This window comes from Actinomycetospora chibensis, assembly GCF_028737215.1.
GTDB classification, from domain to species: Bacteria; Actinomycetota; Actinomycetes; order Mycobacteriales; family Pseudonocardiaceae; genus Actinomycetospora; species Actinomycetospora chibensis.
The window spans coordinates 1-42,449 of sequence record NZ_JAQZAM010000033.1; the positions used below are offsets into that span (position 1 = coordinate 1).

31 protein-coding genes and 4 pseudogenes are annotated in these 42,449 nt (G+C 71.5%); 18 read left to right on the forward strand and 17 right to left on the reverse strand.

Annotation, left to right across the window (positions count from 1 at the left end; genetic code table 11):
• Nucleotides 1-1,019, reverse strand: a pseudogene (locus PH189_RS28885) (IS3 family transposase); the annotation flags it as partial.
• A gap of 109 nt (nucleotides 1,020-1,128) precedes the next feature.
• Nucleotides 1,129-1,383, reverse strand: a complete 255-nt coding sequence (locus PH189_RS28890; RefSeq protein WP_274192321.1) for an IS110 family transposase — start codon at nucleotides 1,381-1,383, stop codon at nucleotides 1,129-1,131.
• 580 nt (nucleotides 1,384-1,963) lie between these two features.
• On the opposite strand from PH189_RS28890, the gene PH189_RS28895 reads away from it, so the two are divergent.
• From PH189_RS28895 to PH189_RS28930, 8 genes are all read left to right on the forward strand, one after another.
• Nucleotides 1,964-2,431, forward strand: coding sequence for a LysM peptidoglycan-binding domain-containing protein (locus PH189_RS28895; protein WP_274192322.1), 468 nt, complete (start codon nucleotides 1,964-1,966; stop codon nucleotides 2,429-2,431).
• 390 nt (nucleotides 2,432-2,821) lie between these two features.
• The gene (locus PH189_RS28900; RefSeq protein ID WP_274192323.1) at nucleotides 2,822-3,289 is read left to right on the forward strand and encodes a hypothetical protein; all 468 of its coding nucleotides are present in this window, start codon (nucleotides 2,822-2,824) and stop codon (nucleotides 3,287-3,289) included.
• A gap of 26 nt (nucleotides 3,290-3,315) precedes the next feature.
• The gene (locus PH189_RS28905) at nucleotides 3,316-6,237 is read left to right on the forward strand and encodes a tetratricopeptide repeat protein (protein WP_274192324.1); all 2,922 of its coding nucleotides are present in this window, start codon (nucleotides 3,316-3,318) and stop codon (nucleotides 6,235-6,237) included.
• Between the two features lie 8 nt (nucleotides 6,238-6,245).
• On the forward strand, nucleotides 6,246-11,678 hold the full coding sequence (locus PH189_RS28910) for a CHAT domain-containing protein (protein WP_274192325.1): 5,433 nt from the start codon (nucleotides 6,246-6,248) through the stop codon (nucleotides 11,676-11,678).
• The gene (locus tag PH189_RS28915) at nucleotides 11,675-12,115 is read left to right on the forward strand and encodes a hypothetical protein (protein ID WP_274192326.1); all 441 of its coding nucleotides are present in this window, start codon (nucleotides 11,675-11,677) and stop codon (nucleotides 12,113-12,115) included. The genes PH189_RS28910 and PH189_RS28915 overlap by 4 nt, the downstream gene beginning before the upstream one ends.
• A 16-nt stretch (nucleotides 12,116-12,131) precedes the next feature.
• A complete protein-coding gene (grpE, locus tag PH189_RS28920; RefSeq protein WP_274192327.1) occupies nucleotides 12,132-12,665 on the forward strand; it encodes a nucleotide exchange factor GrpE in 534 nt (177 codons plus the stop codon).
• Nucleotides 12,662-14,791, forward strand: coding sequence for an Hsp70 family protein (locus PH189_RS28925; protein ID WP_274192328.1), 2,130 nt, complete (start codon nucleotides 12,662-12,664; stop codon nucleotides 14,789-14,791). The genes grpE and PH189_RS28925 overlap by 4 nt, the downstream gene beginning before the upstream one ends.
• Nucleotides 14,792-14,797: 6 nt before the next feature.
• Nucleotides 14,798-16,486, forward strand: coding sequence for an Hsp70 family protein (locus tag PH189_RS28930; protein WP_274192329.1), 1,689 nt, complete (start codon nucleotides 14,798-14,800; stop codon nucleotides 16,484-16,486).
• A 142-nt stretch (nucleotides 16,487-16,628) separates the two neighbouring features.
• Here PH189_RS28930 and PH189_RS28935 read toward each other — a convergent pair whose 3' ends face one another.
• Both PH189_RS28935 and PH189_RS28940 read right to left on the reverse strand, forming a co-directional pair.
• Nucleotides 16,629-17,228 (reverse strand): transposase, encoded by a 600-nt coding sequence (locus PH189_RS28935; RefSeq protein ID WP_274192330.1) that lies wholly within the window; start codon nucleotides 17,226-17,228, stop codon nucleotides 16,629-16,631.
• A 42-nt stretch (nucleotides 17,229-17,270) separates the two neighbouring features.
• A pseudogene (locus tag PH189_RS28940) lies at nucleotides 17,271-18,181 on the reverse strand (IS256 family transposase); the annotation flags it as partial.
• Nucleotides 18,182-18,249: 68 nt separating this feature from the next.
• Here PH189_RS28940 and PH189_RS28945 point away from each other — a divergent pair.
• Nucleotides 18,250-18,426: pseudogene (locus tag PH189_RS28945) on the forward strand (integrase core domain-containing protein); the annotation flags it as partial.
• Here the strand turns inward: PH189_RS28945 and PH189_RS30575 are convergent.
• Nucleotides 18,420-19,040: a DUF2703 domain-containing protein gene (locus PH189_RS30575; protein WP_378014951.1), complete on the reverse strand. Its 621-nt coding sequence runs from the start codon at nucleotides 19,038-19,040 to the stop codon at nucleotides 18,420-18,422. The pseudogene PH189_RS28945 and the gene PH189_RS30575 overlap by 7 nt on opposite strands.
• On the opposite strand from PH189_RS30575, the pseudogene PH189_RS30580 reads away from it, so the two are divergent.
• Nucleotides 18,967-19,422 (forward strand): annotated as a pseudogene (locus PH189_RS30580) (sigma-70 family RNA polymerase sigma factor); the annotation flags it as partial. The gene PH189_RS30575 and the pseudogene PH189_RS30580 sit on opposite strands and share 74 nt — an antisense overlap.
• Nucleotides 19,423-19,698: 276 nt before the next feature.
• Here PH189_RS30580 and PH189_RS28960 read toward each other — a convergent pair.
• Entirely contained in the window at nucleotides 19,699-19,989 is a 291-nt protein-coding gene (locus PH189_RS28960) for a class I SAM-dependent methyltransferase (RefSeq protein WP_337994205.1), read from the reverse strand.
• Nucleotides 19,990-20,461: 472 nt separating this feature from the next.
• Between PH189_RS28960 and PH189_RS28965 the strand changes: the two genes are divergently transcribed.
• Together PH189_RS28965 and hutH are read left to right on the forward strand one after the other, a co-directional pair.
• Nucleotides 20,462-20,875, forward strand: a complete 414-nt coding sequence (locus PH189_RS28965; protein WP_274192334.1) for a PPOX class F420-dependent oxidoreductase — start codon at nucleotides 20,462-20,464, stop codon at nucleotides 20,873-20,875.
• A gap of 625 nt (nucleotides 20,876-21,500) precedes the next feature.
• Nucleotides 21,501-23,078, forward strand: coding sequence for a histidine ammonia-lyase (gene hutH / locus PH189_RS28970; RefSeq protein WP_274192335.1), 1,578 nt, complete (start codon nucleotides 21,501-21,503; stop codon nucleotides 23,076-23,078).
• Between the two features lie 588 nt (nucleotides 23,079-23,666).
• Here the strand turns inward: hutH and PH189_RS28975 are convergent.
• Genes PH189_RS28975 through PH189_RS28985 form a run of 3 tightly spaced genes read right to left on the reverse strand, consistent with a single transcriptional unit; the run spans nucleotide 23,667 to nucleotide 27,358 of the window.
• Nucleotides 23,667-24,905 (reverse strand): CaiB/BaiF CoA transferase family protein, encoded by a 1,239-nt coding sequence (locus PH189_RS28975; RefSeq protein WP_274192336.1) that lies wholly within the window; start codon nucleotides 24,903-24,905, stop codon nucleotides 23,667-23,669.
• Between the two features lie 16 nt (nucleotides 24,906-24,921).
• The gene (locus tag PH189_RS28980) at nucleotides 24,922-25,728 is read right to left on the reverse strand and encodes an enoyl-CoA hydratase/isomerase family protein (RefSeq protein ID WP_274192337.1); all 807 of its coding nucleotides are present in this window, start codon (nucleotides 25,726-25,728) and stop codon (nucleotides 24,922-24,924) included.
• Between the two features lie 13 nt (nucleotides 25,729-25,741).
• Nucleotides 25,742-27,358 (reverse strand): AMP-binding protein, encoded by a 1,617-nt coding sequence (locus tag PH189_RS28985; protein ID WP_274192338.1) that lies wholly within the window; start codon nucleotides 27,356-27,358, stop codon nucleotides 25,742-25,744.
• Between the two features lie 142 nt (nucleotides 27,359-27,500).
• On the opposite strand from PH189_RS28985, the gene PH189_RS28990 reads away from it, so the two are divergent.
• From PH189_RS28990 to PH189_RS29000, 3 genes are read left to right on the forward strand one after another with little or no spacing between them, the layout of a single operon-like run.
• Nucleotides 27,501-28,703 carry a CaiB/BaiF CoA transferase family protein gene (locus tag PH189_RS28990; RefSeq protein WP_274192339.1) on the forward strand — a complete coding sequence of 401 codons (1,203 nt, stop codon included), beginning with the start codon at nucleotides 27,501-27,503 and terminating at the stop codon, nucleotides 28,701-28,703.
• Nucleotides 28,700-29,938 (forward strand): cytochrome P450, encoded by a 1,239-nt coding sequence (locus PH189_RS28995; RefSeq protein WP_274192340.1) that lies wholly within the window; start codon nucleotides 28,700-28,702, stop codon nucleotides 29,936-29,938. The genes PH189_RS28990 and PH189_RS28995 overlap by 4 nt, the downstream gene beginning before the upstream one ends.
• Entirely contained in the window at nucleotides 29,935-30,132 is a 198-nt protein-coding gene (locus tag PH189_RS29000; protein ID WP_274192341.1) for a ferredoxin, read from the forward strand. The genes PH189_RS28995 and PH189_RS29000 overlap by 4 nt, the downstream gene beginning before the upstream one ends.
• Before the next feature lie 17 nt (nucleotides 30,133-30,149).
• Here the strand turns inward: PH189_RS29000 and PH189_RS29005 are convergent, their stop codons facing one another.
• The 7 genes from PH189_RS29005 to PH189_RS29035 all read right to left on the reverse strand — a co-directional run bounded on the left by PH189_RS29005 (nucleotide 30,150) and on the right by PH189_RS29035 (nucleotide 37,594).
• Complete coding sequence (locus tag PH189_RS29005) at nucleotides 30,150-32,006, reverse strand: GAF domain-containing sensor histidine kinase (RefSeq protein WP_274192342.1); 1,857 nt, start codon at nucleotides 32,004-32,006, stop codon at nucleotides 30,150-30,152.
• Entirely contained in the window at nucleotides 32,003-32,677 is a 675-nt protein-coding gene (locus tag PH189_RS29010) for a response regulator transcription factor (RefSeq protein WP_274192343.1), read from the reverse strand. The genes PH189_RS29005 and PH189_RS29010 overlap by 4 nt, the downstream gene beginning before the upstream one ends.
• A gap of 77 nt (nucleotides 32,678-32,754) precedes the next feature.
• Nucleotides 32,755-34,212, reverse strand: a complete 1,458-nt coding sequence (locus tag PH189_RS29015; protein ID WP_274192344.1) for an aldehyde dehydrogenase — start codon at nucleotides 34,210-34,212, stop codon at nucleotides 32,755-32,757.
• A gap of 26 nt (nucleotides 34,213-34,238) precedes the next feature.
• On the reverse strand, nucleotides 34,239-34,619 hold the full coding sequence (locus tag PH189_RS29020; RefSeq protein WP_274192345.1) for a metal-sulfur cluster assembly factor: 381 nt from the start codon (nucleotides 34,617-34,619) through the stop codon (nucleotides 34,239-34,241).
• Complete coding sequence (locus PH189_RS29025) at nucleotides 34,616-35,728, reverse strand: amidohydrolase family protein (RefSeq protein ID WP_274192346.1); 1,113 nt, start codon at nucleotides 35,726-35,728, stop codon at nucleotides 34,616-34,618. The genes PH189_RS29020 and PH189_RS29025 overlap by 4 nt, the downstream gene beginning before the upstream one ends.
• A 154-nt stretch (nucleotides 35,729-35,882) precedes the next feature.
• The gene (locus PH189_RS29030; RefSeq protein ID WP_274192347.1) at nucleotides 35,883-37,307 is read right to left on the reverse strand and encodes a hypothetical protein; all 1,425 of its coding nucleotides are present in this window, start codon (nucleotides 37,305-37,307) and stop codon (nucleotides 35,883-35,885) included.
• Nucleotides 37,304-37,594 carry a hypothetical protein gene (locus PH189_RS29035; protein WP_274192348.1) on the reverse strand — a complete coding sequence of 97 codons (291 nt, stop codon included), beginning with the start codon at nucleotides 37,592-37,594 and terminating at the stop codon, nucleotides 37,304-37,306. Before PH189_RS29035 ends, PH189_RS29030 begins: the two co-directional genes overlap by 4 nt.
• Before the next feature lie 569 nt (nucleotides 37,595-38,163).
• Between PH189_RS29035 and PH189_RS29040 the strand changes: the two genes are divergently transcribed.
• Nucleotides 38,164-38,667 (forward strand): hypothetical protein, encoded by a 504-nt coding sequence (locus PH189_RS29040; RefSeq protein WP_274192349.1) that lies wholly within the window; start codon nucleotides 38,164-38,166, stop codon nucleotides 38,665-38,667.
• Here the strand turns inward: PH189_RS29040 and PH189_RS29045 are convergent.
• Nucleotides 38,664-39,326: a nitroreductase/quinone reductase family protein gene (locus PH189_RS29045; RefSeq protein WP_274192350.1), complete on the reverse strand. Its 663-nt coding sequence runs from the start codon at nucleotides 39,324-39,326 to the stop codon at nucleotides 38,664-38,666. The two genes, PH189_RS29040 and PH189_RS29045, sit on opposite strands and share 4 nt — an antisense overlap.
• Before the next feature lie 593 nt (nucleotides 39,327-39,919).
• Here PH189_RS29045 and PH189_RS29050 point away from each other — a divergent pair.
• Complete coding sequence (locus PH189_RS29050; protein ID WP_274192351.1) at nucleotides 39,920-40,159, forward strand: hypothetical protein; 240 nt, start codon at nucleotides 39,920-39,922, stop codon at nucleotides 40,157-40,159.
• A 396-nt stretch (nucleotides 40,160-40,555) separates the two neighbouring features.
• Nucleotides 40,556-41,506: a slipin family protein gene (locus PH189_RS29055; RefSeq protein ID WP_274192352.1), complete on the forward strand. Its 951-nt coding sequence runs from the start codon at nucleotides 40,556-40,558 to the stop codon at nucleotides 41,504-41,506.
• The last annotated feature ends 943 nt before the right edge of the window (nucleotides 41,507-42,449 follow it).

Below are 42,449 nucleotides of genomic sequence, written 5' to 3' on the forward strand. Positions count from 1 at the left end.
CCGACCCATCAACACCTCCATGATCGAGGTGTTGCGACGACCAGTTGAATCCGCCTTGCGAGCCGGCGTCGCTGTGGAAGATCAGCTGGTCGTGGCGGTCGCGTCCTTGCTGCCCGCGGGTCCATACGGCTTGCTCGAGCGCGTCGAGGACCAGGCTGGTGCGCATCGTGGTGGCCGCGCGCCAGCCGAGGATGCGCCGCGAGTAGGCGTCGATGACGAAGGCGACGTAGACCATCCCTGACCAGGTCGCGACGTAGGTGAAGTCGGCAACCCACAACCGATCCGGGGCCGGCGGGTTGAACTCGCGTCCGACCAGGTCGCGGGCCGCACTCCGTCGCCGGGGATGGTGGTGCGGAATCGGCGGCCGCGGCGCACGCCGGCCAGCCCGTGGGCGCGCATCAGGCGTTCCACGGTGCAGCGAGCCACCGGGATGCCCTCGCGGTTGAGCGCCAGCCAGACCTTGCGGGCGCCGTAGACGCCGTAGTTGTCCACGTGCACCCGCTCGATCTCGACCGCCAGCTCCTCGTCGCGCAGCGCCGTCGGCGGCGGCTGGGCGAGAGCGCGGCGGGCGTCGTAGTACGTGGACGGGGCGATCGGTGCGCCCAGCTCGACGAGCTGCGCGCAGATCGACTCGACGCCCCATCGCCGCCCGCAACTGGTGCGCGCGGCGTGCTCGTCGATGAACCTCACGAGCGTCGCGGTGGCCGGTCGATCTCGGCCGCGAAGAAAGCCGACGCCGCCTTGAGGATGTCGTTGGCCCGGCGCAGCTCGGCGTTCTCCCGGCGCAGGCGCTTGAGCTCGTCGGACTCTTCGCTCGTTGTTCCGGGCCGGACCCCGCCATCGACCTCGGCCTGGCGGACCCACTTGCGCACCGTCTCCCCGGTGCCGATCCCGAGCTTCTCGGCGACAGCGTTCATCGCCGCCCACGGCGACTCGTAATCACCCTGGACCTCGGCGACCATGCGCACCGCGCGCTGCCGCAACTCCGGCGGATAGGGCGGCTGGGACCGACGTGTCATGACCAGATCTCCTCAGACGATCAGATCTCCGGACACGCCGGGGCGGTTCACAGCGCGTCGATGGGGTCGGACTTGCCCCGCGTGCGCGCTGAGGACCGGGCGCCGACCATCAGCTTCGGCGGCACCCGCACCACCCGCTCCCCGGCGCGAGCAGCGCCCGCTCAAGGCGGGTGGAGACATGCCGGCAGTCCTCGACCGCCCAGGTCCGCTCGCCCGCGGCGTGCTGAGCTGCCCAACCGACCAGCGCGCGGTGACCGGTGTCGGTGGCCGCCACCGCGCGCTGGGCCAACTCGCGACCCAGCTCGTCGACCACCACCGCGGTGTGGGTGTCCTTGTGGACATCGACCCCGACCGTGAGCACCATCGAGAGGTCTCCTCTCTTCAGCCATGAGGGACACAGCTGGGCCGGCCGGCGGACACAACCTCAGTGGGGGCGCAGCCACGCTCCTATCCAGTCACGCCGGCCGGTCCCAGCCGCTGATGATCGGCACAACCCGTGATCGCCAGCCCGAGGGGCGGCACCGACGCTACGAGCCAGATCACCAGCAGCCAGGTTCCCAACCACCGCAACAGCGGCGAGCTGACCCTGACACTGGGCCAAAACTAACCCATGTCGAACCGAGAGTATTCATTGGACTCCTCAGAGCGACAAGAGCGGGTCAATACCTGATCCAGGATTGTGCACAACCTACACCAGGACGATTTCTGCTCTCTTCGGGTGATGCCGCTTCTCCTTGACGTCAATTTGGCTCAGACTCATGGCATCCACATCACGCATTAAGATCAGTTCGGGGGGATCGCGGCAGAGCAACTACGCGGTAGGCACACTCGCACAGGGCGCCTTGACCGAAGGAGTCCTTAGATCGACGCGTGCAGCTACTCGTACATCATACCCAGAAGCCGATCGTCGCGCCCTCAACAACGATGAAGGAGGTCGAGAAGTAATGGCCGAGAAGTACGTTGTCGTCCGAGGAGACACCTTCAACAAGATCGCCCGGGAGTTCGATATCACTACCGATACGCTACGTAGAGCGAACTGGCAGGTAGAAGATATTAACGACATCAAGGTAGGGCAGATACTCAACATCCCGACAACATCAGACGGAGGAGAAGAAGTGCCGAGCCTATCTGTCGTAGTCACGGAAGATGCCGACGTGGCGCGCGCATCGAACAACGAAATCGACGCGGAGGGCAAGGAGGCAGGAATCGTTGATGTCGACTTCAAGGAGGATATTCGTGAGTGGCTGTGGCAAGTGAACGTGGGAGCCGCGGATGCCTCTGACGTAGCTGGATTTGGTACCACTGAACTGGGCGGAATGACCGCTCGTACTGTGATCCGCGTCCGCACCTTTGGCCCGGATGGCAAGGCGAAGGCGCTTCCGTTCCACCTCCAGGTGTCCGAGTTCGCGTAGTCCGAAGGGGTAGCGCCTAGTCGACACCGCGCCAAGCAGGAGGCACATCGGCCGCCGCCCGTCCGGTCTTCGGCCGTTGGCGACCGACCGTTAAGGAGAGGTGTCGCCGACCTCATTCCGCTAACATGCCGAGCGCGGCGATCCAATCAGCTAGCTACCGTCGTGACGCTCGAGAAGTCCCAGCTCAATGTGCTCGCAACGGCCCACCGGGGGCCCAGGATCAGCAATCAGCGGCGGTCCAAAGCGGCTAAATTCAGGGAGCCTGTACCGGGTCGCGGGGCGCAGGCGAGAGGGTTGACGTGACTGCAGGGGCAGCCGAGACTCTGCTTTCCCTTATCCACCACCATGCGAACGCCGGGCCGTACGAGTACGGTCGGAGGAGGTGCCCTAATGTCGGGCCGGCAGGCAAGTGCGGAGCTGCTGTTCGCCGACGAGATCGACGGGGAGGTCGAAAAGCAGGTCTTCGACCTGTTCGACGGTCTCGGGCTGGCCACCACAAGCCGAAGGCGATTGGTCCACCGCGGTCCCCAGGACCTCGAGTGGCTCGTGCTCGCCGCCCTTCCGTTGCAGGCGTTCCTGAGCGCACTCGGGTCCGAGGCCGTGAAGGAACTCTACGCGGGCGTGAAGCGCGTCATCGCGCAGCGCAAGGAGCGCGCATCCGACGAGCCCGACCGTTGCGTTCCGCTTGTCCTGCAGGACGAGCGGAACGGATTGCGGGTCGTTCTCGAAGCCGACCTGCCCGCGGCGGCCTACACGCAGCTGACGACGCTCGACCTCGGCGCCTTCCGACAGGGGCCGCTGCACTACGACCGGCACCTCGGCGCCTGGCGCTCCGAGTTGGACGAAGCTGGGGGCTGATCGGGGCGGTGTGGCGACGAGGACGGTTGCGTCGGGCGCAGCAGGCCGTCGCCGGTGGTGAGCAGGCGTGGAGAAACGGCGACCTCCACGAGGCCGAGCGGCAGTTCACGCTCGCCGTGGAGGCGGTTGCCGAGAAGGTCCCGACCGACGCGGAGGCCGCAGACCTGGCCGTGCAGGCGCACATCGGACGGGGCCGCGCCCGGCTGGCGGGCGGCGACCTGCGCGGCGCGAAGACGGAGTTCGCGGCGGTGCGCCAGCTGCGACCCGGCTGGGCGACGGGCTTTTACCTCACCGGGTGCCTCGCGGCACACGCGGGCGACCTGCGCGACGCGGAGTGGTTCTTCGGCGCGGCCATCGCCCGAGATCCGGAGCACGGGGCGGCCTACCGGCAACGGGCTTTCGTTCGCGCCACCCAGGGCCGTCCCGGTGTAGCGGTCGACGATATCGCCGCGGCGGGCAGGCTGGAGCCGTTGGACGGCCGCGACCGTATGGTCGCCGCGGGTCTGCTCCTCCAGATGAGGGAATGGGAGGCCGCCGAAGCCTGGGCAACGAGCGTGGCACCGCCTCAGCCGCTGGCCGCCGCGCTGGTGGGCATCGCCCGGCACGAGCAGGGCAATCTGGACGGCGCCTTCGCCGCGTTGGAGGAGGCGTTGGCGAGCGGGTGCCGCGCTCCCGGGGCGTTACTGCACCACGGAATGGTCGGCTACCGGCTCGGCCGGTACTCCGCCGCCGTGACGTCTTGGAGGCTGCTGTGCGACCGGCATCCTGGCCAGCGCCGGTACGCTGCTCTGCTGGCCACGGCCTACCGCGCGCGGGCCTGCGATCAGCTCGCCCGGGGGGAGCTAGACGGCGCGGCGGCGGATCTGGCCGCGGCCACGCCGCGAGACCCGGTTCTTCCGCGGCTCCGTGAGCAGGCGGCCGCCCGCGCCGTCGCCGCGGGCGATCTCGACGGGGCCGTCGCGCGGCTCGACCACTTCGGCGACCTCCGAGCTGCGCACGTGCGTGCGATTGCCGAGTTCACCGGCGGAGCGCGCGCCCGCGCCGCCGCCCGCTGGCGGAACATCCTGAGCGAGTCGCCCGGCGACCAGAGGGCGCGCTTCGGCGTCGCCATCTGTGCCCTGCTCAACGGCGGGTCGGTCGACGCCGAGCTGCACGACCTAGCCGTAGGGGACGCCCACCCAACGCGCCGCCTCGCCCTACGGGCGATGGCGCTGCTCGCCGTGCGGCGGGCGGACTGGCCGGCGGCCGCCGATTTGCTCGCGGGCAGCGGCGGCGACGGGCTCGCGGACCTCCTCGCCGAGTGTCGCTACAGGGCCGGGACGCCCACGACGGCCTGGCAAGTCGCGGACGCTCTGCGGGGTGGCCGGATCGACGCGGCTGACGACGCCGTCGCCGCGGCTTTGCACGCGGGGAGCGCCCGACTTCGCCGCGAGCTGGCGCTGCGCCTGCGGCTTGGGGCGCTGCGGTCCGCGCAGGACCGTCGGTGGCAGCAGGCCGCAGACCTCCTCGCTACCGCCCGCATCGCGGATGATTCGTCGGACGTGCCGGTGCTCCTTGCCTCGTTGATCGGGGGGCTGGGCGGCAAGCGGTCCGAGGCGATCTGCCAGATCCAGGCCGCAAGTAGGCAGGCCCCCGCCGACATGCGCCTCTGCCACGTTCTGGCACTGATGACGTTGCACGCGCTCGGCACCGACCGGAGGGCGGATACCGATGTGCGCAGGATGTGCGTCGGCGCATGGGCGTCGATCCTCAATACGCCATCGCACTGGAACGGCGTCCGACGACGGGCTCAGCGTCGGTACGGCTGCGGGCTGGGTGGCGCGCACATCGCCGCCGCGCAGGCGAAGTTGCGCGATCTCGTCGAAGAGCGGCTCGTGGCCGCCGGGGATGCGACCACGGGCACGCTTCTGCGTCGTGAGCACACCGCTGCCCAGCTGCTCGGCGATCTCGGCGGCCTGCCCCTCGATGGCGCCGCCGACGTCCGCCTGACCTGCGGACCCGTGCGCATTGCCGAGCTAGGCCTGCACCGCAAGCTCAGCAGCTTCCTCAGCGAGCAAGTCGACAACGCCGAGAACGACGCGGAGGCCGTTGTAGCGGCGATCCGCGGCTTCTCCCAGGTCGGGTTCGTCGACGTCCACCTGGCCGCTGGGCGCCCGGAGGAGGCGGTGCGGGCGGCGCTCGACCTCCGGTGCCCGCATTGCGCCGACGGGTCGCCCGGCGACGAGCCCGCCCAGTGCGCTCCCGACTGCCCGGACTTCGATGCCTACAACCCGGCCTTCGCCGCTATGGACGGCAAATACGAGGAACTGCTGTACTGCGGCGGCGAGCGGGCCGTCGACGGGCTGCTTGAGCTAGCGAAAACTCGCATTACCGCCGCTGAGCCGGATCTAGCGGTGGCGACTCGGTCCTGGCGCCAGGCCGTCGAGCTCGGGGACCGGTTCGACATTCCGAAGGTCGTGGGCCGGGTGACCGCGACGGTGCTCGGCAGGGTTGCCGCGCTCTCGCGGGGCTCGCGCTGGGCGGAGGCCGTCGATCTGCTGAATGTGGCGTTCGAGCTCGTACCGGAGACGGCCGTCGAGGAGCGGGAACAGGTGCAGGTCCGCTTGTCGTCGCTGCTGACCACCCGGGGGATCGACGTCTACAACGCCGACCAGAGCCAGATCGAGCTGGCGTCCGCCGATCTCCACCGGGCGATCGAGCTGTCGCCCCACCAGATCCGACCCCGACAGAACCTCGGCCGGATCCTGCGCAACAGTGCGCTCGACCGACGGCGCAAGGGTGATGTTGCCGGCGCCCTCGAGGACTTAGAGCAGTCGATCGAGCAATTCGAGCAGGCCCTCGTCGTCCGCCCGGGCCACCGGCCGCTGGTCGACGAACTCGACCTCGCGCACCACAGTCTCGATTCGCTGCTGGGCGCGCTGGCTGAAGAGTTCCGGAAGCGAGCATGAGGGCCGGCATGGAGTTCGACGAGCTGCGGGTGCGCCTGCGGCGGATCGGCACCGCCCGCTACCTGGCCCTGGTCAACGGATCGGCACAGGCCGCGACTGTGTTGCCGATTGGCGAGGAGCCCGCACAGCTGCGGGCCGAGTTCGGGCAGCTGCTCAACATCGAGGTTGGCGCCGAGCCCGCGGGGCCGACCGACGTCGGTGAGCGGCTGCGCTCGCTCGGCAGGGCAATCTTTGACCTTTTGTTCGACGAGGCGCTGCGCGGCTGCCTGAATAAGGCGCTGAACGCCGCTCAGGCGCGCAGTCAGGGTCTTCGTCTGCGGTTCGACCTCCCGCCGGAGCTCGCCGACCTACCGTTGGAAGCCTTGCGCTCGTCACCCGACCGCGCCGAGCAGACCCTCGCCCTGAACGCATCCCTGTCGGTCGCCCGCAGCGTGGCGGGCGAAACCTCCGGCCAACGACTGCCGACGGCCGACGAGCCACCGGACTTCATCCACCTGCTGGTCGCCGTGGCCTCGCCCGCCGAACGGTCGCTGACCCCGCTGGACGCGAGCCGTGAGATGGAGGCGCTGCACGCCGCGCTGCCCGATCTCGCTGTGCGAATTGACGTCATGGAGCACACCACTCGGCGGGCGCTGGCGTCGTGGCTGTCCAGCCACTCCGACCGCCCGACGGCGGTGCTGTTGATCGCCCACGGACGCTACGACGAGGAGCGGGCCGAGGGCCTTGTATTGCTCGAGGCCGAGGACGGCACCACCGACGAGGTCAGCGGGCACCTCCTGAGCGGCATCCTCATCCGCGCGCAACGGCTGCGTCTCGTCGTGCTCAACCTGTGTTTCGGGGCGCGCAGCTCGGCGGCCGAGCCGTTCTCCGGACTGGCGCAGTCATTGATAGGGCGCGGCCTCCCGGCGGTCGTGGGCATGAACGGCCTCGTCACCGACCGCGCGGCCGCAACCTTCGGACCGCGACTCCTCGAGGGCTTGTGTATCAACCGGACCATCGACGAGGCGATGACAGCCGCCCGCCAGCACATCGTCGACATGCCGCGCCACACGCGCGTGGAGTGGGTGACGCCGACGCTTTTCCTGCACGGCGCGTGCGGGCACGGCTGGCTGTTCAAGGCGCGCCAGGTGCACGACACCGACGACGAGGTCCATGACTTCCTGCGACAGGGCGCGCACGCTGTCGCGCAGCTCGAGAAGCCGGGCAACGTCAAGCGGGCGGTCGCGCTCGCGGCGGCCCGTTACAAGCTCGCCTGCTACGACTGGGCGGGGGTCCAGCGCTTGGTCAGCGGATTGGGAGCGCATCCGGAAGCGGCTTTCCTGCTCACCCAGGCCAACCTCGAGCTGGCGTGGTCGGGTGTCGAGCGACTCTGCGCAGTCCTCGCCGCCGAGGACGGCACCGACAAGGCGACCGCGGCCCTCGACGCCGTGCGCGCCCGCCTGCCGGGCCAGCTCGCGCAACGGCTCGACGAGGAGATCCGTGGGGCACACCGGTGCGAGGAGTTCGTCACCCGCGCCGCGCAGGCCGTGGAGAGCGCGGACTGGGCCGCCGCCGTCGCCGCCTACGCACAGGTGCTCGACGAGCGGCCCGCGGGCTTCCGGGACGTGTCCGAACGGCTCGCGGCATCGCGCGCGGAGCTGACGTTAGCCCAGCAGTACACCGCCGCGCAGGAGCATGCGACGGCCGGAGAATGGACCGCCATGCTGGCCGCGCTCAACGAACTCCTGAACCGACGGCCCGAGGGCTATCGCGACTCCGCCGAATGGGCGGCCTACGCACGCGGTCGGTGCGAGGAGGCCGCAGATAACTGGGTGGCCGCCGAGGCAGCCTACCGCGAATGCCACGCGCTCGACGACGCGCCCGCCCGCGCGGCCTATGCGCGCGGCCGGGTGGCGGCCGCCGCCGACGACTGGGCCGCTGCAGACACCGCGTTCGTCACGGCTTGCGAGCACGGCACGGCGCCGGACGAGTGGATCGGCTACGCGCGTGCCCGTGCGGCGGAGGACGGCGGTCTATGGGATGCGGCCGAGTCCGGCTATGTCGCGCTCGACGACTTCCGTGACAGCCGTGAGCGTGCGGTGTTCGTCGGCGGCCGCGCCGCGGCCGATGCCGGCGACATGGCACGCGCACTCGTCGCGTACCGCGCGCTGCTCGCGATGGGCTGGCATATCGCCACGCTCGTCGAGGAGACCGGCGCGGCCCTTCGGGCGCAGGTGCAGGCCGCCGAGGCAGCCCGTGACTGGCCGCGGGTCGTCGCTCTTCTCGACGCGCTGGCCGACGACGCCGTCGCCGATCGGCGGCACTACGCGGCGGCCCGGGTCGCCGAGGCCGCAGAGGACTGGCCCGTGGCCGCCGAGCGCTACGCCGCATGCGGGTACGCCGACGGCAACCACCGCGCGCGGTACGCCGCGGGCCGGATGGCTGAAGACGACGGCCGCTGGGACGACGCCCACCAGGAGTACGCCGCACTGCCCGCGTCGCTGCTCGACGTCCGAGCGCGGAGGTGGTGGACCGCGGGCCGGGACGCCGACGCGCGCGGCGACTGGTCCGGGGTTGTCCGCGGCTTCGATGAGCTGCCGGACACGTTCGCGGGCGGCGAGGTGAAGCGGCACCGCTCGTTCGCCAGGGCCCGGCTGGCCGCGGAGAGCGGCGACTGGCGCTCGGTCCTGTCGCAGCTCGGCGACGCGCTCGACGGCGCGCGCGACGGCCAGGTCGGCCTGCTCCGCACGTGGGCCCGCGGGCACCTCGCGGAGGAGGCGGAGGACTGGGCGGGCGCCGTCGAGATTTACCGCGGTGAGCCCGGGGCGCCCGAAATGGCCGAAGCGCTGGCCTACGCCGAGGCCCGGCTGCACGAGTCGCGGGCGGACTGGGCGGCTGCGCTGAGGGCGTACAGAAAGCTCCCAGACGGGCACCGCGACGGCGCCACCCGCGCTGGGTATTGCGCCGCCCGGATACTCGAACTCGACCTCGAGTCGGCCGACGGCGGGGACGGCGAGGACGAGTGGGCTCGGGTGGTCGACGCTTACGCCGAGCTGCCACCGGAGTTCGCCGATGTCGCGGCGCGGTCGGCCTACGCCCGACTGCGGTCGGCGCTGCACCGGCGGGACTGGGTGGGCGCGGCGGACCTTCCGGCGGACGTAGCCGGCTACCGCGACACCCGCGTGCTCGCCGCGTACGCCAACGGCCGGGTCGCCGAGCAGGCCGAGGAGTGGGCTGAGGCGCTGGCGGCGTACACCGAGAGCGGTGACCACGCCGACGGGCCCGCGCGCCGCGCCTACATTGAGGGCCGCTGCAACGAGCAGGACGGACGCTGGTCGGCCGCCGTGTCGGCCTACCGGCGGGCGGGCGTGGTTGCTGACGCCGCCGCCCGCCGCCACCGGCTTGCCGCACTGCTCGCGGAGCTGCCCTGGGCGGACGAGCTGGCGGGCACCGAGCTCGCCCCCGACCCCATCGCCGTGGCCGACCCGACCTTCCCGTACCGCGCGCTGCGGTCGGTGGGCGTCACGCCCGCCTCGTCCACCGAAACCGTCAAGAACGCGACCTATGCCCTCATGGAGCAGGGCGGCATCAGCGGCCCGGAGCGCGTTGCGTGGGACCAGCTGCGCACGCCCGCCCGGCGGCTCGTCGTCGACGCGCAGCTCTACACGTTCCACGACGGGGCGGGGCTCGCCCGCGATCTGAATGCGTTGGAACCCGCCGACGGCAGCGTGCTACTGGCCCGGCTCTGCGAACGCCTGCCGGAGGACGCACCGCTGCTTACCCTCCTCGCCGGGCACCGGGCCGAGGCGGTGGCGGCGTGGCAGAGCAGGCTCGCCGCGGCGCCATGTGACGTAGCGGTGGCGCACCGCTTGGCCATCACCTCGGCCTGGCGGGCGCAAGATCAGGAGGCCAGCGGCGCCTGGGAGCAGGCCGAGCGGACCTGGCGCACGGCGCTGACCTGCTGGGCCGTGGTCCTAACCGACGACGAGCACTGGGTCGGCTGGCGGCAGAACCGCGCGGCCCGATACGGGCAGGCGATCACCCCGGCGGACACCACGCGCATGCGCGCCGCGCTCGGTGCGCACCTCATGGCGGTTCTCACCAGGCACGGCGAACGGCACGCCGCGGCGGGGCGGCCGGAGCAGGAACGCCGGTACGAGGCGCTCGTGGCGTTCTTCGAAGCGGAGCTAGAAGCGGCGCAAGTGCTGAAGGAGGCCGGTGGCCTGCCGCTGGGCGATGACGAGGCCAATCGGCTGGCCTGTGGGGCCGCCTACCTGCGCTTCGTCGATCTAGTCGGTGCGCTTGGTCGGTTTGTAGCCGCGGCCGATCCGCTCCCGGGTGACAAGCCGCTGGCGGGCGACCGCCAGGTCGACGAGGCCGTCATGCGTAGGCTGCGCCAGCTGTTCTCCGAGCTCTGCACCGCCAGCCTGTTAGCCGAGCAGCACCGGTACCAAGCGGCGCTGGACGCGCTGCCGTCCTTCCACCGCAATCGGCTCGTCGAGCTGCCGCCGGACTGCGCGGGTCCCGCTTCGTCTGCGCACGAGTCGGACGGCGGGTGCCCGGCGTGTGGGGCGTTCCTCGACCGCAACCCGGCCTACACCTATCTGCCGGGCCGGTGGGCGCGGTTACAGCACGACGCGGTCGACCTCGCCGTGCGGGCTCACTTGTTCATCGCCCGTGGTTTGCTGACCGAGCGTCGCCGCTTCCCCGAGGCGATGACCAGGCTGGCCGGGGCGATCCGGCTGTCCGCGAACGCGGCCATCACCGTGCGCACGCGGACCGCCGCTCTGGGCATGGTGCTGGGCCGGGTGAGCGCGCTCGAACAGGGCCGCCTGGCGATCGACCGACTCGACGAGGCCGTGGCGCTCGTCGAGCTCGCCCAGCCGGTGGTGGGCGCGCCCGGCCGCGAACAGCTGACCGCCAAGCTGGCGAGCCTGCTGGTCTCCCGAGGTGTGTGGTACGGCTCCTCGTGCCGCAATGTGGGGATCGAGCCCGACATGGGCAGGGCCATCGTCGACCTGCGCCGCGCGCTGGAGCTGCGGCCAGGTTCGGCGCGGGCTCGTGACAACCTCGCCAGGGCGTTGATGTACGACCCGACCCCGCGCCGTCCCGCCGAACGGTTGCCTCACCTCGTCGAGGCGCTCGCGATCGTGAACGAGGGCCTGCGCCAGGCCGAGGCGAGCACGCTGCTGCGGGAATGCCTGCTCAACGTGCTGGACGAGATCGAGTCGCTGGTGCTCGCCGAGCTGTCCGTCGCCGAGTTGGCCACCCTGGTCAGCGCGGACAACACAACCGACGACGATCCGGATCCGGATCCGGATCCGGATCCGGCCGCGGCCCGGGCGCGAGGCGTGCACGACCTGGTCAAGGCGGTCCGGGGCGTCCGCGCCGAGCCACTGGACGCGACGCGGCGGGCCGCGCTGCTGCGGAGGCTCCGGACCCGAGTGCGGGAGATCTCATGATCGTGGACCCGGAGACCGCCTGGGACGGCGAGTTCCCTTACGACGCGCTCGGCCCGATCGGGATCACCCCCAGCTCATCCCAAGGTGAGGTGAACGACGCCTCGTTCGTTCTGATGACCCGGCGCTTGCTCAACGCCAAAACGCAGAAGGCGTGGGACGAGTTGCGCGACGTCAACCGGCGGCTGGTCATCGACTGCCTCCTCTACGACCTCGATCTCGATATGGAGGTCCGCCGGGCCCGGGAGGCCGTCGAGCGTGCGCTCGCAGAGCCGGGCGAGCCGCCCGAGGTCGCCGCGGGTCTGATCGTCACCTCGGAGCTGCTGGAGGGGCTGCTCGACGTCGGGCCACACGTCCGTCTTGCGCCGCCTCGGCCGCCGGTGCTGCCGGACGTCCCGCCCGTGACCCTGATCCTCGACCTGATTGAGTTCGACCGGTGAACCCAGGAGTGTGCCCATGAGTCACCGCAACCGTTCCCGACGGCGCCCGCGGGCCACCGCGGCTGCCATGCCCGCAGACTCAACGCCAGAGAGCTTCCTCGGCGCGTTGGCGGCCACCCGGGTGCACACCGCGAAGCTGGTTCGCGGAATGGACGCCCACCGCGCGCACTCCGAGGAGGTGCTCCGCGAGATCAACCGGCACGAGCTCGACACCAAGCGAATGCTGGACGGTCTCGCCAGGGTTCTCGACGCCTGCCACCGGCTGCTCGACGACAAGACCGAGACCGATGTCGAGCGCTACCGGGCCAGCGTCCGCCGTGTCTCGGGATTGCTCGACGACCTACTGTCCAACCACAGCCGCATGGAGCTGATCGGCAGGACGGGCGAGATCGCTGACCCGGAAACCCACGAGGTCATCGAGGTGCGCGATGACGGCGCCACCGCCCGGGACACCGTGCTCAAGGTGGTTGATCGAGGAATCCGTTTCCGCGGTGAGCTCCTCCGACCGGCGTCCGTGATCGTCTCGTCAGGAAAGGACCCGAGCGCATGACGTCGATCGGCATTGACCTCGGCACAACGAACTCCCTCGTCGCTCTCTACGATCCGGCGGCGACCAGCGCGATCGTGATCCCCGTCAGCGGCGCGCGCGCGACGCCGTCGGTCGTCGCCGTGCGTCAGAAGGAGGACAAGGACGAGCTGCTCGTCGGCAGACCCGCACTCAACTGGGCCAAGGCTGATCCGCAGAACACTATTGTGTCCGTCAAGCGACTGATGGGCCGGGACCTCGCCGACGACGTCGTCGCGCAGACCATCGACCGGCGCGCATACGAGATCGTGCACGGATCCGACGACGACCCGCGCGCCCACGTGGTGATGGCGGGCACCCGCTTTACCCCCGCCGCGATCTCGGGCATGATCCTTCAGCGCCTCCGGCACGGCGCCGAGGACCGGCTCAAGCAGGACATCACCCACGCCGTGATCACGGTGCCCGCCTACTTCTCGACCGCACAACGCACCGCCACTCGGGAGGCGGGCGAGCAGGCGGGGCTGACCGTCAAGCGGATCATCGACGAGCCCACGGCGGCCGCCATCGCCTTTGGCGTCGAATTGCGCGAAGGCGACCGCCGCCGGGTGCTGGTCTTCGACCTCGGCGGCGGCACCTTCGACATCTCTGTGCTCAACGCAACGCGCGACGCGGAGGGCCACAACCACTTCCAGGTGCTGGACTTTGTCGGCGACAACTGGCTCGGCGGCGACGACTTCGACGACCTGATCGTCGAGAAGATCAACGCATACGTTCGGGATCGGACCGGGCTCGACCCGTCCGGCAGCGCGGAGTACCGCTTCCACGCCAAGCGCGCAGCCGAGGAGGCCAAGCGGGAGCTGAGCGAGGCCGACTCAGCGGACATCGTCATCCCGGCGGCGTTCCGCGCGTCCGGGAGCACCTACGACGTCGAGATGACGCTCGAGCGCGGGGAGTTCGACGAGATGATCGCCCCGCTGGTGGACAAAACGCTTTCGCTGGTGCGCTCGGCCCTCGAACGCCAGGGTCTTAGCCCCGACGACATTTCCGACGTGCTGCTTGTCGGCGGGTCCACGCTAATCCCCAAGGTCTACAGCGCGGTAGAGAACTACTTCGGCAAGGCCAAGGTGCGGAAGCACGTCGACCCAATGGAGTGCGTCGCGATCGGGGCCGGGATCCTCGCGGGCACGCTCAGCGGGTTCGAGTGCGCGGCCTGCGGCACGGTCAACGACGACTCCCGCGACACCTGCGTGAACGCCCAGTGCGGCGCCGACCTGTCGACCGCGCGATCGATCGGCGACACGCACGTCTACGACGTGACCGGCATGGCGCTCGGCGTCCGCGCGGTGCGCGGCAGCCAGTCCGACGCGTTCGTGCCGATCATCCCCCGGGGTACGCCCTACCCGACCAGCGAGCCGATCCGACACACGTTCGAAGCCACGGATGGACGGGTGATCCGAGTGCCGGTGTTCGAGGGCGACGATCCCATGGCCAGCCGCAACCACGAGCAGGGCGTGATCGAGTACGAGCTGCCCGAGAAGATCGACATCCACACACGCGTGACCGTCAGCTTCCACTTCGACATGAACCGGGTGCTCCACGTGACGATTGGCGTGCCCGGCACGTCGTTGGAGTACCGCAAGGAGCTGCGCTTCGACGTGGCCCGCAGCGGCAAGCCCGCGCCTGCCGTCAAGGAAGAGGAGGAGGTCACCCACCGTGAGGACCTGATCTACGCCGAGGAGACGACCCGCCGGTTCCTGCGAACCTACGAGCAGTTCCTCGACGCCACCCAGACAATGAAGATCAATGCCGATCTGGAGCGCGCACAGAACGCGCTGGTGTTCTCCGACCCGGCCGAGTGCCGTCGGATGATCAGTGTGCTGGAGTCGGACATCTTCGCCACAGGCCTGGCCTCGCAGCTCTACCTGGCCGAGCGGGCGGCCGAGCGGGCGAGCCCCGCCGACGCCGAGCAGATCAACCAAGCGATCGCTCGCCTGCAGAAGGAGTACCTTGGAGGCAGGCGCGACGCCGCCGTCGACGAAGCCCAGGTGCTCAAGGTGATGACCGCGAAGATCTGGCAGCAGCACCAGGTCGGCGCGATCGAGGACGCCGAGGACTTCAACGGCCTCCTGAGGATCGTGGAAGGGTCGTAGGCGAGCGTGGCTCCAATCCATGTCGGTATCGATCTCGGCAGCACCGGCCTCCGTGCGGCCTACGGGGAACCGGACGGCCCGGGCAGCTTCGTCGAGCTCGGGGCGGACGAGTGGCCGTGGCTCCAATGCCTGCCCGCGGTGGCGGACGGCCCAGTGCCGGTTCGGTTCGCCAGCCTCAAGGGCCGCCTCGGAACCGACGGCGATGCCGGTGCGGTGCTGCTCGCTGACGCCTTCGGGGCACTGCGCGAACGGATCGCACGGGATACGTCAGCCCGCATCGCCCGTACCGCGATCGCCGTACCCGCGCGGTTCACGTCCCGGCAGCGGTCGGCCCTGCTGGAGCTGACGAACGGCGTCGACCTCGGCCCGGTGGACCTCGTCACCGACTCGGTGGCCGCCGCCATCGGGCACCTCGGCGCCGAGGGCCTCGGCACCTGCCTGGTCTACGGGATGGGATACGAGGGGTTCGAGCTCGGCCTCGTACGCGGTGTGCGCGGCCGCTACCGGGTCCTCGGCTACGAGGCGGGCAACACAGCTGGGGGCAGCACCCTCGATGAGGCCCTGATCGTCGCCTGGCTGCAGGTGATGGACCACTACGGCTCGCTGTCCGACGAGACCGGTAGCGGCGACGAGTTCTGGCTCCAGCTGCGGCGTATCGCCGAAAAGGTGAAGGAACAGCTCGTCAGGACGTCCGCGCCGGTCGTCTTCCCGATGTTCGCCCTGGCGGGCAACCGGCAACTGCGGCTTACCGTCCAGCTCGAGCCGCAGTCGTTCGAGCCACTGACGAAGTGCGTCGTGGCCCGCACGCTCGACCGCGCCGACGCGCTGTTCAAGCAGGTGGAGCTGGCTCGGCAGGACGTCGAGACGGTGCTGCTACTCGGCGGCAGCACCCGAATACCGCAGCTGCGGCGGTTGGTATCGGGGCTGGGCCAGGCGATTGTGCCCACCGCGCGTGAGCACCTCGCCCGCGGCGCGCTGGCCCACGCCCGCAGGCTCTCGGGACGACTGCCCGTCGCCGAGGAGGAGCAGGCGGGCCCGGAGACCAACGTGCGGGTCGAGCAGGCCCTCGAACCACCCCTACTTGGCGCGACGGTGCTGACGGCGCCCGATCTGGGGCAGCCTGACGATCCGCGGCGCCCGGCGTCCGAGCTAGCCCGGGCCCGCGAGCTGCTCGACGCCGGTCGGGCCGACGAGGCCGAGGCGGTGGTGCGGCGCGTCCAGGCGGCGGCCGCGGAAATCCTCGACGAAATCGGCGCGAGTCGGGCCCGGCCGGCGATCGGCGCGCGGCCGGAGCCGTCGCCCGGCTCGGAGCTGCTTACCATGGCGCGCAAGCGGCTGGCCCATGGGCAGGCGGAAGAAGCCATCCAACTCGCGCACCTGGCGTGGCAGCGGGAGCCCGACGGGCTCGACATTTTCCATGCGATGATCGACGTTCACTGCTCGGCCGCGACGGCCAACCCGACCGTCGCGACCTTCGGCCGCGACGACCGGTGGCTGCGGTGCGCACTCGCGCACGACCCGAGCAACGCCCGGGTGCGTGGCCTGCTCGCCGACCGTAACCACCTGCACGCCAAGGAACTGCACCGAACGGGCAAGTTGAGCGAAGCCCTGCACGCGGTGGAGCAGGCGTTGGCCTGGAACCCCGAACATCACGACGCAGAAGGCCTCCGGCAGCGTCTCGGCCGGCAACGCTGAGGCCGCTCCCCAGCCACCGATGAGTTTCCGACCCCTTCGGTCGATACCTGGTTCGCCCCGGGTTCGGCGGAGTCGGGTAGCTGGGATTCTGGTCGCGTGACCCGGAGGAGGGGTGCGTGGGCAGGCGTGGTTATCCGGCTCTTCACCATGAAGCGTGGAGGCGGCCTCTCAGCGCGGTGGTGGCAGGAGTCTGCCAGTCGACGCCGCAGTGGAGCAGTAGTCGCAGTCGGTAGTTGGTGAAGTTGCGGAAGCCGTGCCCGACCCGCTTCACCTTCTTGATCAGTAGGTTGACCGCCTCGGTGGGTCCGTTGGACACGCCGGCGACGGTGAAGCGGGCGAGGAGTTCGTCGTGCCAGGAGTCCAGGGTGCGGGCCAGCCGGTGCAGCTCGGGCACCTCGGAGTCGGCGCAGAACGCCAGCCAGCGGTAGAACACCGCCGCGGCGCGGGCGGGGTCGGTGTGGCGGTAGAGCAGCCGCAGCTCCTGAGCGGCGATCCACGCGGCGGCGACTTCGCCGTCGGGGTCGCCGAGGTCCAGGCCGCGCAGCAGCCGGGTCCAGGACAGGTCCGAGTGGTGGTCGTGGCCGCGGCGCAAGACCCGGCGAATGCCGTAGAGCGGGTCGCCGGCCCGGCCGCGGTGCCCGAGGGTCTCCTGCTGGACCCGGCGGCGGACCTGGTCGACCGCGTCGAACCCGAGCCGGACGACGTGGAAGGCGTCCAGCACGCGGACCGCGGAGCCTGTCACGATTCCCGTGTAAGCGACGGGTCGTTGATCCTCTGGAATGTATCAGAGTTTGAGTCGTCCAGGGAAGTGGATGACCAGACTATTGAGCGCGGTCTTCCACCCGTGGGTTCCGGCGCCTGATTCACCATCGCGGTTGCTGGAGATGTTCCGCAGTCCCAGGTAGAGCAATTCCATCGCGGCCTCGTCGGATGGGAAATGCCGCGGGCTTTGGTGATTTTGCGGAGCTGGAAGTTGATGGACTCGATGGCGTTGGTGGTGTAGTCGACCCGGCGAAGTTCGGGTGGGTAGTCCAGGAACGGCACGAACTCGGGCCAGGCCCGCTGCCAGACGTCGGTCACTCCGGGATACTGGCGTCCCCACTGCTGGTCGAGGTCTTTGAGCGCGAGCTCGGCGGCTTCGACGGTCGGCGTGGTATAGATCGTCCTCATGGCGGAGGTGATCTTCTTGCGATCGCTGTAGGAGACGAACCGCACCGCGCTGCGGATCACGTGGACCACGCAGGTCTGGACCACGGTGTCGGGGAAGACGGTGGTGATGGCCTCGGGCAGGCCGGTCAGGCCGTCGCAGCAGGCGATCAGGATGTCGCGCAGGCCGCGGTTGCGCAGCAGGGTCAGCACCGAGTGCCAGAACTTGGCGCCCTCGGTCTCGGCGATCCAGGCGCCCAGGGCGTGCTTGCGGCCCTCGACGTCGACCCCGACGACCAGGTGGGCGACCTTGATGGTGACCGCGCCCTTGTCCCGGATGCGCAGCCAGATCCCGTCGATGTAGACGATGGGATAGACCTCGTCGACGGGCCGGTTGCGCCACAAGTCGATCTCGTCGGTGACGATGTCGGTGATATTCGAGATCATCTCCCGGGACGCGGACACGCCATAGACCTCGAGCAGGTGGGACTCGATGTCGCGGGTCGACATTCCCCGGGCGTAGCAGGACAGGACGAGTTCGTCGATCTGAGGTTCCCCCGGTAGCTCGGAGACCGACGATCACGGCCTACGGCCATGATCGTCGGTCTCCGAGCTACCGGGGGAACCTCACCCTGCTCGAGGAATGGGCATACCAGCGCCTCTTCACCAGCAACAACGAGCGAGCAGCCGCCTTGCCGCGATGGCTACACACCTACAACCATCACCGCAGCCACACCGCGCTCGGCGGCCACCCACCCATCACCCGCGTCAACAACGCAGATGGGCACTACAGCAGGTGGTCCAGCACCCGCTCGGCGATCATTTCGGCGGGTGGAGAGGGGTACCGCACGCCCTGCCACTCGAAGGTTCGGCAGTCGACGCGCTGCCCGGCGAGCGCGCTGCGGCTCCCGCAGCGCTGCTCGTGCACGCCCATCTCGATGTCGATCCCGTCGACACGCACGGTCGGGGAGCTGACGAAACCGAGCGCGGCGGCCCGCTCCCGGCCGGCGACACGAATCTTGCGGACCGTGAGCGTGCGGCCCCGTTCGTGCAGGTCGGCGGTCAGAGCCCCGGCGGCGGCGTCCACCGCGTCGGCGGTGGATCGGCACGGGTCGCAGGTCTGTGCATCGAGGTAGAGCACCTCCAGCACGACCTCGGTCGGGGCGGAGATGGTCTCATGGCGTCCTCCTTCGTCGGATCGGTCGACGAGAAGGACGCATGCCCCCGTGAAGGGACTCAGGACCCTGGCGCCGGGTGTCCGAGCTACCCACGCTGCCCGACACGCGGAGGGCGCCCGCCGCGCGGCCCACCCACCCGACGACGCGGAGGACACGATGACCGACGACCACGGCTGTTGCGGCCGTCCCGCCGCCGAGCAGTGCCGTTGCCACACCGACGTCGACGCCATCGTCGCCGCGCTGCGCGCCTTCGTCCGCCGCCGGGTCCGCCACCCGCAGGACGCCGAGGACATCACCCAGGACGCCCTGCTGCGGCTCTACCGCGGCGTCGGGGATCTCCACGACGAACTGGCGATCGACGCCTGGATGTACCGCATCGCCCGCACCGCGATTATCGACCACCACCGCCGCGCGGCCGCCCGGCCCCGGCCCGCTGACGTCGCCCTCGGCGACGACCTCCCCGCCGACGAGCCCGACGAGCCGCGTCCGGAGGAGTCGGTCATGGGGTGCCTGCCGGTCCTGCTCGACCGCATCCCCGAGCACTACCGGCACGCCCTCGAACTCACCGACCTCGCCGGGCTGACCCAGGAGCGCGCCGCCGCCGAGCTCGGCCTGTCCGTCTCCGGGATGAAGTCCCGCGTCCAGCGTGGCCGGCGCCTGCTCCGCGAACAGGTCATCCACTGCTGCCACGTCGCCCTCGACGCCCACGGCGCGCGAGCACCTCGACCCCGGAGAACCCGGCGGCGCGGGCGCACTCCTCGAGCGTGCTCCGGTGCATCACCGTGCCGGTGCCCACCGAGCGTCGGTGGACAGACCGTCGGGCAGGCAGTACATCAGCGAGAAGCCCTAGAACAGGCGCTCGACCTCGTCGCCGTCGGGAGCGAACGCCTAGGCCACCTTTTCGTCCATGATCAGGACGGTGCCGCCCGGCGCCACCGCCCGGCGCATCGCGGCGAGCACGGACACCGGGCTGGGCATGTCGTGGACGCACTCGAACGCGCACACGAGGTCGTAGGCGCCGGCCTCGGCGCTCGCGACCTCCGCGTGGTTGACGCGGACCCGGTCGTCGACGCCCTCCGCCTCGGCGTGACGCCGCGCGGCGTCGATCGAGGCGGCGTCGACGTCGAAGCCGTCCACCCGGGCGCTCGGGTAGCCCGTGCAGTGCCGATGCTCGACCAGCCCTCACCGCAGCCGACGTCGGGCTGGCCTCGCTGCTCCCGGGCGGGCGCGGCGCCGCGATCGACCGGGTCGGCACCGACGAGCGCGCCTACGCCCACCGCGGGACGGCGTTCAACGCCAGCATCGACGCCGGCTGGACGGACCCGGCGATGGACGACGCGGCCATCGGCTGGGCACGGCGCGGGTGGGACGGTCTCGCCCAGCACGGCACCGGCGGGGGCGCGGCGGGTGTTCGACGGGTCGCGCCAGCCGCCGAGGGTGGTGGGGGTGGTCGGGACGGGGCCTCACCCACGACGACCCGCCCGAGGGCGGCCCGGCAGGGCAGAGCCCGCGCCGCCGAGGGAGAGACCCCGAAGCCGTCTTCGTGCGTCGGGAACGGGCCGCCACGCGTTACGCCATCGACCGCATGAGCCTGGCGACTGATGGGTTCGCCGTGATCTAGTACAAATCTAGGACCAGCTAAGGAGGTCGCGTGTCGTTCACGGACCAGGAGTGTGAGTTCATCCGATCGCAAGGGATCGGTCGTCTGGCAACCGTGGGGCCGGGCGGCCAGCCTGACGTGGTCCCCGTAGCGGTCGAGTTCGACGGCGAACACTTCTGGGTCGGAGGGCCGGGAGCCGTCGCGCAGACACGGAAGTTCCGCAATGTCGCTGCCGGGTCCACCCGGGTATCGATCGTCTTCGACGACCTTCTCTCGATGGACCCATTCGTGGCGCGAGGCATCAGAGTCTACGGAGAGGCAGAGCAGCCGTTCGAGCGTGTTGGCATGGTGGGCCTAGGGACATACATGCGCATTGCTCCCACGACGTCGTGGAGCTGGAACCTGGCCGGGGAGCCCGCGGGCGAAGAGTGGTACTCCGTCGCGCGCCGCGAGCACACCACGTAGGCGACATGGGCATGATGGCGTAGGTGATCGACCCATGACGTAGCCATGAGATTCGACTGGCCGCCGGTTGGAAGCACTCGCAAGCACCGAGAGGGCCGGTAGACGGTTCTCGCAGCTCAACGGGGGCGTGTGGTGGTCCGCGGTGACTCCGAAAAATTCCCCGGCGGGAATCACTGGGTTCGGGGTTCGAGTCCCTGACGGCGCACCCTTTCTCGCTGGTCATCGCTCTGTGGAGCGATCTTCGATGTGACTCCAGATCGTTCCGGGCACGCGCTCCGGCCCGTCTCAGGAGCTTGCGTTCTCGCTCCTGATGATCCGCACTGTGTCAAGGATGTGCCTATTCATGTGCCGCGCGGCGGCGTCGGGGTCCTGCTTGTGCAGCGCAGCACGCACCGGCGTGGCACTCTTCGAGAGCGGAGTGGAGCGGGAGCTCGGCCCCCCCCCGGGTGTTGATGAGGAAGTCGCTGAGGTCCCAGAGCCGCGCGGCGTAGTCGACCGTGACAGGGACGGCGCCATGAGTGCTGCGGGGCGTCGGTGGGCGCGAGCCGATGTCAGGGACGTCCGGTGGGCCGGGCCAGGACTTTCGCCCGGCGGCTCTCGGCGCGCCGGGACGCACGCTGCGGAGATGAGCTCCAAGATGGTGGTCCCGTCCACGCACGCAGACCCCGGTGGGCCGGACGTGGTGGTCGTGGGCCCTGGGCCGCTCACGCCCGGCGAGGTCCTCGCCGTCGCCCGTGCGGAGGCCCGGGTCGAACTGGCCGACGAGGCGTTGGCGTTCATTGCTCGCGGGCGCGCCGTGGTCGAGGACCTCGCCGAGCGACCCGACGCGCACTACGGCGTCTCGACGGGGTTCGGCGCGCTGGCGACGACCTTGATCGCCCCCGAGGACCGATCGCGCCTGCAGCTCGGCGTGGTGCGATCACACGCCGCGGGCACGGGGCCGGACATCGAACGCGACGTCGTGCGCGCGATGATGCTGCTGCGGCTGTCGACCATGGCGACCGGGCACACCGGTGTTCGCCCACAGCTCGCACACGCCGTCGCGGACCTGCTCAACGCCGGGCTGACGCCGTCCGTCCCCGAGTCCGGGTCGCTGGGGTGCTCGGGCGATCTCGCGCCGTTGGCGCACTGCGCGCTGGCGCTGCTGGGCGAGGGCAACGTCCGCGACCGCGCCGGGACCGAGCGCCCGGCCGGCGAGGCCCTGCGCGCGGCCGGACTCGCCCCGGTCGTCCCGGCGGCGAAGGAGGGCCTCGCGCTGGTCAACGGCACCGAGGGCATGCTCGCCCTGCTGCTCCTCACCATCGCGGACCTCGACCTTCTGCTCGGAGGCGCCGACATCGTCGCCGCCATGAGCGTGGAGGCCCTGCTCGGCACCGACGCCGCCTTCGCCGACGACCTGCAGGCCCTGCGACCGCACCCCGGAGCCCGCGACACCGCTCGCACGATGCGGCAGGTGCTCACCGGTTCGGAGATCATGGCCAGCCACCGTGGCGCGTCCTGCCACGAGGTGCAGGACGCCTACTCGCTGCGGTGCGTGCCCGCGGTCCACGGCGCCGCACGGGACGCCCTGACCTTTGCGCGCACCGTCGCCGGTCGTGAGCTCGCAGCCGCCATCGACAACCCCGTGGTCACCTGGGACGGGCAGATGCGCAGCACCGGCGCCTTCCACGGAGCCCCGCTCGCGCACGTCCTCGACCTGCTCGCCGTCGTCGTCGCCGACGTCGCCGCGATGGCCGAGCGACGCACCGATCGCCACCTCGACCCCGCACGCAGCCGAGGGCTCCCGGCCTTCCTTGCCGACCGACCAGGAGTGGACTCCGGCCTGATGCTCGCCCACTACACCCAGGCCGCGCTGGTCACCGAGCTCCGCCGGCTCGCGGTACCCGCCTCGGCCGACTCGATCCCGGTCAGCGCGATGCAGGAGGACCACGTGTCGCTGGGCTGGTCGAGCGGACGCAAGCTCCGCCGCGCGCTCGACGGGCTCGCGACCGTGGTCGGCATCGAGCTGCTCGTGGCGGCACGATCACTCGATCTCCGGGCGCCGCTGGCCCCGGCTCCGGCCACGGCCGCGGTGCGCACGGCCCTGCGCGGCGACGTCGCCGGCCCGGGTCCCGACCGTCCCGTCTCGCCCGAGATCGAGGCCGCCGCACGGTTCGTCCGCGAGGGCCGACCGGCCGCGAGCGCATCGACCCGATACCCGTGAGCCGGGCCCGCGGTGCGTCGATCAGGCCCGCAGGCACCGTCACACCCGCCGCGAGCACGGGACGTGGCGGGTGGGGCAGGTGCGCGAGATCTCTCGGTCGTTGACCGTGGTCGGCTCCGACGGCGGCGGGGCCGCTCGGCAGGTCCCGGACGGCCGAGCCACGTGCCGGGCTGCTGCCCGCCCGGGGCCGCTCACCGTGAAGGCATCAACGGTCGGAAGACGACGGTGCGCGTCCCCGCCGGCGGCGTCTCCGAACCGCTCCAGTACTCCTCCCATTGCGACCTCGACCTCGGGAACTCACCAGAGGACCGCGCGTCCACACCAGGGGAGAAGGTCCCGCGACAGCGCACAGCGCCACGGGCCATCTCGTGATCGGCCGCGACCGCGCGGCAGACCGCAGCGACAGCAGCACCGCACCGCCGATGATCGACGATCCCCGGCACCGTTGCTGAGCAGCACGAACGCGCACCACAGCGCGCGGCAGCAGACGTGACTCTCGTCAGGGCAAGATCGTCTTGGTGATCACCTGAGCAGCCGCCGGGACCTGCTGACCCGCGTGCCGACCTCCGGCTACGGACGCGAAACGCATCACGACGACAGTGGCCCCGCGACCACCCCGGCCTCGCGCAGGCTCTGCTGCTCGCCGGCGTCCACACCGATCTCGGCGAGGACCGCGTCGGTGTCCGCCCCGATACCGGGCGGTCCGGCGACCGGGACGGAGCCGCTCTCGAACGCCACCGGCGTCGCCACGGACCGCGACGGGTCGTCACCGCCCCCCGTCGCTCCGCTCGCCCCGTCGGCACCCGGCACGTCCACGAACACCCCCGCCGCCTGCGCCTGCGGGTCCTCGATCAGGTCCGAGGCGGTGTTGACCGGTGTCCACCAGACCTCGTGCTCGGCGAAGACCTCCGCCCACTCCGCGCGGGTCCGGCGGGCGAAGGCCTCGTCGAGGATGGCGACGAGATCGGACCCCTCCTTGCGGCGGCCGCGGGCGGTGGCGAAGCGCTCCTCGTCGAGCCGCGGGTCGTCGGCGGCCGCCTTGATGCCCGGCCAGTGCCGGTCGGCCTCGGCGCCCATGAGCCAGAACCAGGCGCCGTCGCGGTCGGCGTACGAGTTCATCAGCGGGTTCTGCGGCCTCACCCGGCTCGGTGGCGGGGCGAGCTTGCCCAGGGCGACCCGCGTGGAGAGCTCCATGCCGATGCAGTACGCCCCGGTCCGCAGCAGCGATGTCGAGACCAGCTGCCCCTCCCCCGTCCGCCCACGCGCGAGCAGCGCGGCGAGGATCGCGGCGACGGTCGTCATGCCGGTGACCGTGTCGCCCATGCCACCGGCGAGGGTGGTCGGTGCGTCGCCGGGCGGGGTCGAGCGGTCGGCGACGCCCCCGCGGGCGGAGAAGGCCGCGACGTCGAAGCCTGGAGCGTCGCGGTCGGGACCTTCCAGCCCGTAGCCGGTGAGGCTCGCGTAGATCAGGTGCGGGTGCGCCTCGCGGAGATGCTTGTGGTCGAGGTTGACGCGCTCGAGGAAGCCGGGCCGGAAGTTCGTCAGGAAGACGTCGGCGGAGGCGATGATCCGCTCCGCGAGGTCACGGCCGTCGGGGGTGTTGACGTCGATGGCGACACTGCGCTTGCCCCTGTTGTAGAGGTCGAACGGGGGGCAGCGGGTCTCCTTCGAGCCCGAGAGGGCCCCGAACAAGGAGCGCATCGGGTCGCCCTTCGGCGGCTCGATCTTGATGACCTCGGCGCCCCAGTCGGCGAGCACCCCGCCGGCCGCGGGCCCGGCGACCCACAGGCCCATCTCCACGACGCGAACGCCGTCCAGTACGCCCATGGTCCGTCCTCCTCCGCTACCTGCCCCGGAAGACCGGGTCGCGCTTCTCCATGAAGGCCCGGGGACCCTCCTTCGCGTCCTCGGTCTTCGCGTTGGCGATCGTGCACTCGCTCTCGATGGCGAAGGCGTCGGAGAAGGGGCGCCCGTTCGAGCGGATCATCGCCTCCTTGCTCTTGGCGAGCGCGACCGGCGCGCCCAGCGCGATCCGGTGCGCGAGGTCCTCGGCCACGCATCGGACCTGGTCGAACGGCACCACCCGGTTGACCAGCCCGATCCGCAGCGCGTGCGCGGCACCGATCGGGTCGCCGACGAGGGCCAATTCCATCGCGTCGGCCCACGAGACCTGACGGGCGAGCCGCACCAGCGAGCCACCGCCGGGGATCAGGCCGCGGCGGACCTCGGTGAGCGCGAACGTGGCGGTGTCGGCGGCGACCCGCAGGTCGGTCCCGAGCAGGAACTCGGTGCCCCCGGCCCAGGCCGGCCCGTTGACGGCGGCCACGACCGGCTTGAAGAACGTGTCGTTGCGCAGGAGGGCCTCGTAGAGCAGCGAGCGCCGTGCGGCGAGCTGCTCCTCCCACTCGTCCTCGGGCTCCCGCGTTCGCATCATGATCGGGATCAGCGTGCCCAGGTCTCCCCCCGACGAGAAGGCCTTCTCCCCGGCGCCGGTGACCAGCACGACCCGCACCGACTCCTCGTCGGCCACCTCGTCCCAGATCCTCGCCAGCCGCACGACCATCTCCGGGGTGAGCGCATTGCGCTTCTCCGGCCGGTTGAGCGTGACGAACGCGATGCCGTCGCGGATCTCGTAGAGGATCGGGGACATCCGGGGCTCCTCCTCAGGCCCGCGCCGGGGCGGCCCCGGCAGCCAGCCAGCGCTCGATCTCGTGGGTGACCCACGGATGATCCGCCTTGCCGTGCGGGCCGCGCCCCACCGAGTCGCGGATCAGCACGTGCCGCGGCGCCTTATAGGCGGCAAGCCGGCCCCGGACGTGCGCGATCAGGTCCGCCTCCTCGACCGGGGCGACGGCCGCGACCATGGCCGCCACCCGCGCGCCGAAGCGCTCGTCGGGCACCCCAACCACGACCGCGTCGACGACGTCCGGGTGGGAGCGCAGCGCGTCCTCCACTTCTTCTCCGAAGACCTTCTCGCCACCGGTGTTGATGCTCGTCGAGCCTCGGCCGAGCAGGGTCACCGAGCCGTCGTCCTCGACCCGCGCCCAGTCGCCGGGCACCGAGACGCGCTCGCCGTCCACCGTCGGGAAGGTCGCGGCCGTCTTCACCGGGTCGTTGTGATAGCCCAGCGGGAGGATGCCGCGCACCGCGACCCGGCCGACCCCGCCCGTCCCCGGCTCGATCACGCGGTTCTCGTCGTCGATGACGATCGTGTTCTTCCCGGCCCGGAACCGGCCCGTCCTGCCGGCCCCGCGCGCCGACGTCACCGACCGGCCCATCCCGCTCGCCTCGCTGGAGTTGAGCAGGTCGACGAGGACAGCCTCGGGCGCGTGGGCGAGCAGGCGTTGCTTCACCCCGTCCGACCAGACCATCCCCGACGACGAGACCGCGCGCAGCCCCGAGACGTCGTAGTCGCCGGGGTGGGCGTCGAGCTCGTCGACGATCGGACGGGCGAAGGCGTCCCCGACGATGCAGAGCGCCGAGACGTGCTGCTCGGCGATCGTGCGGAGCAGCCCCGGCACGTCGAGCCGGCGCTCGCCGAGCGTGACCACCGTGCCGCCGCGGGAGAGCAGCGTCGAGGCGAAGACGAAGCCGGTGCCGTGCATCAGCGGTGAGGCGGGGAGTCCGACCGGGCCGACCTTCTCCTCGACGCGGGAGCGGACGTGGTCGAGATCGGGCTCATCGGGGTCGTGGGCGACGTCCGAGATCCGGTAGAGGTCGTGCTGGCGCCAGACGACGCCCTTCGGTAGGCCGGTGGTGCCACCGGTGTAGATGACGATCCGGTCGTCGCCGGAGACACCCCACGGCCCGCGGGTCCGCTCCGACGCGGGCCGGGCGAGGTCCGCGTACGGTGTGGCCCACGCCGGGCACTCCCCCGTCCCGTCGTCGACGTGGACCCAGAGCGCCACGTCGGGCACCCGGGCGCGGGTCTGCTCGACGACTGCGACGAGCTCACCGTGGAAGACGACCGCGCGGGCGCCCGAGTCGGTCCACAGATGCACCAGCTCGTCGGGGCCGTAGCGATAGTTGGTGTTGACCGGGACCAGGCCGGCCTTCATCGCCGCGAACGCGGCCTCGAGGTACGCGGGGCCGTTGTAGAGGGCGAGCGCGACGACGTCCTGGTGGCCGAGCCCGGCGTCGAGCAGGCCGCGGGCGAGCCCGTCGGCGCGACGGTCGAGCTCGGACCAGCTCCGGGAGCGGCCGTCGTGGACCAGCGCGGTGCGCTCGGGCGCGGCCTCGGCCGCCGCCTCCCACACCTCGGCGAAGTTCCACCCGCTCAAGCTGCTCCTCCCGACCGCTGGTCGATCACGAGCCTAGGAAGGTGCGCGCACACCACCAACTGGCACAACTGACAGTCGCGTGAGGGGTGTCACGCCTCTTCACTGGAGAGGTGCCACCGCACGGAGTGAAGAGAGGGTGCCGATGAGCCTCCTTCCCCTGGAAGGGGTCCGGGTCGTCGACTTCTGCTCCAACATCGCCGGGCCGTTCGGATCGATGATCCTCGCCCAGCTCGGCGCGGACGTGATCAAGGTCGAGCCGCCGGCCGGAGACGACTCCCGGTACTACGCGGGCGCCGTCGACGGGGTCAGCACGGTGCACCGCTACGTCGGGGCGGGCAAGCGCGGCGTCGTCGTCGACCTCAAGGCGCCGTCGGGTGTCGAGGTGGCCCTCGCGATCATCCGGACCTCGGACGTCGTGCTGCAGAGCATGCGTCCGGGGGTCGCCGACCGGGTCGGTATCGGCGAGGCGACCGCGCGCGAGCAGAACCCCGACGTCCTCTACTACGACGTCAACGCCTTCGGCACCGGGCCGGTCGGGCGTGACCGGCCCGGCTACGACCCGCTGGTCCAGGCCTTCTCCGGGATCATGGAGATGACCGGGCACGAGGACTCCCCGCCGACCCGCTGCGCGCCCTCGGTGGTCGACCTCGGCACCGGGCAGTGGGTCGCGCTGACCGTGCTCGCGGCCCTGATGGCCCGCGGGCGCGGCCGGCCGGTGGCGACGCTCGAGACGGCTTTGGTCGACACGGCGTTCAGCCTCGTCGCCTACCAGGCCACCGGCGCGAAGGTGACGGGCACGCGGCCGCCGCGGGCAGGGTCGGGCAACCCGATCGCCGCGCCCTACCAGTGCTTCGAGTGCTCCGACGGCTGGATTCTCGTGGCGGCCCCCAGCCAGCGGCTGTGGGAGCGCACCGCGAAGGCGCTCGGCGTCGGCGAGCTCGTCGCCGACCCGCGCTTCCTCACCACCACCGACCGCACCCGCCACCGCCACGCCCTCGAGGACACTCTCACCGAGGTCACCCGCCACGCGACGATGCAGGACTGCATCGACCGGCTCGGCGCCGCGGGTGTTCCCGCCGGGCCCGTTCAGGGTCTCGAAGAGGCCGTGGAGTCGGAGGTCGCGCAGGAGCGCGGCACGTTCGTGCGCTCCGACGGTGTCCCCCTCGTGCGGCTGCCCTGGCTCGCCGACGGCGAGCCCGCAGCGTGGCGCTCGACCGCGCCCGGCCTCGGCGAGCACACCCGCGGGGTCCTCGCCGACGTCGGCTTCTCCGCCGACCGCATCGACGCCCTCCATGCCGAGGGCTCCGTCTCGTCACCACCACCACCGAGCGAGGAGCTGCCATGACCACGTCGGAACGGAAGACGACCGGGGAGATCGGTGGGCGCGACCACTTCACCGACTTCGACCTCGACTCGAAGGAGTTCTCGGAGAACTTCGACGAGGTCGTCTCGGCGGTCCACCAGGGCTGCCCGGTGGCCCGCAGCGAGGCCCAGGGTGGGTACTGGGTGGTCAGCGGCTTCGACGACGTCCGCGCCATCGGCCAGGACTGGCAGACCTGGACGAACACCAACGGCTACGAGCCCACCCGTAGCGGCACCGACGACGCGCGGCTCTACCCGCTCGAGATCGACCCGCCCTACCAGACGCGCTGGCGAGCCAAGCTCGGCGAGTACTTCAGCCCGCGGGCGATCCGGTCCAACAAGGACAGCATCCGGCGCAACGTCAACGAGCTGATCGACCAGTTCATCGAGGACGGCGAGTGCGACTGGGTCGACGCGTTCGCCGCCCACCTGCCCGGCCGGGTCTTCTTCTCGACGATGCTCGGGGTCCCGCTCGACGACCTCCCGTACCTGCAGGCCGCCGCCGACCAGGCCGTGCGCGGGCCGGTCGAGGACCGGATGGAGGGCTGGAACAAGGTCGGTGCCTACCTCGCCGGCTACCTCGAGCAGCGGGCGAAGGAGGAGCCGCGCGGCGACTTCGTCGACGCGGTGCTCGAGGGCGTCACGACCGACGACGGCGAGCCCGCGCCGTTCATGCACAAGGTCTTCGTCATGGTCGACATGCTCGCGGGCGGCCTCGCGACGACGACGTTCCTGCTCTCCGGCATCGCCCACTTCCTCGCCACGCACCCGGAGGACGCCCGGCGGCTCGCCGACGACCCTGGCCTGCGCCCCGGGGCCGTCGAGGAGGTCATCCGGGTCTACGCCTCGATCCTCTCCCTCGGGCGCACCGCCACGAAGGACACGGAGATTGCGGGCCAGCCCATCAGGAAGGGCGAGATGGTGATGCTCTCCTACGCGGCGGCCGCGCGGGACCCACGCCACTTCGCGAACCCGCACGAGATCGACATCACCCGCAGGATCCCGACGAACATCGCCTTCGGCTACGGCCCGCACCGCTGCATCGGGTCGCACCTCGCACGCCTGCAGGCCCTGACCGCGATGGAGGAGATGCTGCGCCGGCTCCCCGACCTGTCGATGGCCGAGGGGCAGGAGCCGGTCTTCAGCCACTCGACCGTCACCCGCGACATGGACACGCTGCCGGTGCGGTTCACCCCGGGCGCGAAGGAGACCTCGTGAAGTACGTCGTGGACAGCGCCCTGTGCGCGGCGCACGGCCTGTGCGCCGACACCGCTCCTGACGTGTTCACCCTCGACGACGACGGCTTCAACGCCGCCGCCGGTCGGACGGTCGACGTCCCCGAACACCTGGAGGCCGCGGCCCGCGAGGGCGCGGCGGCCTGCCCGGAGAGCGCGATCCAGATCCAGGACTAGCCCCGACCCCCGGACCCTCACACCGGGAACACGGCCCGGACCTGCGTGCCGAAGCCGTGTCCCGGTGTGGTGAGGGTCAGCGTCCCACCCGCGGCGTCCACCACCCGCCGCAGCGACGTCAGGCCCGTCCCCGGGCGGGCGGCCTCCACGCCGCTGTCGAAGCCGTCGTCGGTGACCTCGACGACGAGCTCTGTCTCCGCGACCGTCACATCGAGCCGGATACGACAGGGGCCGGCATGCTTCGCGGCGTTGACCGTGCCCTCCCGGGCGATCTTCACCACGGCGTCCGCGACCGTGCGCGGCACCTGGGCGAGGTGGTCGTCGTCCGGCAGCTCGACCCGGACGGTCACCCCGAACTCGTCCTCCACCGACTCCACCTCGCGGCGCAGCCGGCGGGTGAGCCCGACCTCCGGCGCGGCCTCGAGTCGGTGGATCACCTCCCGGACGATGACGTCGCCGTGCACGAGCAGCTCACGGACCTCGACCAGGCACCGGGTGACGTCGTCGGCCTCGCCGTCGACGACCGTGTCGATGCCGAGACGCGCGGCGAAGAGGATCTGCGCGACTCGGTCGTGCAGGCCGTCGGCGATGCGTTCTTGCTCGCGGAGCCGTGCGATCTCCGCCAGCTGGCGCTGGTAGCGCTCGCTGGTCCAGGCCAGCGCGACGAGACCCGCGAGCCGCCGCACGACGTCCTCCTCGGCCGCCGTGAATGGCTGGCCCGTGCGCCGCAGCAGCGACAGCGTGGCGGTGTGCGCGGCACCGGCCCCGTCGCTGCGCTCGCCCCGGAAGTCCACCGGCACGTGAAGCGCGGCCCACCCGGGGTCCCCGACGTGCCGGGGGTACGCCCCCGACGACGTGGCGACGAGCGCCCGGGCGTCGCGGACCAGCCGCCGCTCCAGGTCGGGGCGGGAGGCCCCGGCCCGCCGTATCCACGGGGCGGAGCCCGACGGCACCAGGGCGACCACCGAGGCGCCGGTCTCCTCCGCGAGCCGGTCGAACGACGGCAGCAGGCACTCCTCGGCGCTGCCCCCGGTTGCGACGGCCGTCGCGGTCGCGGTCAGCACGCCCTCCAGCCGCTGTGCCGCGGCCATCCGTCCCAGCGCGCCGGCCAGCTCCACCGCGGCCGCCAGGCGGGGCGCCAGCCCTTCCACCGCCCCGACGTCGTCGAGAGTGAAGTCCGTCGGCTTGTTGGCGAGGTGCAGCACCCCGACGCGCCGGCCCTGGTTCTCCAGCGGCACCGAGAGCAGGCGCCCGATACGGAACACCTCGGCGTAGGGCTGCAGGACGCCGGGGTCGGCGCCGGCGTCGTTGCTCAGGTACGGCTGGCCCGAGGCGAACACCCTTGAGCCGGCGCTGAGCATGTTCGTCACGGGACCCGTCACCGACGCCGCGAGCGTGTCGTCGTCGGACCCGAATGCCCCCGGCAGCGCGCGCAGGATGCGCCGCTCGGGGTCCCACGCCGTGATCCCGACGGCCCGGGCCCCGGTGAGCGGCCCGACGATCGCGGTGACCTGTCCGGTGATCTCGCGGATGGCGTCGGGCAGGCGCGCCGGGTCGTCCAGGGTGAGCACGTCGCCCTCGGGCGCGGCCGCCGCGGGCGCGTCGAGGGTGTGGCGGCTCAGGGCCAGGGCGAGATGGCGGGCGAACGCCGCCAGCAGGGACTCCCGGTTCCGCCCCGGAGCCTCGGGTGGCCACGCGACGCGCAGCGTGCCGATCGGCTGCCCGCCCGGGTCGTGCAGTGGGACCGCGCGGTCCTCCTCGTGGTCGGGAGGCGTGCCGACCGAGGTGACGACGGCCGTCGGCGTCGTGACCGCGAGCCCCGTCGCGCCGAGCGCGTCGCGCGCGACCCGCGCCACCTCGTCGAGGGCGCTCACCGTGCCGCTCCGGCCCCCTCCTCGACCAGGCCGGCGCGCACGGCGGCCACCGCGAGCTCGCTGCGGCTGCGCACACCGAGCTTGACCTTGAGCTTCTGGATGTGGAACCGCACCGTGGACTCGGAGATCCGCAGGTCGCGCGCGATCTGGCCGTAGGTCAGTCCTTGCGCGGCCAGGGCGAGGACGCGGCTCTGCGCCGGAGTGGGGGCGTCTGAGTCGCCCCGGTCGGTCACGAGCTGCTCGAGGCGCCGGACGATCTGGGAGACGCAGGGGCGATGGCCGGGGTCGGCCCGGTGGTGGGCGTCGACGATCGCGGTGCGCAGCTCGGTGAGGCCCGCGGCCTTCGTGACGTAGGCGGCCGCACCGGCGACGACGCAGTCGCGGACCGCCTCCTCGCTGAGATAGGTGCTCAGGACGACCACGGCCGTGTCCGGGCACTGCTCACGGATCCTGCGGCACAGCTCGTGGCCGGCCATGTCGGGCAGCCGCATGTCGATCACGGCGACGTCGGGTCGCCGCTCGCAGCACAGTGCGAGGGCCTCCCGGCCGTCACCTGCCGACGCGACCACGGTCATCCGCTCGTCACGGGACAGGGCCGCGGCGACGCCCGCCCGGACCACCTCGTGGTCGTCGACCACGAGGACCTCGGTGATCTCGGTGGGCGCACTCACGGGAGGCCTCCTCCGTCCCCGGACCCCGACGTCCTGTCACGGCGATGGTACGGCGCACGCGTGACCGGCGACACGTCTCAGCGCATGCTGAAGCTGCCCGCGGACCGGGCGAAGTTGATCGTCTTGATCTCCATGAACTCCCGGATGCCCTCGACGCCGTACTTGCGTCCGCGGCCGCTGGCCTTCACGCCACCGAAGGGCAGCTCGCTGTTGAGCAGGAAGCCGTTGACCGAGAACGTGCCGGTGCGGATCGCGCGGGCCACCGCCAGGGCCCGCTCGTCGTCCTCGCTGTACACCGCGCCGTGCAGGCCGTAGGCGGAGTCGTCCGCGGTCCGGATCGCGTCGACGTCGTCCTCGACCGGGATCACACACACCACCGGGCCGAAGATCTCCTCCTGCGCGACCCGCGACCGGTTGTCGACCGAACCCAGCACCGTGGGGCGCAGAAACCACCCGCGCGGGAGGTCGTCGGGACGTCCCCCGGGTTCCGCCGCCACCGCACCGTCGGCCAGGGCCGCCGCGACATGGCCTTCCACCCGGTCGCGCTGACGGCTCGACACCAGCGGTCCGAGACCGGTCGCCTCGTCCTGCGGGTCCCCGACGACCAGGCTCCGCGCGCTCTCCGCGAGGCCCTCGAGCACCTCGTCGTACCGCGACCGGGCGACCAGCACCCGGGACGTCGCCGCACAATTCTGGCCGGTGTTGCCGAAGGCGCCGCTGGTCAGGCCGGGCAGCGTCGCGGCGAGGTCCGCGTCCTCGAGCACGATCGCCGCGGACTTGCCGCCGAGCTCGAGTACGGCGCGCTTCATGTTCGCGCCGCACACCGCCCCGATCCGCCGGCCGGTCTCCGTGCTGCCGGTGAAGAACACGGCGTCGACACCCGGGTGGGCGACCAGCCGCTCCCCCACCGCGGGGCCGCCCGGCACGACGCTGAGCACGCCGTCGGGCAGCCCGGCCTCCGCGAAGGCCTCGGCGACGAGGTAAGCGTCGAGCGGGGTCTCCGGCGCCGGCTTGAAGACCACGGAGCAGCCGGCGAGCAGCGGGTAGACGATCTTGTAGAGCGCCTGGAGGAACGGGCCGTTCCAGGGGGCGATCGCGGCCACCACCCCGGTGGGCTCGAGCCGGACGAGCGCCTGCACCTGGCCGTCGCGGCGCTCCTCGACCGCGATCCGCCGGGCGGCGGCGCAGGCGTGGCGGACGCTCCCGATCGCCATGTCGCGGTGCAGCGCCCGCGACGCCTTGATCGGCACCCCCATCTCGGCGGTGACGAGCCGGAGGATCTCCTCGAGGCGTGGCTCGAGCGCGGCGCACATCGCCTCGACGACGGCGACGCGCTTCTCCATCTCGAACTGCCGCCAGGGGCTCTCACGGAAGGCCGCCGCGGCCGTCTCCACCGCGAGGTCGACCTCCTCGGGCGTCGCGGAGGGCGCGTGCCCGACGACCTCTTCGGTCGCCGGATTCACGACCGTGATCGTCTCCGCGCCTCCTGCCGGCCGGGGCCGGCCACCGATGATCAGCTCGTGGCGCTCGTACACCGGATGTCCTCTCAGACTGCCGGACGTCAGACGGCGGAGATGGGCAGACGGCGATGGCGCAGCACGTCGTCGCGCACGGCCGCGAGGCGGTCCCGACGGCGCTGCTGCTGCTCCGGGGACATGTCCTCCGGCGACCAGTCGAAGCCGGAGTCGGTGGTGACGCTCACCGACCGGACGCCGGGCAGGGCGCCGACCTTCTCCTCGGCCTGCGACTTCAGGAAGCCGATCATCTCGCAGAACGGCGAGGTGAGACGCAGGACGAGCGAGACGTCGCCGTCGTCGGAGACCTCCGCGGACTTGATCAGGCCCATCTCGGCGAGACCCATCGGGTTCCCGGCCGTGACGCTGCACGGGTCCTTGACCTCGTCGAGGCGGGCGGCGATCTGGTCCTTCTCCGGCGTCGTCACGCGCCCACCAGCTGCGAGTCGTAGGTGCTGTACGGCGCGGCGAGCTCCTGGCCCTCGGCGCGCGTGAACCGGTCGGTGCCGATGTCGGCCTTGATCTTCTCGATGTCCCAGCCGTGCATGCGGGCGTAGTTGTTCGCGAGGATGTCGGCCTTGTCCTCGCGGGTGATCTGCGGGAGCGGGCCGAGCATGCCGGAGTTCTCGAGCATGTCCTCGGGGAACTCGAAGTCGAGGAACGCCTCGATGGTCGGCCGCGGGTGGTGCAGGATCGTCCCGGTCCCCCACATCAGCTGCTTCATGACGCCGGGGCCGCCGACGCCGAGCAGGTCGAGCAGGATCTGCGCGAAGCGACGCGGCCGGCGCAGCAGCACGATGTTGAGGATCTCGAGGTTGATGAAGACGTTCGGGTAGCGCGCGAGCATCCACGCGGTGTCCTCGACGAACGAGAGCCCGCCGTGGACGACCTCGAAGTTCATGTCGGGGAAGGCCGTGGCGGCGCCCTCGACGTCCTTCGCGCCGTAGGCGTCGGTGACGGGGACCGGGCCGATCGGGACGGCCTTGTGGATCGCGGCGACCTTGATCCCCATCTCGGAGGCCTTCTCGAGGATCGGGAAGGTGACCTTCGGGTCGTCCATCCGCCAGTTCGTGGCCGTTCCGGGGCCCCAGCTCGTCGGGTACATCTTCACGCCGTCTGGCCGGAAGAGCTGCGCCTGCTGGTGCAACGACTCCAGCGCGCCGTTGCCCTGCAGCGGGTCGAGGCCGGCGTAGGCGCCGATGAAGCGGTTCGGGTACTTCTCGCGGGCCTCGGCGGTCTTCTCGATCGAGACCAGGCCGTCCTTGAACGCGTAGATCGGCAGGTGGTGGCAGATCGCGGCATCCGTCTGGCTCTCGGCGAACAGCATCGAGGCGGTCTCGTCGACCGACCAGTCGCGCATGTACACCTCGCGCGGCACGCCGTACTCCGGCGTGTGCGGCACGGAGACCAGGGCCCAGGCCAGCTCCGCGGTGGCCTCTGACGACGCGTGCGCCAGCCGGTCCTCGCCGTAGTTCGACGCGGCGAAGTTGTAGGGGTGGGCAACGGCGTCGATGACGAACAGGCCGTCTGCGGACATGGCGCTCTCCGGAGGTCGAGGTGTGTGGTGGTCGACCCGTCGGCACGTCCCCGGGCGCGGGGGCCACTGGAGACGGCGAAGGCTTCGGCGTCAGTCTCCGGCGCGCGGGTACGGGGTGGCGACTGTCATATGTGCTAGTCGACCCGCTCCCAGCTCATCCCGAGGGGCGGAACTCGCCCCTCGAGACCTCGACCCGGCGCCCGCACCAGTCCTCCGCCGCCATCCCTGCGGTGATCTCCGGGGACTCGTTCCGGGCGACGGTCCGCCGCCCGTCGGGCAGGTCGAGGACCGCGACGGCCCGGATCGGGCGCTTCGGGATGTGCAGGACGGTGTGGCCGACCACGGTGGCCGGACCGGTGTGGTCGTCGACCACCTCCCGCGCGACGAGGTCCGGCGAGACGTCCCGTCGACTGTAGGGACGGGCCGGCTCGGCGCTCGACCAGATCGTCGCGGCCTGCTTCGTCATGAGCCCGGAGACGCCGCTGACCAGCCCGAAGCCACCGCGAGCGCGTAGCTGCCGCGCGAGCGTGACCGTCGCCTGCAGCACGTAGTTGTTGAAGGGTCCGCCGCCCCGGTTCATCCCGCCGGTGACGGTGAGGTCGCGATCGTCGCGCAGGCCCAGCGCCTCGGCGAACATCTCAACGGCCACCGGGAAGCAGCTGTAGAGGTCGACCAGGTCGAGGTCGACCGGCCCGATCCCGGCGTGCTCGAGGACGGCCCGGCTCACGGCCCTGGCGCCCGGGGAGTCGCCGAGCTCGTCGCGGGCGCTGACGGCGACCATCGCGTTCGACTCGGCGTCGACCACCGGGTACACGCGCTGCCCCGGCGGCACCCCGAGCTCGTCGGCGACCTCGGTGGAGCAGAGCAGCAGCGCCCCGGCCTGGTCGACGCTCCACGAGCTCACGTGCGCGCGGGTGTAGGGGAAGGCCAGCATCGGGTTCTTCTCCGACGGCTCGCGGATCGAGGCGGCGTCGACGGGCTTCGGCCGCCAGGCGTCGGGGTTGGCGGCGGCGACCTCGGAGAACCGGGCATAGAGCGCGGCGATCCGATCGCGGGTCTGCGCCGGGGTGAGCCCGTGGCGGTGGGCGAACGCGGACTCCAGGACGGCGTAGGCGTTCGCGGCGCGGTTGAGGCCGGCCCGCTTCTCGACCGGGTGGATGAGCTCGTCGGCGGCGGCGAGGTGGACGTCGGGCTTCCCGTCGTGCGGCGTGTCGGCCACTTCGATCCCAGCCCTCGCGGCCCGGGCGAGCCGGTGCCCGGCCTCCCCACCGACGACTGCCGCTGCACCGATCTCGCCCCGCGCGATGAGCTCGGCGGCGTCCGCGATCAACGTGTGCTGCAGGACGCCGACCTCGGCGAGCACGGAGGTCGCCCGCGGCGCCAGCAGGCGGCCCGGATCACCGTAGGACCACCGGCCGTGCGGGACGGCGATCCGGTCGAGGTGGTCGCGGAAGCCGGGGACCTCACCCGCGGCCGCGTCGAGAGCCCGCTGCATCAGTTCCAGGGGCTCAGCAGCCTCGCGCGGGTCGTCGCAGCGCTGGGACGCGGACCCGACCCCGACCAGCACCGGCGTCGTCACGCCAGACCTCCGGTGATGCCGTCGAGGGGCTCGTCGTCCAGGTCGAGCAAGTCCCCGTAGACGAGGTCGTAGTCGGCACCGAGCGGCGCGCCCGTCCGCCCGATGGCGACGGAGGCGGTGCGGACGTGCGGCAGGGCCGCTTGCATGCGGACCGGACCGAGGTCGCCGTCGGGAACGATGACGACGTTCTCCCGCTCGCGGTAGGTGACGTCGATGTCGTCGACGTCGTCTCGCGCGGCCACCTGGGTCGCGGCCGTGCGGCGGTGTTCCTCCGGCAGGGCTACCACGGAGCCTCCGTACGAGATGTGGCCGCCGAAACGGGCTTGCGGTCTCGGCGTCTACCACTACCACGCCAGCAAGCAGGAGATGATGCGAAGGCATTGAGGCAGCGTCGGATCTCGCGGTCGCTCTTGCCGTCGGCGTGCCGGACCTCGGCGTCGACCTGCGCCGCCGCGGACCGGGGCAGCAGGAGCACGACGCGGCCGGTCCCCACCGCGACGTGCCGGCGGCCGGACGGGGGCAGCGGGTGCCGGGTGAGATCGACCGTGGTTGGCAGGGCGCTCCAGACGTTCCCCGCCGACCGGGGCAGCCGCGAGGGGACGGACGGCCCGCCGACCGACCCCAGTCACGGCCACGACGCGGTGACCAAGGACCCGTGGACCTTCGACGGTCCGGGCGGGTCGGCCCCCACTCGGGCTTCGCCATCAGGGACCTCGCACCCGGGTTCGTCGGCCGGTGGTCCCTCCTGGAACGGCCGATGCGGTCCCCACCGCACGGACGTTCGGCCCCTGGACCGTGTCGATCCATCGCGGTGCCGTCGCACGAGCGAGGTCGACGACCCGATGAGGAGGCCGCGATGGAGAACAACGTGCTGTTCATCGGCTTGTGGCTCGCGTGCGGGGCCGCGACCGTCGCGGCGGCCGCGCCGGCGCACCGGAGCAGGACCGCCCTCATCGTCGGGAGGGTCGCGGTGGGCGTCCTGTTCATCGTCGGCGGCGCACTGTTGCACGTGATCAACCTCGTGTCCGGGGCCACCTACTCCGGCTTCGCCGACCCGGCGTTCTTCCCGTGGGTCACGGCCGCGTGGCAGGCGGTCGTCGTGCCGAACGCCGTGCTGTTCATCGGGCTGTTGGCGTTGTTCGAGGCCGCCGTCGGCATCCTCGCCCTCAGCGGAGCGCGAGCGACGCAGATCGGCTACGTCGGCGTCATCGCGTTCTGCCTCCTGTTGTGGTTGTTCGGCTGGATGGAGCTCGTCTGGGTCGTGGTGATGATCGTGCCCATGCTCGTGCTGCTGCGGGCCGAGCACCGTGACGCGTTCGCCGCGGCGGCGTCGACCTCCCCGCCGAGAGTCGGCGCTTAGGGCGATGTCGGCAGGCGACCGGTGCGGGGCTTGCGCTCATCCGGTGGGGGTGCCACCCCTGCCGCCGACGGTCGGCCGATCGTGACCCCGCGGCCCTCGAGCCCGCGGCGGGTCCGTGTGGCCGCCGTGCGAATGCGCCGCGTGCTCACGGGCGGCATGTCGGGACCGCTCGGGTCGCCGGAGGTTCCGCGAACGTGGCGGCGACCCCAGGTCTGCCACTGCCGTCGCGGCGGTGACGCCTCGCGGGTCTCGTCGTCCGACGGGACCAGCCGAACGAGCGGGAGCGGGCGATCGGTGCGCTGCGGGTAGCGCGCGTAGTCGGGAGCCGCGTCCAGTACACGTGGCCACCACGCGGCGGCCTCGTCGCGGGTCATCGGCACGGCCCGCACCGGGACCGTGCGGCCCTCGACCTCGACGACGGCCCGGGGGTCGTCGAGCAGGTTGAGATACCACGCCGGGTGGGTGGGCATCCCGCTGTTGGCCGCCACCACGACCATGTCGGGGCCGTCGGGGAAGTACTGGACCACCACGGTGCGCGGCAGTCCGGAGCGTCGGCCCCGCGTCGTCAGCACGAGCGCACGCCGGCGCCACAGGCGGACGATGCGCCCGCGGGTACGCCGCAGCAGCCACGCCCCCACGCGGACCGAGTGCCGGTCCACGAGATGCTCGAGGCGAGTCCCGAGACCGACCCGGGGAGACGGTTCCGGTGCGCGGCTGGTCACGGGTCGGCCGTGTCGAGCTCTCATCGGGCGACCGCGGACTGCGCCGGCGGGGGAGCGGCACCGAGGCGCCCCCGGGTGAGGAGGACGAGCACCACCGACCCCGCCACCAGCGTCGCGCGGTCACGACCGCGGCGACAGGTTCTTCGTGCTGGCGTGGGGCGTCTCGTGGTGTTGCTGGCTGCCCACCGTGCTGGGATGGGGTATCCGACGACGCGAGCCGGGAGCGGTATGACGGCCATGCCGCGACGCTTCCCCGCCGACGGCCCGCCCCGCAGGGCCGTTGGTCGCCGGCGCCGCGACCGAAGGTCGCCGACGCGGGCTCTACGTCTGATCTCGATAGGAGCCGCCGGGACCGGCGACGCCCCCGGCAGGCCGTGAGGGCCGCCGTGCGCCCGAGCAGGTCGGCGAGCTTGCGCGGCACCTCACGCTCGGCGACGATTCCGACGGTCCCCCGCGCCGCGGGTCGACCGGCCGGTGGATCCAGGACGAGTGGTCCTCGCCGCGAGGCCCACGACGACGACACTGCCCTTGTGGGCAGCACCCGGTGGAACGACCTCGATCCCCGAATCCAGCGGACCATCGTCTTCGCCGCCGGAGTCGAGATCGGCCTGAAGATCGCAGCGTTGATCGACCTCGCGCCACGACCCCGTGACGAGATCCGGGGCGAGAAGGTGGCCTGGGCCGCTGCCATCACCTTGATCAACGCCGCAGGCGTCGTCCCGGTCGTCTACTTTCTCCACGGGCGGGTCGGGCGCACCCGACCGTCGTGATCCGTCCGAGCCAGGGTCGCCCGTCGAGGAACGCCGCCTGGCGGTCCAACACCGAGGCACGCAGCGGCGGTTCGACCCCGGGCCCGAACATGCCCGGACCCCGGAGTTGATCGGCCACCACCCGCCGCGTGACCTCGTCGCGTCGACGACCGCATCTCCGTCGCCCGCGAGCCGCCGACCCGACGCTCGCGTGAGACCCCACCCGTGGCCGACAGGCCCGCGCAGGCTCATCGGACCATCGGGGAGAACCGATGACCATGGTGTTCTGACGAAGCTGCGCACGCTTGGCTGCGGGAGTTGGTGGCAGACGAGCGCGGCTTTCCCACTGTCCATGCGATACCTTTTCCCGGCGACCCCCTCCTCTGTCGGGGGCCGCGCGGTGAGGGATGTGGCGAAATGATCGTTGCCCTTGCGCTCTGCGCCGCCGTTCTCCTGGTGGCCGCGACGCTGGTCGGGACGAGTCTGCGGATCGTCCGCCAGTACGAGCGCGGAGTCGTGTTCCGGTTCGGCAGGGTGGAGCCCGGTACGACAAGAGCGCCCGGGATCGTCCTGCTCTGGCCGATCGCCGACCGCATGACAAAGGTCAACATGCAGATCGTGACCCTCCCGGTCCCGGCCCAGGACGGAATCACCCGCGACAACGTCACCGTGCGGGTCGACGCGGTCATCTATTTCCGGGTGATCGATCCCGTCCGCGTGGCGGTGGACGTGCAGGACTACATGTCCGCAGTCGGGCAGCTCGCCCAGACATCGCTGCGGTCGATCATTGGGAAGAGCGACCTCGACGATCTGCTCAGCAATCGGGAGAAGCTCAACCAGGGCCTCGAGCTGATGATCGATACCCCGGTGATGGACTGGGGCCTGCACATCGACCGCGTCGAGATCAAGGACGTGTCGCTTCCCGAGTCCATGAAGCGTTCCATGTCGCGCCAGGCCGAGGCCGAGCGTGAACGTCGCGCTCGCATCATCACCGCCGACGGCGAACGCCAGGCGGCGGCGACGCTCTCCGAGGCCGCGGAGACCATGTCGGACCACCCGGCCTCATTGCAGCTCCGCCTCCTGGAAACGGTCGTGGAGGTGGCGGCCGAGAAGAACTCGACACTCGTGCTGCCCTTCCCCGTCGAACTGCTGCGGTTCCTCGAGCGCGTCACGCCCGAGGAGAACCAGGCTCCGACCGGGATGGACCGGGCCGCACGAGGGTCGGCGCCGTCCCTCCCCCTCCGGGACCTGACCGGATCCACGGCACGAACCCGGTCAGCACTCCGGTCGACGGCCCGCGTGCGACCTCGGCCACGATCCCGGCCACGACCCCGGAGGAGAACGCCGGCACGCGCGACCTGGCGGTGACTCTGCTCCGGCAGACTCCGTGACGGCGGCACGGCTGCCGGGACGACCGCTGCCTGCACCACGATCGCCGCGGCGGTCCCCCTCGGGTGACCGCTCACGACCGTTGCGGTGTTCGAAGGCGTCGCCCTCGTCTTCGGGTAGGTATTCGCCCCCGGCCTCGCGCAGGCTCTGCTGCTCACCGGCGTCCACACCGGGGCACGAGACTCGGGGTCGATCGTGGCCGAGCTCCCCGCGCACCAGCGACGCGTGTGTCTGACCGGCACCGATCTCGGGGACGGGCACCGTCAACGCCGTCGCTGGGAAGTACTTCCTCGAGACCGAAGCCGGGCGCTCTCGTGGCGGCACTACCGTCCGTCGTGGCTCACCTGAGGCTCTCGGGTCGGCAGGAGAGCCACCACCTCCTCCGACGCGGAGCCAGGGACCGCATCGCACGGCGAGACGCGGCGGGCAGGGCACCGTGTGGCGAGGTAGGACCGGAGTGGGCGAAGGGCGTCCCCGAACTGGGGGCGCCCTTCGTCGTTCCCGGGTGTCGGCGAACATTCAGGGCCGCGCGAAACCCACACGGTGGAGACGAAGGGAATCCGCGGCCCCGCCGACATCTCACGGCCGCACCTCGGCGATCTCCGCGGGAGCGGGCGTCGCGTCCACCGCATCGTCGGTGGCCGCCCGATGAGTGGGCGTCGTCGGCCGCCACCGCACGTGGGTCTCCGCCAGGGACCGATGGCGGTCCGGACGAGGGCCTTTCGACTCGCAGTGCTGCCGACGCCGGACCCTTCCCCATCCCCCGAGACCGACGAAAGCTCGGCGTCGTTCGACGGAGGCCGGGCCGTCAGCGGCAGCGCGAGCTACGGCCAGCAGAACCGGCGGGACGCGGGAGGAAGGTCGAGAACATGATGTGGTGGTACGGCCCAGGCATGAACGGCTGGGGTTACGGGCTCATGAC

Coding starts and splice junctions, on each gene's coding strand:
- PH189_RS28890 (WP_274192321.1), bottom strand. CDS start 1,383: ATGGTGCTCACGGTCGGGGTCGATGTCCACAAGGACACCCACACCGCG.
- grpE (WP_274192327.1), top strand. CDS start 12,132: ATGAGTCACCGCAACCGTTCCCGACGGCGCCCGCGGGCCACCGCGGCT.
- PH189_RS29055 (WP_274192352.1), top strand. CDS start 40,556: ATGATCGTTGCCCTTGCGCTCTGCGCCGCCGTTCTCCTGGTGGCCGCG.
- PH189_RS30575 (WP_378014951.1), bottom strand. CDS start 19,040: ATGGCGTCGACGTCGGTGTGGCAACGGCACTGCTCGGCGGCGGGACGG.
- PH189_RS28900 (WP_274192323.1), top strand. CDS start 2,822: ATGTCGGGCCGGCAGGCAAGTGCGGAGCTGCTGTTCGCCGACGAGATC.
- PH189_RS28980 (WP_274192337.1), bottom strand. CDS start 25,728: ATGTCCCCGATCCTCTACGAGATCCGCGACGGCATCGCGTTCGTCACG.
- PH189_RS28975 (WP_274192336.1), bottom strand. CDS start 24,905: ATGGGCGTACTGGACGGCGTTCGCGTCGTGGAGATGGGCCTGTGGGTC.
- PH189_RS28915 (WP_274192326.1), top strand. CDS start 11,675: ATGATCGTGGACCCGGAGACCGCCTGGGACGGCGAGTTCCCTTACGAC.
- PH189_RS28910 (WP_274192325.1), top strand. CDS start 6,246: ATGGAGTTCGACGAGCTGCGGGTGCGCCTGCGGCGGATCGGCACCGCC.
- PH189_RS28990 (WP_274192339.1), top strand. CDS start 27,501: ATGAGCCTCCTTCCCCTGGAAGGGGTCCGGGTCGTCGACTTCTGCTCC.
- PH189_RS29040 (WP_274192349.1), top strand. CDS start 38,164: ATGGAGAACAACGTGCTGTTCATCGGCTTGTGGCTCGCGTGCGGGGCC.
- PH189_RS28925 (WP_274192328.1), top strand. CDS start 12,662: ATGACGTCGATCGGCATTGACCTCGGCACAACGAACTCCCTCGTCGCT.
- PH189_RS28995 (WP_274192340.1), top strand. CDS start 28,700: ATGACCACGTCGGAACGGAAGACGACCGGGGAGATCGGTGGGCGCGAC.
- PH189_RS28895 (WP_274192322.1), top strand. CDS start 1,964: ATGGCCGAGAAGTACGTTGTCGTCCGAGGAGACACCTTCAACAAGATC.
- hutH (WP_274192335.1), top strand. CDS start 21,501: ATGAGCTCCAAGATGGTGGTCCCGTCCACGCACGCAGACCCCGGTGGG.
- PH189_RS29025 (WP_274192346.1), bottom strand. CDS start 35,728: ATGTCCGCAGACGGCCTGTTCGTCATCGACGCCGTTGCCCACCCCTAC.